This is a genomic window from Kribbella sp. NPDC026611 (assembly GCF_040638345.1).
Classification (GTDB): Bacteria; Actinomycetota; Actinomycetes; order Propionibacteriales; family Kribbellaceae; genus Kribbella.
In genome coordinates this window covers 342,842-398,532 of record NZ_JBEZYC010000004.1, presented here as the reverse complement: position 1 = coordinate 398,532, position 55,691 = coordinate 342,842, and the positions used below count along the sequence as shown (strand labels likewise).

58 protein-coding genes and 1 pseudogene (1 of these 59 cut by a window edge) are annotated in these 55,691 nt (G+C 69.4%); 28 read left to right on the top strand and 31 right to left on the bottom strand.

Annotated elements, in window-relative coordinates; translation table 11 throughout:
• On the top strand, window positions 1-609 hold the 3' portion of the coding sequence (locus AB0E69_RS19010) for a small ribosomal subunit Rsm22 family protein (protein ID WP_360147052.1). It extends 354 nt beyond the left edge of the window; only the last 609 of its 963 coding nucleotides appear in the window; the start codon falls outside the window, past its left edge; its stop codon occupies window positions 607-609.
• A gap of 8 nt (window positions 610-617) precedes the next feature.
• On the opposite strand, the gene AB0E69_RS19005 is transcribed toward AB0E69_RS19010, so the two are convergent.
• The 11 genes and pseudogenes from AB0E69_RS19005 to AB0E69_RS18955 form a co-directional block, all read right to left on the bottom strand.
• Window positions 618-884, bottom strand: coding sequence for a DUF6510 family protein (locus AB0E69_RS19005; protein ID WP_360147049.1), 267 nt, complete (start codon window positions 882-884; stop codon window positions 618-620).
• Complete coding sequence (locus AB0E69_RS19000) at window positions 881-1,633, bottom strand: ferredoxin reductase (protein ID WP_360147046.1); 753 nt, start codon at window positions 1,631-1,633, stop codon at window positions 881-883. The genes AB0E69_RS19005 and AB0E69_RS19000 overlap by 4 nt, the downstream gene beginning before the upstream one ends.
• On the bottom strand, window positions 1,603-2,199 hold the full coding sequence (locus tag AB0E69_RS18995; RefSeq protein ID WP_360147043.1) for a sulfite oxidase-like oxidoreductase: 597 nt from the start codon (window positions 2,197-2,199) through the stop codon (window positions 1,603-1,605). Before AB0E69_RS18995 ends, AB0E69_RS19000 begins: the two co-directional genes overlap by 31 nt.
• Before the next feature lie 217 nt (window positions 2,200-2,416).
• Window positions 2,417-3,538: a CaiB/BaiF CoA-transferase family protein gene (locus tag AB0E69_RS18990; RefSeq protein WP_360147040.1), complete on the bottom strand. Its 1,122-nt coding sequence runs from the start codon at window positions 3,536-3,538 to the stop codon at window positions 2,417-2,419.
• Window positions 3,539-3,572: 34 nt separating this feature from the next.
• Window positions 3,573-3,962 carry a hypothetical protein gene (locus AB0E69_RS18985; protein ID WP_360147037.1) on the bottom strand — a complete coding sequence of 130 codons (390 nt, stop codon included), beginning with the start codon at window positions 3,960-3,962 and terminating at the stop codon, window positions 3,573-3,575.
• Window positions 3,959-4,684 carry an SDR family oxidoreductase gene (locus AB0E69_RS18980; RefSeq protein WP_360147034.1) on the bottom strand — a complete coding sequence of 242 codons (726 nt, stop codon included), beginning with the start codon at window positions 4,682-4,684 and terminating at the stop codon, window positions 3,959-3,961. The genes AB0E69_RS18985 and AB0E69_RS18980 overlap by 4 nt, the downstream gene beginning before the upstream one ends.
• A gap of 15 nt (window positions 4,685-4,699) precedes the next feature.
• On the bottom strand, window positions 4,700-5,080 hold the full coding sequence (locus AB0E69_RS18975) for a hypothetical protein (RefSeq protein WP_360148542.1): 381 nt from the start codon (window positions 5,078-5,080) through the stop codon (window positions 4,700-4,702).
• A 137-nt stretch (window positions 5,081-5,217) separates the two neighbouring features.
• Window positions 5,218-5,571, bottom strand: a pseudogene (locus AB0E69_RS18970) (sigma factor); the annotation flags it as partial.
• A gap of 55 nt (window positions 5,572-5,626) precedes the next feature.
• Complete coding sequence (locus tag AB0E69_RS18965; RefSeq protein WP_360147031.1) at window positions 5,627-6,190, bottom strand: DinB family protein; 564 nt, start codon at window positions 6,188-6,190, stop codon at window positions 5,627-5,629.
• Complete coding sequence (locus AB0E69_RS18960) at window positions 6,187-7,638, bottom strand: cobyric acid synthase (RefSeq protein WP_360147028.1); 1,452 nt, start codon at window positions 7,636-7,638, stop codon at window positions 6,187-6,189. Before AB0E69_RS18960 ends, AB0E69_RS18965 begins: the two co-directional genes overlap by 4 nt.
• A 19-nt stretch (window positions 7,639-7,657) precedes the next feature.
• Window positions 7,658-9,202, bottom strand: a complete 1,545-nt coding sequence (locus AB0E69_RS18955; RefSeq protein WP_360147025.1) for an MFS transporter — start codon at window positions 9,200-9,202, stop codon at window positions 7,658-7,660.
• A gap of 96 nt (window positions 9,203-9,298) precedes the next feature.
• Between AB0E69_RS18955 and AB0E69_RS18950 the strand changes: the two genes are divergently transcribed.
• The 5 genes from AB0E69_RS18950 (at window position 9,299) to AB0E69_RS18930 (ending at window position 13,770) form a co-directional block, all read left to right on the top strand.
• Complete coding sequence (locus tag AB0E69_RS18950) at window positions 9,299-9,607, top strand: GNAT family N-acetyltransferase (RefSeq protein ID WP_360147021.1); 309 nt, start codon at window positions 9,299-9,301, stop codon at window positions 9,605-9,607.
• On the top strand, window positions 9,604-10,134 hold the full coding sequence (locus tag AB0E69_RS18945) for a YbaK/EbsC family protein (RefSeq protein WP_360147018.1): 531 nt from the start codon (window positions 9,604-9,606) through the stop codon (window positions 10,132-10,134). The genes AB0E69_RS18950 and AB0E69_RS18945 overlap by 4 nt, the downstream gene beginning before the upstream one ends.
• On the top strand, window positions 10,135-11,682 hold the full coding sequence (locus AB0E69_RS18940) for a LuxR C-terminal-related transcriptional regulator (protein ID WP_360147015.1): 1,548 nt from the start codon (window positions 10,135-10,137) through the stop codon (window positions 11,680-11,682). It begins immediately after the preceding gene.
• 78 nt (window positions 11,683-11,760) lie between these two features.
• A complete protein-coding gene (locus AB0E69_RS18935; protein WP_360147012.1) occupies window positions 11,761-12,849 on the top strand; it encodes an NAD(P)/FAD-dependent oxidoreductase in 1,089 nt (362 codons plus the stop codon).
• 99 nt (window positions 12,850-12,948) lie between these two features.
• Window positions 12,949-13,770 (top strand): helix-turn-helix transcriptional regulator, encoded by an 822-nt coding sequence (locus AB0E69_RS18930; protein WP_360148510.1) that lies wholly within the window; start codon window positions 12,949-12,951, stop codon window positions 13,768-13,770.
• A 227-nt stretch (window positions 13,771-13,997) separates the two neighbouring features.
• Here AB0E69_RS18930 and AB0E69_RS18925 read toward each other — a convergent pair whose 3' ends face one another.
• Both AB0E69_RS18925 and AB0E69_RS18920 read right to left on the bottom strand, forming a co-directional pair.
• Entirely contained in the window at window positions 13,998-14,432 is a 435-nt protein-coding gene (locus tag AB0E69_RS18925; protein ID WP_360147009.1) for an organic hydroperoxide resistance protein, read from the bottom strand.
• Between the two features lie 26 nt (window positions 14,433-14,458).
• Window positions 14,459-15,412, bottom strand: a complete 954-nt coding sequence (locus tag AB0E69_RS18920) for an NADPH:quinone oxidoreductase family protein (protein WP_360147006.1) — start codon at window positions 15,410-15,412, stop codon at window positions 14,459-14,461.
• A gap of 50 nt (window positions 15,413-15,462) precedes the next feature.
• On the opposite strand from AB0E69_RS18920, the gene AB0E69_RS18915 reads away from it, so the two are divergent.
• On the top strand, window positions 15,463-16,158 hold the full coding sequence (locus AB0E69_RS18915) for a TetR/AcrR family transcriptional regulator (RefSeq protein WP_360147003.1): 696 nt from the start codon (window positions 15,463-15,465) through the stop codon (window positions 16,156-16,158).
• On the opposite strand, the gene AB0E69_RS18910 is transcribed toward AB0E69_RS18915, so the two are convergent.
• The 5 genes from AB0E69_RS18910 to AB0E69_RS18890 all read right to left on the bottom strand — a co-directional run bounded on the left by AB0E69_RS18910 (window position 16,120) and on the right by AB0E69_RS18890 (window position 20,217).
• Window positions 16,120-16,440: a transposase family protein gene (locus AB0E69_RS18910; RefSeq protein ID WP_360147000.1), complete on the bottom strand. Its 321-nt coding sequence runs from the start codon at window positions 16,438-16,440 to the stop codon at window positions 16,120-16,122. The two genes, AB0E69_RS18915 and AB0E69_RS18910, sit on opposite strands and share 39 nt — an antisense overlap.
• Window positions 16,441-16,668: 228 nt before the next feature.
• Window positions 16,669-17,415 carry a sulfite exporter TauE/SafE family protein gene (locus AB0E69_RS18905; protein WP_360146997.1) on the bottom strand — a complete coding sequence of 249 codons (747 nt, stop codon included), beginning with the start codon at window positions 17,413-17,415 and terminating at the stop codon, window positions 16,669-16,671.
• A gap of 107 nt (window positions 17,416-17,522) precedes the next feature.
• Window positions 17,523-18,677, bottom strand: a complete 1,155-nt coding sequence (locus AB0E69_RS18900; protein ID WP_360146994.1) for an SPFH domain-containing protein — start codon at window positions 18,675-18,677, stop codon at window positions 17,523-17,525.
• A 161-nt stretch (window positions 18,678-18,838) separates the two neighbouring features.
• Complete coding sequence (locus tag AB0E69_RS18895) at window positions 18,839-19,363, bottom strand: NfeD family protein (RefSeq protein WP_360146991.1); 525 nt, start codon at window positions 19,361-19,363, stop codon at window positions 18,839-18,841.
• 71 nt (window positions 19,364-19,434) lie between these two features.
• Window positions 19,435-20,217: an ABC transporter ATP-binding protein gene (locus AB0E69_RS18890; protein ID WP_360146988.1), complete on the bottom strand. Its 783-nt coding sequence runs from the start codon at window positions 20,215-20,217 to the stop codon at window positions 19,435-19,437.
• Window positions 20,218-20,278: 61 nt separating this feature from the next.
• Here AB0E69_RS18890 and AB0E69_RS18885 point away from each other — a divergent pair, with 61 nt between their 5' ends.
• The 11 genes from AB0E69_RS18885 to AB0E69_RS18835 all read left to right on the top strand — a co-directional run bounded on the left by AB0E69_RS18885 (window position 20,279) and on the right by AB0E69_RS18835 (window position 31,592).
• Window positions 20,279-21,013 carry a hypothetical protein gene (locus AB0E69_RS18885; protein ID WP_360146985.1) on the top strand — a complete coding sequence of 245 codons (735 nt, stop codon included), beginning with the start codon at window positions 20,279-20,281 and terminating at the stop codon, window positions 21,011-21,013.
• 52 nt (window positions 21,014-21,065) lie between these two features.
• Entirely contained in the window at window positions 21,066-22,280 is a 1,215-nt protein-coding gene (gene serB / locus AB0E69_RS18880; protein ID WP_360146982.1) for a phosphoserine phosphatase SerB, read from the top strand.
• A 66-nt stretch (window positions 22,281-22,346) separates the two neighbouring features.
• Window positions 22,347-23,219 carry a GNAT family N-acetyltransferase gene (locus AB0E69_RS18875; protein WP_360146979.1) on the top strand — a complete coding sequence of 291 codons (873 nt, stop codon included), beginning with the start codon at window positions 22,347-22,349 and terminating at the stop codon, window positions 23,217-23,219.
• A gap of 63 nt (window positions 23,220-23,282) precedes the next feature.
• On the top strand, window positions 23,283-24,653 hold the full coding sequence (locus AB0E69_RS18870) for a carbohydrate-binding protein (RefSeq protein ID WP_360146976.1): 1,371 nt from the start codon (window positions 23,283-23,285) through the stop codon (window positions 24,651-24,653).
• 25 nt (window positions 24,654-24,678) lie between these two features.
• On the top strand, window positions 24,679-25,731 hold the full coding sequence (locus AB0E69_RS18865; protein ID WP_360146973.1) for a cyanophycinase: 1,053 nt from the start codon (window positions 24,679-24,681) through the stop codon (window positions 25,729-25,731).
• Between the two features lie 9 nt (window positions 25,732-25,740).
• Window positions 25,741-28,533, top strand: coding sequence for a cyanophycin synthetase (cphA, locus tag AB0E69_RS18860; protein ID WP_360146970.1), 2,793 nt, complete (start codon window positions 25,741-25,743; stop codon window positions 28,531-28,533).
• Window positions 28,534-28,555: 22 nt separating this feature from the next.
• Window positions 28,556-29,065 carry a copper chaperone PCu(A)C gene (locus AB0E69_RS18855; protein WP_360146967.1) on the top strand — a complete coding sequence of 170 codons (510 nt, stop codon included), beginning with the start codon at window positions 28,556-28,558 and terminating at the stop codon, window positions 29,063-29,065.
• Entirely contained in the window at window positions 29,062-29,754 is a 693-nt protein-coding gene (locus AB0E69_RS18850; protein WP_360146964.1) for a Dyp-type peroxidase domain-containing protein, read from the top strand. The genes AB0E69_RS18855 and AB0E69_RS18850 overlap by 4 nt, the downstream gene beginning before the upstream one ends.
• Window positions 29,646-30,185, top strand: a complete 540-nt coding sequence (locus tag AB0E69_RS18845) for a Dyp-type peroxidase (protein ID WP_360148507.1) — start codon at window positions 29,646-29,648, stop codon at window positions 30,183-30,185. Before AB0E69_RS18850 ends, AB0E69_RS18845 begins: the two co-directional genes overlap by 109 nt.
• Before the next feature lie 55 nt (window positions 30,186-30,240).
• Entirely contained in the window at window positions 30,241-30,762 is a 522-nt protein-coding gene (locus AB0E69_RS18840; protein ID WP_360146961.1) for a SigE family RNA polymerase sigma factor, read from the top strand.
• Complete coding sequence (locus AB0E69_RS18835) at window positions 30,759-31,592, top strand: hypothetical protein (protein ID WP_360146958.1); 834 nt, start codon at window positions 30,759-30,761, stop codon at window positions 31,590-31,592. Before AB0E69_RS18840 ends, AB0E69_RS18835 begins: the two co-directional genes overlap by 4 nt.
• On the opposite strand, the gene AB0E69_RS18830 is transcribed toward AB0E69_RS18835, so the two are convergent.
• The 5 genes from AB0E69_RS18830 to AB0E69_RS18810 all read right to left on the bottom strand — a co-directional run bounded on the left by AB0E69_RS18830 (window position 31,585) and on the right by AB0E69_RS18810 (window position 36,036).
• Window positions 31,585-32,436, bottom strand: a complete 852-nt coding sequence (locus AB0E69_RS18830) for a hypothetical protein (RefSeq protein WP_360146955.1) — start codon at window positions 32,434-32,436, stop codon at window positions 31,585-31,587. The genes AB0E69_RS18835 and AB0E69_RS18830 overlap by 8 nt on opposite strands.
• Window positions 32,437-32,474: 38 nt before the next feature.
• Window positions 32,475-34,160, bottom strand: coding sequence for a Mur ligase family protein (locus AB0E69_RS18825; RefSeq protein ID WP_360146953.1), 1,686 nt, complete (start codon window positions 34,158-34,160; stop codon window positions 32,475-32,477).
• Window positions 34,160-34,936 carry an enoyl-ACP reductase FabI gene (gene fabI, locus AB0E69_RS18820; protein ID WP_360146950.1) on the bottom strand — a complete coding sequence of 259 codons (777 nt, stop codon included), beginning with the start codon at window positions 34,934-34,936 and terminating at the stop codon, window positions 34,160-34,162. Before fabI ends, AB0E69_RS18825 begins: the two co-directional genes overlap by 1 nt.
• 29 nt (window positions 34,937-34,965) lie before the next feature.
• Complete coding sequence (gene fabG / locus AB0E69_RS18815) at window positions 34,966-35,670, bottom strand: 3-oxoacyl-[acyl-carrier-protein] reductase (RefSeq protein WP_360146947.1); 705 nt, start codon at window positions 35,668-35,670, stop codon at window positions 34,966-34,968.
• A gap of 153 nt (window positions 35,671-35,823) precedes the next feature.
• A complete protein-coding gene (locus tag AB0E69_RS18810) occupies window positions 35,824-36,036 on the bottom strand; it encodes a dodecin (RefSeq protein WP_360146944.1) in 213 nt (70 codons plus the stop codon).
• A gap of 85 nt (window positions 36,037-36,121) precedes the next feature.
• On the opposite strand from AB0E69_RS18810, the gene AB0E69_RS18805 reads away from it, so the two are divergent.
• Window positions 36,122-36,481, top strand: a complete 360-nt coding sequence (locus AB0E69_RS18805; protein WP_360146941.1) for a DUF3099 domain-containing protein — start codon at window positions 36,122-36,124, stop codon at window positions 36,479-36,481.
• Window positions 36,482-36,658: 177 nt separating this feature from the next.
• Complete coding sequence (locus tag AB0E69_RS18800) at window positions 36,659-36,862, top strand: hypothetical protein (RefSeq protein WP_360146938.1); 204 nt, start codon at window positions 36,659-36,661, stop codon at window positions 36,860-36,862.
• Window positions 36,863-36,923: 61 nt separating this feature from the next.
• On the opposite strand, the gene moaA is transcribed toward AB0E69_RS18800, so the two are convergent.
• On the bottom strand, window positions 36,924-37,943 hold the full coding sequence (gene moaA / locus AB0E69_RS18795; protein ID WP_360146935.1) for a GTP 3',8-cyclase MoaA: 1,020 nt from the start codon (window positions 37,941-37,943) through the stop codon (window positions 36,924-36,926).
• Between the two features lie 57 nt (window positions 37,944-38,000).
• On the opposite strand from moaA, the gene AB0E69_RS18790 reads away from it, so the two are divergent.
• Together AB0E69_RS18790 and AB0E69_RS18785 are read left to right on the top strand one after the other, a co-directional pair.
• Window positions 38,001-38,777: an SURF1 family protein gene (locus tag AB0E69_RS18790; RefSeq protein WP_360146932.1), complete on the top strand. Its 777-nt coding sequence runs from the start codon at window positions 38,001-38,003 to the stop codon at window positions 38,775-38,777.
• A 179-nt stretch (window positions 38,778-38,956) separates the two neighbouring features.
• Entirely contained in the window at window positions 38,957-39,712 is a 756-nt protein-coding gene (locus AB0E69_RS18785) for an SDR family oxidoreductase (RefSeq protein ID WP_360146929.1), read from the top strand.
• An 82-nt stretch (window positions 39,713-39,794) separates the two neighbouring features.
• On the opposite strand, the gene AB0E69_RS18780 is transcribed toward AB0E69_RS18785, so the two are convergent.
• Together AB0E69_RS18780 and AB0E69_RS18775 are read right to left on the bottom strand one after the other, a co-directional pair.
• Entirely contained in the window at window positions 39,795-40,268 is a 474-nt protein-coding gene (locus AB0E69_RS18780) for a carboxymuconolactone decarboxylase family protein (RefSeq protein WP_360146926.1), read from the bottom strand.
• A 30-nt stretch (window positions 40,269-40,298) separates the two neighbouring features.
• Window positions 40,299-41,390 carry a DNA primase small subunit domain-containing protein gene (locus tag AB0E69_RS18775; RefSeq protein WP_360146923.1) on the bottom strand — a complete coding sequence of 364 codons (1,092 nt, stop codon included), beginning with the start codon at window positions 41,388-41,390 and terminating at the stop codon, window positions 40,299-40,301.
• 160 nt (window positions 41,391-41,550) lie between these two features.
• Between AB0E69_RS18775 and AB0E69_RS18770 the strand changes: the two genes are divergently transcribed.
• The 6 genes from AB0E69_RS18770 to AB0E69_RS18745 all read left to right on the top strand — a co-directional run bounded on the left by AB0E69_RS18770 (window position 41,551) and on the right by AB0E69_RS18745 (window position 51,582).
• The gene (locus AB0E69_RS18770) at window positions 41,551-43,146 is read left to right on the top strand and encodes a M4 family metallopeptidase (RefSeq protein WP_360146921.1); all 1,596 of its coding nucleotides are present in this window, start codon (window positions 41,551-41,553) and stop codon (window positions 43,144-43,146) included.
• 129 nt (window positions 43,147-43,275) lie between these two features.
• The gene (locus AB0E69_RS18765; protein WP_360146918.1) at window positions 43,276-45,003 is read left to right on the top strand and encodes an FAD-dependent oxidoreductase; all 1,728 of its coding nucleotides are present in this window, start codon (window positions 43,276-43,278) and stop codon (window positions 45,001-45,003) included.
• A complete protein-coding gene (locus AB0E69_RS18760) occupies window positions 44,996-46,360 on the top strand; it encodes an adenylate/guanylate cyclase domain-containing protein (protein WP_360146915.1) in 1,365 nt (454 codons plus the stop codon). Before AB0E69_RS18765 ends, AB0E69_RS18760 begins: the two co-directional genes overlap by 8 nt.
• An 82-nt stretch (window positions 46,361-46,442) precedes the next feature.
• Entirely contained in the window at window positions 46,443-48,833 is a 2,391-nt protein-coding gene (locus AB0E69_RS18755; protein ID WP_360146912.1) for a lamin tail domain-containing protein, read from the top strand.
• Between the two features lie 76 nt (window positions 48,834-48,909).
• Window positions 48,910-49,329 (top strand): peptide-methionine (R)-S-oxide reductase MsrB, encoded by a 420-nt coding sequence (gene msrB / locus AB0E69_RS18750; protein WP_360146909.1) that lies wholly within the window; start codon window positions 48,910-48,912, stop codon window positions 49,327-49,329.
• 234 nt (window positions 49,330-49,563) lie between these two features.
• Complete coding sequence (locus AB0E69_RS18745) at window positions 49,564-51,582, top strand: AAA family ATPase (RefSeq protein WP_360146906.1); 2,019 nt, start codon at window positions 49,564-49,566, stop codon at window positions 51,580-51,582.
• Here AB0E69_RS18745 and AB0E69_RS18740 read toward each other — a convergent pair.
• The 5 genes from AB0E69_RS18740 to hemE are packed head-to-tail and all read right to left on the bottom strand — an operon-like array spanning window position 51,579 to window position 55,604.
• On the bottom strand, window positions 51,579-51,959 hold the full coding sequence (locus AB0E69_RS18740) for a VOC family protein (RefSeq protein WP_360146903.1): 381 nt from the start codon (window positions 51,957-51,959) through the stop codon (window positions 51,579-51,581). The two genes, AB0E69_RS18745 and AB0E69_RS18740, sit on opposite strands and share 4 nt — an antisense overlap.
• Before the next feature lies 1 nt (window position 51,960).
• On the bottom strand, window positions 51,961-52,656 hold the full coding sequence (gene hemQ, locus AB0E69_RS18735) for a hydrogen peroxide-dependent heme synthase (RefSeq protein WP_360146900.1): 696 nt from the start codon (window positions 52,654-52,656) through the stop codon (window positions 51,961-51,963).
• Window positions 52,653-54,062, bottom strand: a complete 1,410-nt coding sequence (gene hemG / locus AB0E69_RS18730) for a protoporphyrinogen oxidase (RefSeq protein ID WP_360146897.1) — start codon at window positions 54,060-54,062, stop codon at window positions 52,653-52,655. Before hemG ends, hemQ begins: the two co-directional genes overlap by 4 nt.
• Window positions 54,059-54,565: a GNAT family N-acetyltransferase gene (locus AB0E69_RS18725; RefSeq protein ID WP_360146894.1), complete on the bottom strand. Its 507-nt coding sequence runs from the start codon at window positions 54,563-54,565 to the stop codon at window positions 54,059-54,061. Before AB0E69_RS18725 ends, hemG begins: the two co-directional genes overlap by 4 nt.
• Window positions 54,552-55,604 (bottom strand): uroporphyrinogen decarboxylase, encoded by a 1,053-nt coding sequence (gene hemE, locus AB0E69_RS18720; RefSeq protein WP_360146891.1) that lies wholly within the window; start codon window positions 55,602-55,604, stop codon window positions 54,552-54,554. Before hemE ends, AB0E69_RS18725 begins: the two co-directional genes overlap by 14 nt.
• Between the last annotated feature and the right edge of the window lie 87 nt (window positions 55,605-55,691).

The window sequence follows — 55,691 nt, the reverse complement described above, 5'->3', positions numbered from 1 at the left end:
AAGCTGGCGATGGAGGCGGACGCGGCGGCGGTTCGCGGAGCGCGGTGGGTCCGGGGATTCATCGATGACTTGGCGGGCCTCGAGGACGTTGACCTGGTCACGGTTTCGTATGTACTGAGTGAGCTGTCGGGCGAGCAGCAGCAGGAGCTGGTCGGATTGTTGGCGCGGTCTCGTGCGGTTGTGCTGCTGATCGAGCCGGGGACGCCGAAGGGGTACGAGCGGATCGTCGCGGCGCGGGACGCGTTGGTCGCGGCGGGGCGGTCGGTGGTAGCGCCCTGTCCGCAGGATGGAGCGTGCCCGATTCCGCGCGGGAAGGACTGGTGTCACTTCTCCAGCCGGGTCAACCGCAGCTCGTTGCACCGGCAGACCAAGGGCGGGGTGCTGGGCTTCGAGGACGAGAAGTTCTCGTACGTCGTGACTGCCTCCGGGGCGAATCATCCGCAGAACCGGGTCGTGCGGCATCCGCAGAGCCGGAAGGGCATGGTGTCGCTCCGGTTGTGCACCGGCGAGGGCTCGCTGGAGGAGCGGATCGTGTCGAAGCGGCAGGGACCGCTCTACAAGGCTGCTCGCGATGCGGAGTGGGGGGACGCCTGGCCGCCGGTGGACTAGCTGGTGGACTAGCTGGTGGGCACGCGGAGGTAGGTGAGGCCGCGGAGGTCGAGGTAGGTGTCGTTCGGGGTGGTGACGACGCGGAGCAGGACGGACTCGCAGCCTGAGCAGCGGGCGACCATGCCGGGCGCGTCGACATACACATGGGACTCGGCGAAGACGGTGGTCTGGCCGCAGCCGTTGCACTGCGCGACGGCCGCGGTCAGGTCGACGGCGAACAGCTCGCTCAACGCGCCTGCGGCCGCATTGCCGTCCAGATAATCCATGTCGGTCATCGCGGGCCTCCAGTCGGTCCGAAACGTTCGGTTCGTACTCGCGCCGGGTCGTGCCCGGCGGCGACCAGCAGATCGGCGACGGTCTCGACGAACGGCGTCGGACCGCACACGTACGTCGTCGGCGACTCCGACGCCGGCAGCGTGTGCTGCATGATCGTCTCCGCATCGATCCGGCCCACCCGCGGCTCCCCCGCCGGCGCCTCGCGCGTGTAGACGAGCCGCACGTCGACGTCGTCGGACGCGGCCAGCTCCTTCAGGTCTTCCACGTAGATCACCGACTGCGGACGCCGTACCGAATAGAGCAGCCGGAAGTGGGCCGAGCTCGACGCGCCTGCGTGGGCGCGCAGCATCGCCCGCAGCGGTACGACCCCGGAGCCGCCGCCGATCAGCTGGACCGGCCCTTCCTGCTCCGGCTTCCACACGAACCAGCCACCGACCGGGCCGCGGATCTCGAGCGGGTCGCCGACCTTCAGCACGTCGACGAGGTACGGCGAGACCTCACCGTCCGGGACCTGCTCGACCGTCAGCTCGATCGTCGTACCGTCCCAGGCCGAGGCGACGGAGTACGACCGGGAGGCCCGGTATCCGTCGTCAGCGGTCAGGCGGACGTCCAGGTGCTGCCCGGCGAGGTGGCCGGGCCAGTCCGGTACGTCGAGGACGATCGTGCGCGCGGTCTCGGTCTCCCGCCGTACGTCGACGACCGTGGCCACCTGCCAGGTCAGTCGCCGGCGTATCGCTGTTCTTTCCATGGGTCTCCGTACTCGTGGTAGCCGGCGGTCTCCCAGAAGCCGAGGTCCTCGGTGTCGGACAGCACGAGGCCGCGGACCCACTTCGCGCTCTTCCAGAAGTAGAGGTGCGGGACGAGCAGCCGGGCCGGACCACCGTGCTCGGGGTCCAGCGGCTCACCGTCGAACTCGTAGGCGAGCCAGGACTGACCGTCAAGCAGGTCCTCCATCGGCACGTTGGTGGTGTAACCGCCGTAGCTGTGCGCCATCGCGTAGTCCGCGCCGGTCTCGACGTCCGCGAGCAGCGTGTCCAGCGAGACACCCTTCCAGGTCGTCTGCAGCTTCGACCAACGCGTCACACAGTGGATGTCCTTGGTGACTTCCTCAGCCGGCAACGCCATCAACGCAGCCCAGTCCCACCGGTACTTCTCACCCGCCTCGGTGGTGACGACGAACTCCCAGTGCTCGGTCTGAATGTGCGGCGTAGGCCCCGCCGACAACACCGGAAAGTCCCGCGTCAAGTACTGCCCCGGCGGCAGCTCCGACCCACTCCCCCGCCGCCCGGTGAACCCCGGAGACACAATCCCCATCCCAACCTCCCTCAACACTCCTCCCCGAAGTCAACCACGCCACCCCCCAATCCGTGACCCCAACCCACAACCTCATCTCAGCCACCGACCTTGGCCGAGCGCCTGCGGCCCGTGTGCGCCGAACTCTCCAGACCTTCTCTTCGGCCTTCATGCAGCCGACCACCGAAGCCAGCCACTATTCTAAATCTCTTATCTTTCCCTTGTTTTGCTCTTCCTCTCAGTTCTGGACGGCGGCGCCGGAGGCGAACAGGTCAGCCAGGTCGGTGATGCCCCAGTCGGTCAGTGCCTCGCGGGTGTGTTCGCCGGGTCGCGCGGGTGGGCGGCCGAGGCTGGTCGGCGTACGGTCGAAGCGGGGCGCGGGCGCGGCCTGCCGCACCCGGTGGTGATCGACAAAGGTGCCGCGGGCAACCAGATGCGGATGGTCGCCCGCCAGCGGCAGGACCGGTGACACGCACGCGTCCGAGCCCTCGAACACCGCGGTCCACTCCGCCTGCGTCCGCTGCCGGAACGTCTCGCTCAGCACCTTCCGCAGCTCCGGCCACTGCGACGGGTCGTTGCGATCGGGTACGTCGATCCCGAGCCGCTCGACCAGCTCCGCGTAGAACTGCGGCTCGATCGCCCCCACCGCCATGTGCTCGCCGTCCGCGGTCTCGTACACGTCGTAGAACGGCGCGCCGGTATCGAGCAGGTTCGTCCCCCGCTCCTGCCGCCACGCCCCCGCCGCGAGCGCACCGAGCAGCATCGTGGTCAGATGCGCCGAACCGTCCACGATCGCGGCGTCCACGACCTGTCCACGGGCCGTGAGCTGGGCGTCGTACAGCGCCGCGAGTACGCCGATCACGAGGTACAGCGACCCGCCCGCGAAGTCGCCGAGCAGGTTGGCCGGCACCTGGGGCGGACCACCGGCCCGCCCGATCAGATGCAGCGCGCCGGACACCGCGAGGTAGTCGATGTCGTGCCCAGCGGTCTGGGCGAGCGGCCCGTCCTGTCCCCAGCCCGTCATCCGGCCGTAGACAAGCCGCGGGTTGATCGCATGACAGTCCTCCGGCCCGAGCCCGAGCCGCTCGGCCACCCCGGGCCGGAACCCCTCGATCAGTACGTCGGCCTGCGCCACCAGCCGCCGTACGACGTCGATCGCCGCGGGCTGCTTCAGGTCGAGAGCCGCGCTGCGCCGGCCGCGGTTGACCAGGTCCAGCTCGGGCGGACCCATCGAGATGCCGCCGCCGGGGCGGTCGATCCGCAGTACGTCGGCGCCGAGCTCGGCCAGCAGCATGCAGGCGAACGGCGCGGGGCCGAGGCCGGCCAACTCGACCACCTTCACGCCTTCGAGTGGACCCATGCCCGCTATTGTGACAGTCCCACTGTCACGGTCGTCAAGCCAACCTGCGCGCCCCGGCAAGCGCGGACAGCGGAAACGCGACGCTGAGCGCGAGCACGATCACCAGCGCGGCCGACCAGCCGGGCTGCTCGCTCTGCAGATGGCCGAGGTGAAAGACGAAGTGCGGCGCCGCATACGCGAGGTAGGCGAGCAGCGCGACGACGGTCAGATACCGCTCGGGCCGGATCGCCGCCGCGGTCAGCACAATGCCGATCCCGACCGACGCGAGCCCGAAGTCGTGGAACAGGTGGTCGCTGTACGGCGGTGTCCAGTCGACGGTCGGGACGTGGTCGTAGAACGTCTTCGGCACGATCGCCAGCCAGAGGCCGAGGATCAGCTCGTAGGCGGCGAAGACGATGAGTACCGCGCGGATATAGGTCTTCATGCCAGGTACTCCGCGAAGGTCAGGGTCCCGTACTCCGGGCCGTCGACCGTGGCCTTGCCCTGTGCGAAGGCGCGGAAGATCTTGCCGGGGAGGCGCAGCGGAACGACTGGCCGGCGTACACCTCTGGCCTGCTTCCACAGCTTGGCCAGCTCGGTCACGGGCAGGCGCTCCGGGCCGCCGATGTCGGGTGCCCGGCCTTGGACGGCGGGTTGAGCGGCCAGCTCGGCGAGGCGTACGGCGACCTCCTCGACCGCGATCGGCTGGAGCGTGATCGTCGGAGCGAGCAGCGCCGGGAGGAACCGTTCGGCGCGGAAGACCAGGTCGATCAGGTCGTGGAACTGCGTCGCGCGCAGGATCGTGTACGGCACCCCGGACTCGGCGACGACACGCTCGGCCGCGAGCTTGGCCCGGTAGTACGGCAGGGGGATCTGGTCGACACCCGCGATCGACATCGCGATGACGTGCGCCGTGCTGGGCGCCACGCTGAGCAGGTGGCGGGTCTGGTCGACATCGCGGCGGCCCTGGCTGGTTGCAAGGTGCACGATCACGTCGACGCCGTCGGCAGCGGCGGCCAAGCCGGTCCCAGCGTTCAGGTCGCCGACGACGCGGTCCGGGCCGGGTGTGCGGCTGAGGATGCGGACTTCGTGGCCGGCTGCGCGGAGCTGTTTGACAGCCGGCCTGCCGAGGGTGCCGGTGCCGCCGGTGACGAGGATGGATTTCATCTGGTGTCCTTTCGGTCACCAGCTCTGATCCGGTAGCCCTCCGATTTGTAACAGCTGGTTCGCTGCGAAGGCGAGTTTGTCCGGGTTCATCACGAAGGACAGGTCGCGGAGGCCGTCCGGGCCGAAGTCGAAGAAGCAGATCGCGACCAGGCCATCTGAGCCGATCGCAATCACTGCGGGTTCACCGTTGGACTCGGCGAAGTACGGCGTGATGCCAGCGCCGAAGCGCTGCAGCGTGCCGATGAGGTACCGCGCGACGCGTTCGCGCCCGTGGATCGGGTTGCGGGCCGCGTTGACCTTGCCGCCACCGTCGGCCGTGGAGACCACGTCCGCGGCAAGCAACTGCTCGAGCTCGCGCAGCTCGCCTTGCTGAGCCGCCGCAAAGAAGTGCTCCACGACCTTCCGCCACCCCGCCCGGTCCACCGGCTGCCCCGCGTCCGGCGGGGATGCGCTGCGGGTGTGAGCTCGCGAGTGGCGATGCGTCGGCTGGCTCGGGAGGACAGTTGGCGGGCGTTGGGTTCTGTGGTGCTGAGTAGATCGGCTACCTCGCGGTGGGTGTAGGCGAAGGCTTGGTGGAGGACGTAGGCGGCTCGCTCGGCAGGCGTGAGGCGTTCGAGCAGCAGGAGCAGTGCGAATGACACGGACTCGCGCTCGGTGGCGAGGTCGAGAGGGCCGTCGGGGAGGCCGGTGAGCACCGGTTCCGGCATCCACTCCCCCACGTACGTCTCGCGACGGGCGCGGGCCGAGGTGAGCTGCTTGAGCGACAAGTTCGTGACGATCTTCGCGAGATACGCGTCGACGTCGCGCACCGAAGCGCGGTCCGCGTCCTGCCAGCGCAGCCACGCATCCTGCAGGATCTCCTCGGCGTCGGTCGCCGTACCGGTCATCCGGTAGGCGATCCCGAACAGCCGCCCGCGGAGGCGCTCGAAGTCGTCCACGGGGTCAGTGTGGCAGGAAGGTCTCCGCCGCTCGCTGGACCTTCGCGTACTGCTCGGTCCACTCGTCGGCGCTCAGCGCACCAGCGTCTTTCCCGCCTTGGCCGTCGATCAGCTCGCGCACGATGTCCGCGTGGCCGGCGTGGTGGGCCGTCTCGTCGACAGCCCGCACCAGCAGCGCGCCGAACGTCGTACCGCGCTGTCCCTCGGCCCAGTGCGGGACCTCGGCCGGGTGGTCCAGCTCGAGCTCGGCGATCGACTCGTCGCTGTGCGCGCAGGCAGCGCGGTACAGGTCCGTGAGGTACTCCGTCGACTCAGACGGGAGCGCCCACATGTCAGCACCACCCCAGACCGAGCCGTCCTCCTCCCACGGCAGCTGCTTTGCCGGTGGACGGCCCACGCTCGTGCCGAGGTAGACGTACTCGATGCCGGTCAGGTGCTTGACCAGCCCGAGCAGGTTGGTGCCGGAGGGGACCAGCGGGCGGCGGCGGTCGTACTCGCTGATGCCGTCGAGCTTGGCGAGCAGCAGCCCGCGGGTCTCCTGGAGGTACATCTGCAACTCGAGCTTCACGGTGCTCCTGGTGGGATGAAGGGGACGGACGTGGCGCCGGTTTCGATCAGTCGCAGCAGCGCGGCGGTGTCGGCGTACTCGTCGATCAGGTCGGCCAGACGGTCCAGGCGGGCTTCGCGCAGGGCCGCGAAGGACACTGTGCCGTCCGGCGCGGGCTTGCCGGTCAGGGTCGCAATCTCGCGCAGGAAGGCGTGCCGGCGGGTGTCGTCGTCGAGCAGCCCGTGCCAGATCGTGCCCCAGACGTTCCCGGCGCGGCATCCACCCGGGAAGTCCTCAGCCTCACCCACGACGTCCACCACCCCGTGGTGGATCTCGTACGCCGTGGGCGCCGGGCGCGCCAATGTCTTCTGCCGGTGGAAGGTAGTGGCCACCGGCAACAAACCCAGTCCGGGGTGATCGCCGCGGGTCTCGATACCGTCTGGATCGTGGACGAATGATCCCAGTAGTTGGTACCCACCACAGATTCCCAGAACTGGTTTGCCTTGGTGAGCCCGCGCAGTGATGGCCTCGGTCAGGCCTTGGGTCCGGAGCCAGGCCAGGTCGGAGACCGTCGCGCGGGAGCCGGGGAGGACGACCAGATCGGCGTCGCGGACCTCGGTGGGGCTGGTGGTGAAGAAGACGTGGTTGGTGGGCTCGACAGCCAGTGCGTCCAGGTCGGTGAAGTTGCTGATCCGCGGGAACCGCACCACCGCGATCGTCAACGCGTCCGCCGACGAGGTCCGCCGCAACGGGATGTCCAACGCGTCCTCGGAGTCGAGCCAGAGGTCCGGCAACCACGGCAGTACGCCGTACGTCGGCCGGCCTGTGACCCCGGTCAGCATGTCGATCCCCGGCTGCAACAGATCGGCTTCACCCCGGAACTTGTTGATCAGAAACCCGCTCACCAACGCCTGATCAGCCGCGTCGAGCAGCGCGATCGTCCCGAACATCGACGCGAAGACACCGCCCCGATCGATATCGCCGACCACAATCACCGGACACCGAGCGTGCTGCGCGAGACCCAGGTTGACGTAGTCCGACCGGCGCAGGTTGATCTCGGTCGGGCTGCCCGCGCCCTCGCAGATCACCACGTCGTACCGGGAGGCGAGATCGTCGTACGCCGCGAACGCCGCCTTGGCCAGTTCGGCGCGCTCGGTGAGGAAGCCGCGGGACGAAAGCTCGCCCCACGGCTCCCCCATCAGCACTACGTGGCTCCGGCGGTCGCTCCCCGGTTTGAGCAGGACCGGGTTCATCGCGGCCTCGGGCTCAGCCCGGGCCGCGACAGCCTGGATCCACTGCGCCCGGCCGATCTCGGTGCCGTCGGCGCAGACCATCGAGTTGTTCGACATGTTCTGCGCCTTGTACGGCGCCACCCGCACGCCCTGCCGGGACAGCCAGCGGCACAGCCCGGTGACGACCGTGGTCTTCCCGGCGTCGGACGTCGTACCGGCGATCAGGAGTGAGCCCACGGCACCACCCTAAAGGGCACTACTCAGGCGGCTCGTCCTGAGGCCGTCGGTACGGCGGTACGTCGGTGCTCGGGATCCGCGGACTGGCGCCCTGGAACCGAGTGCCGCCGGTGGCGGACAGCGGTTTGGCGATGTTCTCCAGCGACTGACCCTCGGCGTCGACGCCGAAGAACCAGGCGATGATCCCACCGATCAGCATGATCCCCGCACCGATGATGTAACCGACGGTCAGCGGTCCGCGGGCCGGGTGGTCACCCGATCCGATCAGCGACGCGAACAGGTACGGCGCGATCACGCCGCCGGTCAGCTGCGAGATCGCGAAGAAGAACGAGATCGCCTGCCCGCGGAGCTCGATCGGGAAGATCTCGCTCACCGTCAGGTACGCCGACGACGCGCCCGCCGAGGCGAAGAAGAACACCACGCACCACAGCCCGGTCAGGGAGGCCGCGTTCAGCGACCCGGCGTTGAACAGCAGCGCGGTGACGAACAGCACCACGGCCGAGACGGAGTACGTGGCGAGAATCATCCGGCGCCGGCCGATGGTGTCGAACCAGTGCCCGAGCAGCAGCGGACCGGCCAGGTTCCCGATCGCGAACGGGAAGAAGTAGATCGCGATACTCGAGTCGCTCAGCCCGAAGTACGCCTTCAGGACCAGCGCGTAGGTGAAGAAGATCGCGTTGTAGAGGAACGCCTGGGTGACCATCATCGAGAAGCCGAGGAACGACCGGCTGCGGTAGTCGCGCAGCATCACCCGGGCGATCTCGCGGTAGGTCACCGGCGGGTAGTCGATCAGCTGGATCGCCTCGTCGTCGCGGACCGCCCGCAGCTCGCCACCCTGCCGGCGGACGGTCTCCTCGATGTCGTCGACGGTCCGCTCGGCCTCCTCGACCCGGCCGTGCGTCATCAGCCAGCGCGGGCTCTCCGGGATGTGCCGGCGCAGGAAGATGATGACGAGACCCATCACCGGGCCGATCAGGAAGCACAGCCGCCAGCCCCACTCGATCGGGACGATGTCCTTGTTCAGGAAGACCAGGCCGACCGCGGACCCGATCAGCGCGCCGGCCCAGTAGGTGCCGTTCACGCCGATGTCGACGCGGCCGCGGTACTTCGACGGGATCAGTTCGTCGATCGCGGAGTTGATCGCGGCGTACTCACCGCCGATACCCATTCCGGCGACGAACCGGAAGATCAGCAGCGACCAGATGTCCCAGGACAGGCCGGCCAGACCCGAGGCGATCAGGTAGACCAGCAAGGTCACGATGAACAGGCTGCGCCGGCCCAACTTGTCGGTCAGGCGGCCGAACACGAGTGCTCCGACCACCTCACCGGCCAGGTAGATCGACGCCATCAGCCCGACCTCGGACGTGGTCAGGTGCAAGGTCTGCGGTTCCTTCAGGACGTTGCCGACCAGGGAGACCAGCTGGATCTCCAGACCGTCGAGGATCCAGGACACCCCGAGACCGACGACGATCATCCAGTGGAACCGTGTCCAGGGCAGCCGATCCATCCTGGCCGGCACCAGACTCGGGATCGCCCGTCCGTGTTCCAGCGCGTGCTCGCTCATCCGTTGCTCCTCCCTCAGTGGACCTCCAAGGCCCGTACCCAGGGGGTGACGAACCTCAAACCCTGGGTCATGACGAGCGGTGGTTACAGTGGCCGCATGGAGAACGAGATCAGCGTGGTGGACGCCAAGGACCACAGCCGGTACGAGGCGCACGACGCCGAAGGCAACCTGATGGGATTCGTCGACTACCGGTTGTACCCGGGCGTCATCACCTTCATCCACGCCGAGACGCTGCCGGACTACCGCGGCCACGGTGTGGCGGGCAGGATCGCCACCAAGTCGCTCGACGACGCGCGGGCGCTCGGCCTCCGGGTCAAGCCAGCCTGCCCGTTCTACCAGAGCTTCCTCGAAGAGCACACGGAGTACGCCGACCTGGTCAAGCACCACGAGCAGGACGCACAGTGACGGCGCCGGTCCTCGGCAAGCTGGAGTGGCAGCCCGCCGCCGACGTACCGGAGCTGCTGGCGGCGCCGGTCCGCGACACTCTCGGTGACCTCCCGGCGTACGCCGTTGCGATCGACCCGGACCTCGCGGACACCGCGGCCTTCTGCGCGGAGTACGACGTACCGATGGCCGCCTCGGCGAACTGCGTGATCGTGCTCGGCAAGCGTGCCGGCGAGGAGTCGTACGCCGCGGTGCTGGTGCTGGCCACCGACCGGGCGGACGTCAACACCGTGATCCGTAAGCACCTGGGCGTCCGGAAGATCTCGTTCGCCGCGCAGGACGACGCGGTCGCCTCGACCGGCATGGAGTACGGCGGGATCACGCCGATCGGGCTGCCCGCGGACTGGCCGGTGCTGGTCGACGAGGCTGTCGTCAAGGCCGGGCCGGTGGTGATCGGCAGCGGGATCCGCGGGTCGAAGCTGCTCGTCGACGGCAACGACCTGGCGAAGTTGCCCATGGCAACAGTGTTGGACCTGGCGCAGCACTAGATGGAGCAGCGGGACTGGCCGTCGGAGTACGCGGAGCTGACCGCGGCCGACCGGCGCGCGCCGCTCCCGCCGAGCGAGCTGGATCGGCTGGCGGTCGCCGCCTTCGTCCTTGGTCATGATGACGAGGTTGCGGCGTACCGCGAGCGTGCCTATGAGGCGCACCTTGCCGCCGGTGACGTGGTGGCGGCGATCCGCAGCGGCTTCTGGCTCGGGTTCCATCTGCAGAAGCGAGGCGAGCTGGCCCGGGCCGCCGGCTGGCAGGCACGGATCGTACGCCTGGTGCCGGACGGCGACGAGCAGCTGCGTGGGCTGCTCACCATGGCCGACGCTGCCGGGCGGATGTACTCCGGGGACGCGGCCACGGCACTCCCCCTGTTCGAGGAGAACCTGCAGTGGGCGACCACGCCGGACACCATCACGCTGGCCAACCTCGGCCGCGGGAGCTGCCTGGCGATGCTCGGCCGGGGCACCGAGGCACTTGCCGCGCTCGACGAAGCGATGGTGCACGTGACCAGTGGCCGGGTCGGACCAGAGGTCACCGGTATGGCGTACTGCTCGGTGATCGCGATGTGTCTGGACCGGTACGACATCCGGCGCGCGCAGGAGTGGACATCCGCGTTGACCGGCTGGTGTGACGACCAGGCGGGACTGGTGCCGTACCGCGGTGCTTGTCTGGTACATCGGGCTCAGATCCTGCAACTGCGCGGTGCCTGGTCGGAGGCCGCGGGCGCTGCGGAGGATGCCTGTCGGCGCCTTTCCCCTGGCACGGTCGGCTCGGCTTGGTACCGGCTGGGCGAGGTCGAGCGGCAGCGCGGGCACTATGAGGCGGCGGAACGCGCGTACCAGACCGCGGCTGCGGATGGGATGGATGTGCAGCCGGGGTTGGCTCGTCTCCGGGCTGCGCAAGGTCAGGTCGGAGCTGCCATCGCGGGGATCGAACGTGCGCTTGCTGAGCGATCGCCCGTGAATCGCCCGGTGCTTCTAGCTGCCCAGGTGGAGCTGGCGATCGACTCCGGGGATCGGGAGATGGCCCGGAGGGCAGCCACCGAGCTGAACGAGTTGGCTAGCGCTGACTCGCCGTACCTGCGGGCGCTCGCGGCGTACTCCGAAGGCGCGGTGCGGGTGGCCTGTGGGGACGCGCAGGGTGCGATCCCGTTGCTACGGCGGGCGTGGACGTTGTGGCAGCAGCTGGAGATGCCGTACGAAGGTGCGCGCACCCGCCTCCTGGTCGGGCAGGCGTGTCGCGCGCTGGGTGACGTCGATGCCGAACAGATGGAGCTCGACGGGGCCCGAGCCGTGTTCGAGCGGCTCGGTGCCGTGGCGGATCTGGCAGCGCTCGATGCGTCGGATCACAGCGGCCTGAGTCCGCGGGAGCTCGAGGTACTGAAGTTGCTGGCGACCGGGGCCACCAACCGGGCAGTGGCCGAGCGCCTGTTCCTCAGCGAGCGCACGGTCGCCCGCCACGTCAGCAACATCTTCGGGAAGCTCGGTGTCTCCAGCCGGGCCGCTGCGACGGCGTACGCGTATGAGCACCACCTGACTGGGTAGAAATGACCAGTGCCTGCCGACCGACGTTGGCGTGGTCGGTGGATGTGCTCGGTGTCTGCAGCGGCCTACCTTGAAGTCATGGTTGGGATTGTGGTGATCGGGGCGGGACAAGCCGGGCTGGCGGCCGGCTACTACCTACGCCAGGCGGGCGCGGACTTCGTCATCCTTGACGCGCACGAGCGCGTCGGTGACTGCTGGCGGGAGCGGTACGACGCGCTCCGCCTCTTCAGCCGGCCGCGGTACGCGAGCCTGCCGGGGCTGCGGATCGGCACGCAGGACTGCCCGACCCGGGACGAGATGGGCGACTACCTCGACCGGTACGCCGCCCACCACGAGCTGCCGGTGCGGACCGGCGTACGGGTGACTCGGTTGTCCCGCGACGACGACGGCTTCCTGGTGGAGACGACGGCCGGCGATTGGCGCGCCGAGCAGGTGATCGTTGCTACTGGCATGCATTCGAAGCCGCGCCGGCCGGCGTTCGCCGACGAGCTCGACCCCGCCATCGTGCAACTGCATTCGCTGGACTACCGCAACCCGGGTCAGTTCACCGACGGCACCGTGCTGGTGGTCGGCGCGGCCAACTCCGGGACCGACATCGCTTTGGAGGCAGCGAAAACCCATCGCACCATGCTCGCCGGCCGGCATCCGGGTCAGGTCCCGGTCGACATCGACTCGACCGTCGGGCACCTGTTCACGCCGATCATCATGTTCCTGTTCCGCAAGGTCCTCACCCGCCGTACGTCGATGGGCCGCAAGGCGATCGCCAACGCCGAGCAGAACGGCCTCCCGCTGACCCGCAACAAGCTCGCGGACCTCGATGCAGCCGGCATCGAGCGGGTCGGCCGGGTCGACGGCGTACGCAACGGGCAGCCGACCGTGGACGGCGTCCCGCTCGAGGACGTCTCGACCGTGGTCTGGTCGACCGGTTCCGGTCCGGACCACAGCTGGATCGATCTGCCCGTCTTCGGCGCCGACGGGCGACCGCGGCACGATCGCGGAGTGTCGCCCGACGTCCCGGGGCTAAGCTTCCTCGGACTCGACTTCCAGTACTCGATCGCGTCCGCGAGCATCCAGGGAGTGGCCCAGGACGCCCGATATCTGGTCCGAAAGGTATCGAATCGCAGATCCCGGAGTGCCGATCGGCCAGTTGCCGTGGACAGCGGGTAGCGTTTCGGGCTGAAATGGGTGAGTGGCTGGGTGCGGGGCGGGGTGAGTGAGCAGGTGACGGTGAGTGGCGGCGATGGTGGTCCGACCGCCCTCCGGATCATGCTCGGCGGACAACTGCGGCGGATGCGTGAATCCGCCGGGATCAGTCGCGCCGACGCGGGCTGGCAGATCCGGGCGTCCGAGAGCAAGGTCAGCCGGATGGAGCTCGGCCGGGTCGGGTTCAAGGAGCGCGACGTCAGCGACCTGCTCGAGCTCTACGGGCTGGCCGACGAGACCGAGCGGTACCGCTTGATGGAGCTGGCCCGGGCCGCGAACAACCCGGGCTGGTGGTCGCGGTACGGCGATGTGATGCCGAGCTGGTTCACCAACTACGTCGGCCTCGAGGTCGCCGCGCAGCTGATCCGGACGTACGAGCTGATGTTCGTGCCCGGGCTGCTGCAGACCGAGGACTACGCCCGGGCCGTGGTCCAGCTCGGCAACACGTACCTGCCGGCGACCGAGGTGGACCAGCGGGTCGCACTTCGGGTGACCCGGCAACAGATCCTGAACCGGGCCAACCCGGTCCGGCTCTGGGTGGTGATCGACGAGTCCGTCCTGCACCGCTCGGTCGGCGGCGAGAAAGTGATGCGGGCACAGCTCGAGCACCTGATGATGTGGGCCGAGCAGCCGAACATCACGCTGCAGGTGATGCCGTTCAGCAGCGTCGGCTACCCCGGAGCCGGCGGCGCGTTCAGCATCCTCCGGTTCCCGGAGGGCGACCTGCCGGACATCGTCTACATCGAGCACGCGACCAGCGCGCTGTACCTCGACAAGCTCGAAGAGGTCGACGAGTACGTCGCGATCATGGAGGCGCTGACCATCGCGGCCGCGCCGGTGTCACAGACCGAGAGCCTCCTGAAAGAGGCCCTCGGCCGGCTCTAGCGCACCCCGCCACCCCGGCCAACCCCCCCAGCCCACACGAGGGGATATCCCTTCGACTTGAGGGTTCTCCGTTGGTGTGAGAGGGGAGAACCCTCAACTGGCGGGGTGATCCCCTGGTGTGGGAACGGCGGGCGGGCGGTGGGGGTGCCGGGAGTGCGGGTGGTTGCCGGGTGCGGGGTGATGCGCGGTGTGTGGGGTGCCGGGCGTTGTGGAGCGGGATGGGTGGTTCAGGCGACCTTGAGGTCGACCTTGATGTTGCCGCGGGTGGCGTTGGAGTACGGGCAGACCTCGTGCGCCTTGGCGACCAAGTCCTCGGCCGCCGCGCGGTCGCCGACACCGGGCAGGCTGACCACGAGCTCGACCTCGAGGCCGTAGCCGGCGCCGCCGTTGATCGGGCCGATGCCGACCTCGGCGGTGACGGTCGAGCCGTCGGCGTCCTGGCGCGCCTTGCGCGCGACCAGCTTGAGTGCGCTGTGGAAGCAGGCTGCGTAGCCGGCGGCGAACAGCTGCTCGGGGTTGGTGCCGTTGCCGTTGCCACCCATCTCGACCGGCGGCGCGACGGTGACGGCGAGCTTGCCGTCGCTGGTCGCGACCTTGCCGTCCCGGCCGCCGTCGGCGGTCGCTCGGGCGGTGTACAGAACCTTCTCTACTGCAATCGTCATCTTGTCTCCTGGGAGGGAAATGTTGTTCAGCGGGAGGGGTCGAGCAGCAGCTTGCCGATGGTCTTGCGGTCCCGCATGTCCTGGTGTGCCGTGGTGGCGTCGGAGAGCGCGTAGTCCCCACCGACGATCGGGCGGAGCTTGCCGCTCGCGGTCAGCTCGAACAGCTCCGCCAGCGCCGTGCCGAACTGTTGCGGGTCGCGGAGGCAGTCGACCAGCCAGAACCCGGCGACCGTCTTCGAACCCTTCATCAGCCGAGCGGGCTCGAGCGGCTTGGCGGCCTGCCGGGACGCCGCACCGAAGGTGACCAGCCGGCCGAACGGCGCGAGCGCGGCGAACGACTCGTCGAAGGTCGGGCCGCCGACCATCTCCAGCACGATGTCGACCGGCTTGCCGCCGTTCGCTTCGAGGATGCGGTCCTTGAGACCCTCCGGCGTACCGTCGATCGCGACGTCGGCGCCGAGCTCGAGGGTCTGCTTCCGCTTCTCCTCCGACGATGCCGTCGCGATCACACGGCCGGCGCCCCACAGCTTCGCGAGCTGGATCGAGAGGTGGCCGACGCCACCGGCACCGGCGTGGACCAGGACGGATTCACCGGCCTGCAGGTGCGCAGAGTGCTTCAGCATGTACCAGGCCGTGGTGCCCTGCACGATGAGCGCGAGCGCCTGGCCGTCGGTGACGGCGTCCGGCACGTCCCAGGCGCGGGTCGGGTAGATGAGCGCCTTCTCGGCGTACCCACCCGCGCCCACCAGCGCGACCACCCGGCGCCCGTCCGCGGTCCGGCCGACGACCTCACCGCCGGGGATCAGCGGGAGCTCAGCCTTGGAGAGGTAGCTGTTCTCGACCTGGTGGGTGTCCGCGTAGTTGATACCGGCCCGGTCGACCGCGATCAGGGCCTGGCCGTCGCCGGGAACCGGCTCCGCCACGTCGCTGACCGTCAGGACCTCGGGTCCGCCGAACTCGGTGATCTGAATGGCTCGCATACACCGTACTATACACTGTACGTTAGGAACTGCGAAGGGAGCTGGGTCACATGGCGCGGACACCGCGGAACACGCTCAGCGCCGACCTGATCGTGCGGACGGCGCTGGAGTTGATGGAGTCGAAGGGCACCGACGCCTTCAGCCTGCGCGGGGTCGCGGCCGAGCTCGGGGTCGGCCCGATGGCGCTCTACACCTACTTCCGGAACAAGGACGACCTGTACGACGCGGTCCGCGACCACCTGATGGGTCTGCTGCCCGCCGTGCCCGCCGACGCCGCGTGGCCGGACCAGGTCCGCGCCGTCTGCCGGTCCCTCCGGCTGCTGATGCTCCAGCATCCTTGCCTGGCGCAACTACTGGCGAGCCGGCCGTTGAGCGGCCACGAGACCGCCCGGGTCGCGGAGGGGCTGCTCGGCGTGCTGCGCTCGGCGGGCTTCGACCCGGAGACGGCAGCCCGGACCCACACCACGCTCTTCACGTACGTGCTCGGGGCCACCACCTGGGAGATCCAGATGGCCGCCGAGCGCCGAGACCCCGAGGCGTGGCGCCGCCTGCGGACGTCGATGGAGTCGCTGTCCGCCCGAGACTTCCCCACCGTCGTCGAGCTGGCCCCGGAACTAGCCCGCACCACCGGCGGCAACGACCAGTTCAACTACGGCCTGGACCTGCTACTGGCGGGCCTCACAAAGAACAAAGAAGAAGAGGGCTATTCAGAAGTCCCGGGTGAGGTCTTCGAGGAAGAGATTTAAGGAAAGACCAAGAAAGAAGAGGGATTTGGAGTGGCGGCTGGCTTCAGTGGTCAGCTGCTGGTTTGACTGTTCGGCCAGCCACCACTCTAAATCTCTTTGAGGGTTATTCAGAAGCCGCCAGCCGAGTGTTTGTTGACCGTCTGTTCGTAGTCGGTGAGGTCGTGGTACTTGCTGCGTTTGTACCGGACAGTGGCGGTAGATCCGCGACACGGTCGGCTGGCTGATCCCGTACAGGTCCGCGAGGACCGTCTGACTGAGGTTCTGTCGTAGGTACAGCAGCACAGCACCACCTGCCGACACAAGCCGAAACTCCAATTCTTCTATTGCGGTGGGCCGATGTGCGTTCTGACACGCTGGCGTCGCGTGGCTAATCTCCCAGTCGGTCGCCGAAGCCGGCCACCACTCTAAATCTCTCTTCTTTCCTCTGATCTTTTCTTTGATCTCTTCCTTGAAGGCGTACTCGGGACTTCTGAATAGCCCTCTTTCTTTTTCTGCTCTTCTTCTTCAATCTCAGAACAGCATTGTGATGATGGCGAGGATGCCTATGCAGACGATTAGGGCGCGTAGGGCGATGGGTGGGAGGCGGCGGCCGTAGCGGGCGCCTAGGAAGCCGCCGATGGTGGAGCCGACGGCGATCAGGGCGGCGGCGAGCCAGTCGATGTCGTGGACGATGATGAACAGGATCGCGGCGACCGTGTTCACGACCGTGGCGAGGACGTTCTTCAGACCGTTCATCCGTTGCAGGTTCGAGTCCAGGCCGAGGCCGAGGATCGCCATCAGCAGCACGCCTTGCGCGGCACCGAAGTACCCGCCGTACACACCGGTCAGGAAGACCGCGGGGATCACCCACCACGCGCCGCGGTGCACGTGCGACGGGACGCTGATCCACCGGGACAACCACGGCTGGAACGCGACGAGCAGGCAGCCGAGCAGGATCAGCACCGGTACGACGGCGTGGAACGCGGAGTCGGGCAGCGTGAGCAGCAGAACCGCGCCGACGATCGCGCCGACGAGGGACGCCGGGATCAGCCGGAGCATCCGGCCGCGCTGGCCCTCGAGCTCGCGCCGGTAGCCGATCGCGCCGGCCGCCGTACCGGGGGCGAGACCAACGGTATTGGTCACGTTGGCGAGCACCGGCGGGATGCCGACGGCAAGCAAGGCGGGGAACGTCAGGAGTGTGCCCGAACCCACCACGGCGTTGATCGTGCCTGCGCCCATCCCCGCCAGCAGGACGAACAGCCCCTCGAACCATGTCATCGCTGACCGACTCTACGCACCTGACTTGTCAGGCGCAGGTCGGTCCACTTCCTGAGCAACAAAAGGCCCTCCCGGAGGGTTGCTCCAGGAGGGCCTTTCGAGGTGGTTCAGCGTTGCGGCGGCTCCGCGGCCGGCGGCTCGGCGGCCGGGGCCGAGTCCTGCGCCGGCGCCGGGATGCTCGGAGCAGCGGCCTGGCTGCGGGTGCTGACCGCGGCGGACTCGGCGGCAGCGATCGCCTCGCGCACCGCGTTGTCGGCCTCGGCCACCGCGGCCGGAGCCGCGGCCGAGTCGAGCTCCGCGACCTCGCCGTTCGACAGCTCCGGCGCGTGCCAGTCCCCCTCGGCCTTCTGCGCGATACCGGCCACCTGGCCGACCGCGCTGCCCAGACCCTTGAGGGCGTCGCCGATCTCGCTCGGCACGATCCACAGCTTGTTCGCGTCGCCCTGGGCGATCGACGGCAGCATCTGCAGGTACTGGTACGCGAGCAGACCCTGGTCCGGCTTGCCGGCGTGGATCGCGTTGAAGACCGTGGTGATGGCCTGCGCCTCACCCTGCGCCTTCAGGATCCGCGCCTGCCGCTCGGCCTCGGCCCGGAGGATCCGGGACTGCTTGTCACCTTCGGCGGTGAGGATCGCGGACTGCTTCTGGCCCTCGGCGGACAGCACGGCCGACTGCCGCATACCTTCCGCGGTCAGGATCGCGGCGCGCTTGTCGCGGTCCGCGCGCATCTGCTTCTCCATCGAGTCCTGGATCGAGGGCGGCGGGTCGATCGAGCGGAGCTCGACCCGGTTCACCCGGATGCCCCACTTGCCGGTCGCCTCGTCCAGCACGTAGCGGAGCTTCTCGTTGATCTCCTCGCGAGACGTCAGCGTCTGCTCCAGATCCATGCCACCGATGATGTTTCGCAGCGTCGTCATGGTCAGCTGCTCGATGGCCTGGATGTAGTTCGAGATCTCGTACGTCGCCCGGACCGGGTCGTTCACCTGGAAGTAGATGACGGAGTCGATCGACACCATCAGGTTGTCCTCGGTGATGACGCCCTGGGGCGGGAACGCGACGACCTGCTCGCGCATGTCGATGGTGTAGCGGACCTTGTCGACGAACGGGGTCAGCAGGTTCAGCCCCGGCTGCAGGCCGGTCTTGAACTTCCCGAACCGCTCGACGATGCCGACGGTCTGCTGCTGCACCACCCGGACGGACTTGACCAAGGTCACGATCACCACCAAGGCAACCAGTGCCAGCACTACGAGGAACGCGGTCACATGACCCTCCACTCGATGGAACCCTAAAGGCACGGACAGTCTTCCGTATCGACGGGGCCAGGCGCCTCCCGGTTCCCGGCGCGTCGTGCGGCGAAGTGCTGTTGTCCCTCAGTTCGACAGTACTGCTGTCACGGTGTCACTCAACAACCGCTCGGTAACAGTCAGGCCTGCGGCGGATCGGTGGGCTTCGGCGCGGGCGTTTCGGGCGTGTTGAACTGGTGGTGGAGCGGGTCGCCGACCGGGTAGACGACGGCCGTCGCGCCGTCGATCGACATCACCTCGACCCGGGTGCCCGGGGCGATCGTCGACACCTCGTCGTACGGGCGGGCGGTCCAGAGCTCACCGCTCAGCCGGATCGAGCCGCCGCCGTCCGGGTGGATCTCCTTGACCACGGTGCCCGTCCGGCCGATGACATGCGCGGAACCGGTCTTCAGCTCCCCGCCGTGGTGCATCTTGCGCACCAGCAGCGGACGGATCGCGCCGAGCATCGCGCCGGCGGTGATCAGCCCGATGACGATCTGCAGCCAGAGCAGTCCGGGCAGGAACGCGGCCACCCCGGCGGCGGTGAGCGCACCGGCGGCCAGCATCAGCAGCGTGAAGTCGAGCGATGCCAGTTCGGCCAGCCCGAGGACGGCGGCGATCGTCAGCCACGCCGCCCACATGTTGTCCCGCAGCCAGTCCATCATTTCCCAAGCCTATCCACGTTCGGGTGGTTGAGCAGATGTCTGACGCGTCACCGCGTTGCTTGGATCCCTAGTTAGAGGGCGCGGGCGGCGTACCTGCCGTCCTCCTGGCGGAGGGAGAGGGCCAGGTCGAAGGTGTCGCTGAGGGTCTCGGCGGTGAGGGCCTGGTCGATCGGGCCGGCCGAGACGACCCGGCCCTGCTTGAGCAGCAGGGCGTGGGTGAAGCCGGGCGGGATCTCCTCGACGTGGTGGGTGACCAGGACCATCGAGGGCGCGCCGACCGCCGTCGCGATCGCGCTCAGCGAGCGCACCAGCTGCTCGCGTCCGGTCAGGTCGAGACCGGCCGCGGGCTCGTCCATCAGCATCAGCTCGGGGTCGGTCATCAGCGCGCGGGCGATCTGCACCCGCTTCCGCTCCCCCTCGGACAGCGTGCCGAACGTCCGGTCCGCGAGGTGCGCGATGCCCAGCTCGGCCAGCAGTTCCTTGGCGCGCTGGTGGTCCAGCTCGTCGTACTCCTCGCGCCAGCGGCCGAGCACGGCGTACGACGCCGACACCACGACGTCCGAGACCCGCTCGGCCCTCGGCAGCCGGTCGGCCAGCGCGGCACTGGTCAGTCCGATCCGCGGGCGCAGCTCGAACACGTCGATCGCACCGAGCACCTCGCCGAGCAGCCCGGCGACGCCGGTGGTCGGGTGCATCTGCGCGGCCAGGATCTGCAGCAGCGTCGTCTTGCCGGCGCCGTTGGGGCCGATCACGACCCAGCGGTCGGCCTCGTCGATGGTCCAGTCGACCCCGTCCAGCAGGAGTGCGCCACCACGCACGATCGACACCCCGGCAAGCTCCACCACTGCAGTCATGCTCAAAACCTAAGGGGTGGCCGTCGGCACGCTGTCCCCGGGTGGTGCGAGAATCGCGGGCGTGCTGACGACCTCCGCCTCCGTCCGGTTCACGGTGTGGACGAACGCGATGCTGACCGGCGCCTGCGACCCGGACACGGCCGCGGCGAAGATCCTCGGTACCGACGTCGGTCACCACGTCTCCGGGCTGGCCGGGCACCCCGAGCCGGCCACCCTGCCGGTCGCCCTCAACCTGCTCCGCGCCGCGGGTACGACGCAGGCGCACCTCGCGCTGCCCGTCCCGGGTGACCCGATCGGCCTGGCCGGACCACCCGCGTTCAACGAGGCGGCGCTGGAGACCGGCGAGGCGGTCGTACTCACGGGGCCCGAGCTCGGGCTCGTTCCGTCGTACGTCGGGCCGGCCGTGCAGTGGAGCGTGCTGCCGGCGGCACCGCCGCTGCCGGCCGACTTCGGCGAGGCGGATCGCGGCCTGCGGATGGCACTGATCGAGGCGGCGGAATCGCTGGCCGCGCTCGATGTCGCGCGCTGGAAGCCGGAGGTCGCGGAGGCGCTGATCGACATCCGGAAGATCGGTTCCGCACGCGGCGACGACCTTGCTCCGGGCTACGAACCCCGCGCGGTGAAGACGGCCGCGACGGCCCGGCGCTGCCTGGCGATCGCCGACGCGGCGCTCGAGGACGACGGCGCAGCGGTGACCGGTGCCGAGGCGGATGCCCGGCGGCGCGCGTTGCTCGGGCTCGCGGCCGCCGCGCGGCGGGCACTCGTCGCGGCCTGCGCACCGCCGGTTCATGCCTGAGATATGGACCGGATGCCGGACTGTCATCTCAGATATGTAGCGTTGTGCTGACATGACGGATCTCGGTGAGGTTGAGACGTCGGCCGAGCGGCCGACACTGCTGGTGACGTTGACCGGTACGGACCGGCCCGGGCTGACCTCCGCGATCCTCGCCACGGTCGCCACCCGCGGGCTCGAGGTGATCGACGCCGAGCAGGTCGTGCTCCGCGGCCGGCTCATCCTTGGCGTACTCCTGTCCGCGCCGCGCGACCACAAGAATCTCAAGGAAGAGCTCAAGGCGCTCGCGAACGTCCTCGACATCGACATCTCGGTGAAGAAGGGTGTCGGCGACAACGAACCCCGCCGCAAGGGCCGCAGCCAGGTGACCGTGATCGGGCACCCGCTGACCGCGGCCGGGCTGGCCGCGATCGCCGGCCGGATCGCCGACACCGGCGCGAACATCGACCGGATCAGCCGGATGGCCCGCTACCCGGTCACCGCGATGGAGATCGCGGTCTCCGGCGCCGAGCCGATGACGCTGCGCAAGGTCCTCGCCCAGGAAGGCGTCGAGCAGCACCTGGACGTCGCGGTCCAGGACGGCGGGCTGTACCGGCGGGCCAAGCGGCTGATCGTGATGGACGTCGACTCGACGCTGATCCAGGGCGAGGTGATCGAGATGCTGGCCGAGCACGCCGGCCGGCGCGCGGAGGTCGCGGCCGTCACCGAGCAGGCGATGCGCGGCGAGCTCGACTTCGAGGAGTCGCTCCGGCACCGGGTCGCCGCGCTGGAAGGCCTGCCGGTCTCGGCGCTCGACGAGGTGTACGCCGCGATCGAGCTCGCGCCCGGTGCGCGGACGATGGTCCGCACCCTGAAGCGGCTCGGGTACCAGTTCGCGATCGTCAGCGGCGGGTTCAGCCAGATCACCGACCAGCTCGCGGCCGAGCTCGGCATCGACTACGCCCAGGCCAACGAGCTCGAGATCGCCGACGGCAAGCTCACCGGCCGGGTGGTCGGCGAGATCGTCGACCGGGCCGGCAAGGCGGCCGCGTTGCGCGAGTTCGCTCGCCGGTCCGGGACGCCGCTGTCCCAGACGGTCGCGATCGGTGACGGCGCCAACGATCTCGACATGCTGGCCGCGGCCGGTCTCGGGGTCGCGTTCAACGCCAAGCCGGTGGTGCGCGACGCCGCGGACACCCACCTCAGCGTGCCGTACCTGGACACGATCCTGTATCTGCTCGGCATCACCCGCGAGGAAGTCGAGACGGCCGACGCCGACAACCCGGCCTGATCCGCCGGCGCTGCAGCAAGTGGCAACCTCCCCCGTCCACCGGGTGGAATGCGGCACTATCTGGTCATGGAGTTCCGGACCAGACCCGCGACGACGGGTGACGCGGACGCGATCTACCGGATGATCGCCGCCGCGGAGCTGGAGTGGCACGGGCACGCCGAGGTCGTCCCGGACGGGGTCGCCGCGGACCTCCGTCGGCCGCTGATCAAGCTCGACCGGGACACGCTGGTCGTCGAGACACCGGACGGCGAGCTGGCCGGCTGGGCCTGGCTGCACGACGGGCGGCGCGCGCAGATCGACGTACGGCCGTCGTACCGGGGACAAGGGATCGGGGCGCGGCTGCTCGACTGGGCCGAGGAACGGGCCCGGGAGTACGGCAGCCCCTGGATCGCGCAGACGGTCGACGACGCCGACGTTGCCGGGACGGCGTTGCTGCGGGGCCGCGGGTACGAGGTGCTGGCAACGAACTGGTTGTTGGAGCGACCAATCAGCAACGCACCTTTCGCCGTTCCTGAAGGGATCCGGCTGACCGGGTACGACGAGGCTCGGTCGGCCGAGGTGCATCGCCTGATCGAGGACGCGTTCGGCGAATTCCAGCAGCGGCACAAGTCCTTCGAGGAGTGGGCCGAGCTCACGATCTCCCGGTCGACGTTCCTGCCGTCCGCGTCGACCCTGGCTTACGACGGGGACGAACTGATCGGCGCGATCATCGCACTCGACGGCGACGAGGGCTACGTCGAGCAACTCGCCGTCCGCTCCGACCACCGCCGCCGCGGCGTGGCCCGCGCCATGCTCGACCAGACCTGCGCCAACTTCGCCGAGCTGGCCAAAACCACCTGCATCCTCTGGACGCACTCCGGCACCGGCGCCCTGGCCATGTACGAACACCTGGGCATGCGCGTCCGCCGCAGTACCACGGTGTACCGGCGAGAGCTGTGACGAGCCGTTGACAGAGCGCCATGAGAGCGCTCACATTGGCCTCATCAGACCCTGGAGGCCGACATGCGTATCCGCCCCTTCGCGCTCGCCCTACTAGCTCCTGTACTGGCCGTCACCTCGTTGACGATCGCGGCCCAGGCCAGTGCCCCGACCCCACCCGCGGGGTGGTCGACGGTGTGGAGCGACGACTTCGACGGACCCGGCGGCAGCCTGCCGTCCGGGTCGAACTGGATCGTCGACACCGGTCACGGTTACCCGGGTGGCCCGGGCAACTGGGGCACCGGCGAGATCCAGAACTACACGAACAGCCCCAGCAACCTGTCCCTCGACGGTGCCGGGAATCTTCGGATCACCCCGCGGCGTGACGGTGCCGGCAACTGGACGTCGGCGCGGATCGAGTCGCAGCGCGCCGACTTCAAGCCGGCCGCCGGTGGTGTGCTCGCGATCGAGAGCCGGATCCAGATGCCGAACGTCACCGGCAACGCCGCGCTCGGCTACTGGCCCGCGTTCTGGGCGCTCGGAGCGCCGTACCGCGGAAACTACTGGAACTGGCCGGGCATCGGCGAGTTCGACATCATGGAGAACGTCAACGGGATCAACTCGGTCTGGGGCGTGCTGCACTGCGGCGTGAACCCTGGTGGCCCGTGCAACGAGACCACCGGCCTCGGCGCGAACCGCGCCTGCCCGGGCTCGACCTGCCAGTCCGCGTTCCACACCTACCGCTTCGAGTGGGACACGTCGGTGTCGCCGAACCAGCTCCGGTGGTACGTCGACGGGCAGCAGTGGCACTCGCTCAGCCAGAGCCAGTTCCCGGCCGACACCTGGTCGAACATGACCTCTCATGCCGGGTACTTCGTCCTGCTCAACGTCGCCATCGGCGGCGCGTTCCCGGACGCACTCAACGGCCCGACACCGCGAGCCGAGACCGTCCCGGACCAGCCGATGGTCGTGGACTACGTCGCCGTCACGTCCAAGGGTGGCGGGACGACCCCGCCCCCGACCACTCCCCCGCCAGGAGGCGGCGGCAGCGCCTACAGCACGCTGCAGGCCGAGGCCTTCCAACAGCAGTCCGGTATGGGCACTGAGACCACGACGGACACCGGCGGCGGCCAGAACCTGATGCAGATCGGCAACGGCGACGGGGCCTTGTACCGCGGCATCGACTTCGGCGGCTCACCGGCAACGCAGTTCGTGGCCCGGGTCGCCTCCGGCGCGGCAGGCGGCGTCAGCGGACTGGTCGAAGTACGCCTGGACAGCCGGAGCAATGCCCCGATCGGCAGCTTCGCCATCGCCAACACCGGCGGCTGGCAGTCCTGGCGAACCGTCCCGGCCAACATGTCCGCGGTCACCGGCGTCCATGACGTCTACGTCACGTTCACCAGCGGCCAACCTGCAGACTTCGTCAACCTCAACTGGTTCACGTTCGGTCACTGAGGGGGACAGCACCTATTCTTCGGCTATGTCAGAACTACAGGGTGGGCCTGGTGCTCTGTTTGCCATTGGTGGCGCCGAGGACAAGCTGAAGAAGCGGATGGTGCTTCAGGAGTTCGTCGAGGCGGCCGGTGGGGCCAAGGCCCGGATCGTGGTGGTGCCGACCGCTTCGGCGCTCGGGCCGGACGTCGTGGACGTGTACCACGCCCTGTTCGCCGCTCTCGGGGCCGAGAGCGTGGTCGGCGTCCGCCCGGAGAACCGGGAGGACGCCGACGACCCGGCCTTCATCGCGCCGCTGAACGACGCGACCGGGATCTTCATGACCGGCGGCAACCAGCTCAAGCTCGCCGGCGTGGTGACCGGTACGGCGTTCGGCCGCGCGGTGACGGCCGCCCACGCCCGCGGTGCCGCCGTCGGGGGTACGTCGGCCGGCGCGAGCATTCTAGCCGAGCACATGATCGCCTTCGGCCGCTCCGGCGCCACCCCGCGGCAGCGGATGAGCCAGCTGTCCGGTGGTCTCGGTCTGGTCCAGGGCGCGATCGTCGACCAGCACTTCGCCCAGCGGAACCGGTACGGCCGGCTGCTGTCGCTGGTGGCCCAGTCCCCCGGCCTGCTCGGCATCGGCGTCGACGAGGACACCGCCGCGGTCGTCCGCGGGAGTCATCTGGAGGTGGTCGGCCGCGGTGCGGTGACGATCTTCGACGGCAGCCGGATCACCTCCAACGCCCACTACGCCAAGCGGTCGGAGCCGATCCTGGCGTCGGGCGTCGTACTGCACGTGCTGCCGGCCACCTCGACGTTCGACCTGCGGGACCGGGTCCTGCTGTCGTACGGTCCGCAGCCGTCGCCGTCGGAGATCGCCGAGCTCGCGGGCGCCGAGGCGGACCTGCGGAAGCTGGCCAAGGAGATCGCGGCCGAGGGGGTGTCACCGCGGTACTACGCGGAGCGGAAACGGCGCGCCGGCAAGCGGACGGCGCATAGATCTGCCGCCGCCGGGGAATCCAGACCGGAGGCGACCGAGCCGATCACGGCCGGCGCCGATCCCGATCATGTCCTCGACCGCAGCCAAGCAGAACAGTGACCCCTCCCCATGACGGAAACGCACGGCACCCCCGCCCCTGACCTCAAGATCATCGAGACCCGCGTGTACCGCGGTCCGAACATCTGGAGCTACGACCCGGCCATCCACCTGGTCGTCGACCTGGGCTCGCTGGAGAATTTCCCCTCCAACACCATCCCCGGCTTCGCCGAGCGGCTGCTCGAGGCCCTGCCCCGGCTCGACCAGCACCACTGCTCGCGGGGTCGCAAGGGTGGCTTCATCGAGCGGCTGCACGAAGGCACCTGGCTCGGCCACATCGCGGAGCACGTCGCGCTGCAGCTGCAGCAGGAGGCGGGCCACGACATGCGCCGGGGCAAGACCCGCGCGGTCAAGGGGTCGACCGGCCACTACCACATCACCTACGCGTACGCCGACGAGGCGGTCGGGCTCGCGGCGGGTGAGCTCGCCGTACGGTTCGTCAACCAGCTGGTCCAGCCGGACCCGGGGTTCGACTTCACCACCGAGCTGGAGAAGTTCATCAAGCAGGCCGAGCGGACCGCGTTCGGTCCGTCGACGCAGGCGATCGTGGACGAGGCGGTGTCGCGCGACATTCCCTGGATCCGGTTGAACAAGGCCAGCCTGGTCCAGCTCGGCCAGGGCGTGCACGCGAAGCGGATCCGGGCCACGATGACGTCCGAGACCGGCTCGATCGCCGTGGACGTTGCCAGCGACAAGGACCTGACCACCCGGCTGCTCGCGTCGGCCGGTCTCCCGGTGCCGCGCTCGGAGTCCGTGCGGACGGTCGAGGAAGCCGTTCTGGTGGCGAACAAAATCGGGTACCCGGTCGTGTGCAAGCCGCTCGACGGCAACCACGGCCGCGGTGTGTGCCTGAACCTGCAGAACGCGGACGCCGTTCGCGAGGCATTCCCGGTCGCGGCCGAGCAGTCCCGGCGCGGCTCCGTGATCGTGGAGAACTTCGTCACCGGCAAGGACTACCGGTGCCTGATCATCAACGGCCGGATGGAGGCGATCGCCGAACGCGTGCCCGCGCACGTGGTCGGCGACGGCGTCCACACGGTCGCCGAGCTCGTTGACATCACCAACGCCGACCCGCGCCGCGGCGTCGGGCACGAGAAGATCCTGACCCGGATCACGGTCAACAACGCGGCCCGGCAGCTGGTCCGCGACCAGGGCTACGAGCTGGACGACGTACCGCCCGAGGACGTGATGGTGAAGCTCACGCTCACCGGCAACATGTCCACCGGTGGGATCTCGATCGACCGGACCTGGGAGGCGCACCCCGAGAACGTCGAGATCGCCGAGGAGGCGGCCCGGATGATCGGGCTCGACATCGCCGGCATCGACTTCATCTGCCCGGACATCACCCAGCCGGTGCGCGAGACCGGCGGCGCGATCTGCGAGGTGAACGCGGCGCCCGGCTTCCGGATGCACACCAACCCGACGATCGGCGATCCGCAGTACATCGCGAAGCCGGTGGTGGACATGCTGTTCCCGCCCGGCGCGACCAGCCGGATCCCGATCGTCGCGGTCACCGGGACGAACGGGAAGACGACCACCTCGCGGATGATCAGCCATGTCTTCAAGGGCATGGGCCGCAAGGTCGGCATGACGTCGACCGACGGCATCGTGATCGACGAGCGGCTGGTGATCCGGCAGGACGCGTCCGGGCCGAAGTCGGCGCGGATGGTGCTGCAGAATCCGCGGGTCGACTTCGCGGTGTTCGAGGTGGCGCGCGGCGGGATCCTGCGCGAGGGCCTCGGGTACGAGCGCAACGACGTCGCCGTCGTCCTGAATGTGCAGCCGGACCACCTCGGCCTGCGCGGGATCGAGACGCTCGAGCAGCTCGCCGACGTGAAGGCGGTGCTGGTCGAGGCGGTGCCACGGACGGGGTACGCCGTCCTGAACGCCGACGACCCGCTGGTCCGCAAGATGCGCCGGAAGTGCTCCGGCCAGGTGGTGTGGTTCAGCATGGCCGAACCGGGCAGTGAGGTCCGCGACTACATCGAGGGACACTGCCGCCGGGGCGGGCGGGCCGTCGTCCTCGAGCGGTCCGACCTGGGCGACATGATCGTGGTCAAGCACGGCCGGCGGTCGATGCAGCTGGCCTGGACTCACTTGCTGCCGGCAACGTTCGGCGGCCGGGCGATGATGAACGTGCAGAACGCGATGGCGGCCGCGGCGGCGGCGTTCGCCGCGGGGGCTCCGCTGCACGACATCCGGCAGGGGCTGCGGACGTTCAGTACGTCGTACTACCTGTCGCCGGGGCGGTTGAACGAGATCGACGTCGACGGGCGGACCGTGATCGTCGACTACTGCCACAACGCGCCGGCGATGCGGATGCTGGGTGACTTCGTCGACCGGCTCGGCGAGAGCCTGAGCGCGTCGTCGGAGCTCGGCCGGCCCTCGCGGATCGGTGTGGTCGCGACCGCGGGCGACCGGCGCGACGACGACATCCGCGAGCTCGGTGAGGTCGCGGCGCAGCACTTCGACGTGGTCGTCGTCCGGGAGGACGCCCGGCTGCGCGGGCGGAAGCGTGGGGAGTCGGCGGACCTCGTCGCGGCGGGGGTGCGCGCGGCGATGGAGAGCGGGTCCCGGTGCCGGCAGGTCGACATCGTGCTGGACGAGCTGGACGCGACCCGGCACGCGCTGAACCGGTCGAACCGTGGCGATCTCGTCGTTCTGTGCGTGGATCAGCATCAGACCGTGCTGGCGGAGCTGGAGTCGGTGTCGCACCTCGCGCAGGCCGGCGCCCGGTCGGGTGACGAGGGCGGCGACCCGGACTTCGTCCCGGAAACCACCGACAGCGAAGGGGAACTTGCCTAGAGCAAGCTTCGTTTGACGCTGCGTGAAGACGAAGCTCCTGACAGCCGCTGCGTTGGTCGTCCTGCCGTTTCTGCTGTCCGCGTGTGGTTCGGCTCCGAAGGCGACGGCCGACGAGGCCGCGGCGACCACGCCAGGCGTTCTGGTCGAGGACGCCTGGGTGCGTGCGACAACCGGCGCCAAGGACACCACGATGACGGCCGCCTTCATGTCGCTGACCAACCCGGGCGACACCGACGTGAAGTTGACCTCGGCAACTTCCCCGGTCGCCGGCGTGGTGCAGCTGCACGAGATGGCGATGCAGGACGGCAAGATGCTGATGCGCGAGAAGCCCGGCGGCATCACGGTCCCCGCCGCCTCCCACGCACACCTCTCCCCCGGCGGCGACCACACCATGCTGATGGCGCTCGAGCAGACCCTGCGGCCAGGCGACGAGGTGCCGCTGACGCTGAAGTTCTCCGACGGCAGCACCCACGACCTCAAGGTCCCGGTCAAGGCCTTCACCGAAGAACAAGAGCACTACCACACCAAGTGACCAGCAGAAGGCAGTTCTTCGGGTACGCCGGTGCCGCTGCCGCCGGTGCCGCCGTCACCGGCGGCGCAGTAGTTGCGCTCGACAACGATCAGGCATCGGCCCTGGTGCCGCGGACGATCTCGCCGTACGGGGTGCACCAGGTAGGCATCGCCGCGCCTACTCCGGCGCATGCCGAACTGGTCGCCTTCAGGCTGGCCACCGACAAGGCCGGCCTCGGACGGTTGATGCGGTTGTGGACCGGTGACATCGTCGCCCTGTCGGCCGGACGCGGAGCTCCAGGTGACCCGGCCCCTGAGCTGGCCGCGGCGAACAAGGGCCTGACGGTGACGGTCGGGTTCGGGGCGCGCGTGTTCGCGTTGGCCGGGCACCCGGCGCGTGGGTTGGAGGCTCTGCCGGTGATGCGGCATGACCGTCTGGAGGCGGCATGGTCGGGCGGAGATCTGCTGGCAATGGTCGGCGCCGATGACCCGCTGAGCGTCGTACACGCCGTCCGGCAGCTGATCGCCGACGCGAAGCCGTTCGCGACCCCGGTGTGGCGCCAGCTGGGCTTCTGGGACGGATCCGCCGGGACCGGGCGAACCTGTTCGGTCAGGTCGACGGGACCGGCAACCCGACCGGTCCGGACTTCGACGACACGGTGTGGACGGAAGACGGCGGTACGACGCTCGTGGTCCGGCGGATCCGGATGAACCTCGACACCTGGGACCAACTCACCCGCTCCGAGCAGGAACGCGCCGTCGGCCGCAAGCTCTCCACCGGCGCACCTCTGACCGGCACCGCCGAGCACGACGAGCTCGACCTCGAGGCGCGGGACGCCGGCGGCCGGCTGGTGATCGCGCAGAACGCGCACGCCCGGCTCTCCCACCACTCCGAGAACGACGGTCGCCGGATCTTCCGCAAGGGACTCAACTACGTCCACGACACCGGCGCGACCCGCGAGTCCGGCCTGCTCTTCCTCAGCCACCAGGCCGACATCTCCGGACAGTTCCTGCCGTTGCTGGCCCGGCTCGATGCCGCGGACGCCCTGAACGAGTGGACCACCACGATCGGTTCGGCGGTCTTCGCCGTCCCACCCGGCTTCCAGCCCGGCACCTGGCTCGGGCAGACGCTCCTCGGCTGACCTGTCACCCTGCGACGCTGGCCACGGCGTTCTAGGGGTGACAGAAGGGATGCCTATGAGAGTCGACGACGACTTCGACGCGTTCGTGCGGGCTCGGTGGACGGCCACCGCCCGGCTGGCGTACGCGCTCACGCTGGACCACCAGCAGGCCGAGGACCTGGCTCAGGAAGCGTTCACCAAGCTGTGGTTCCACTGGCGCAAGGTGGTCGCGGGAAGCCCCGAGGCGTACCTCCGCAAGATCGTGACCACGAAGTACCTCTCGGGTCGGCGCCGCCGCTGGATCGGCGAGCGACCGACCGGGACGCCGCCCGAGCGCGCGGTCGACGCGTCGACCGCGCAGGTCGACGAACGGGTCGCGCTCCGCGCCGCGATGAGCCGCCTGAGTCCGCGGCAACGCGCCGCGGTCTATCTCCGGTACGCCGAGGACCTGTCCGAACAGACCGTCGCCGAACTGCTCGGCTGCTCGGTCGGCACCGTCAAGCAACACACCCGCCGCGGCCTCGGCACCCTCCGCACCGACCTCACCTTCACCACGGCCGACGAACTGGCCGACCTCGCCACCAGGGGGATCGCATGACCGACGACCTGACCGACAAGCTCACCGTACTGACCGATGACCGTCCCGAGCCGGTCGACCCGGCCGCTCCGATCCGCCTCCGGATCGCCCGCCGCCGGCGCCGCCGCGGCGCCACGGTCGTGGTCGCCAGCGCGGCCGCCGTGACGGCGGTCGCCCTCGGCACCGGCCCGGTCGTGGGCTCGCTGCACGCTTCGCCAGGGCCCAGCGTGGCCGGCTTTCCGACCGCACCGAGCCAGCTGCCGAGCAAGAAGCCGACGCCGGCGACACCGAGCTCGGCCCCGAGCTCGAGCCACACCCCCAGCCAGGTCCCGGTCAAACCGGGCAGCAACCTCGGCGACAGCAAGACGAAGCTCCCCGCGCCGTGGTCGGCCGAGAGGTTCACCAAGATGCCGGACGCGAACGCCTACCGGCCGCACGCGTACTACCTCGCGAAGTACACGATCCCGACCGAGTCCGTCGGCGTTCTGGCGTTCTCCCGCGACGCGTGCATCGTCACCGACGAGGGTCCGGCGAACAGCTTCGGCCGGCCGTACAGCTGCTTCACACTGAAACCCGGGCAGCGCAGCGCGTTCGCAACCGCCACCGCCTCCACCCGGGAGAAGAGCGGTGTGAAGATGAACTACACGCTCGTGTTCGGTGTGGTGCCGCTCGATGCCCGGAAGGTGCGCGTGACGGCAGCCGGCCGGACGTACCTCACCGACGCCATCGGCACCCCGGCGACCGACAAGCTGCGTTTCTTCTCGGTCCTGGTACCTGCCATGGACGCCAACGTCACCGCCGTCACGCCGCTCAATGCGGCGGGCAGGCTCGCGGCGGCGCCGACTAGATAACCGGGTCCCGGCGCGGGAGGATCCGGCGGCGCGGTTCGTCGCGGTCGATCCAGTCGAGATCGTCGCCGAGTACGGCGTCGTTCGAGCGGTCGGCGTACGGGTCGGCCGGAGGCGGTGGTGGCGGGAGGGCCCGCAGCTTGAGCGCGGTCATCGGGATCGCGAGCAGTACCGCCACCACCAGCCACGGCCAGTACTCGCGCAGCAGCGGCTCGAAGGACTGGAAGAACGCCGCCGTGGACGCGTCGCCGACGGCGTCCATCGGCGTCCCGTCCGAGCGGCCGGCCTCCTGCACCGCCTTCACGATCCCGAAGCACACCAGGTAGAAGCCGGTGAGCGGAACCCAGAACCACGCCGACCGCCATCCGCGCTTCCAGCAGGCGACGTAGAGCACCACGGCCAGGCCGGCTGCGACCAGAAGACCGTTGAGCTGCCACAGCCAGCGCCAGTCGCTCAGCTGCTCGGCCGGCCGCAGCGCGTACCACGCGACTGGCAGCGCGAGCGCGAACGCCGCGATCACCGAGCTTCTGGTGCCCAGGGCACCGACCAACCCGCCGACGGCGCTTGCCACCAGCAACGCAACCACGAGACCCCGGTCGTGCCAGGTGTTGCCGCTCAGCCACCACATGCCCCCGGCAACGACCAGCACGAGCGGTACGGCGACCCGGACGCGCCCGATCAACAGTCCCGCGAGTACGCCGCCGGAGATGCCGCCGAGGATGAGCAGGTCGACCCGCGCCGGCACGAACGCCGTCGCGCCGGCGGGCAGGCCCTTCAAGTACGTCGCGGAGAAGCCGCCTACGAACCAGGCGACCACCGCGGCCGGGATCGACCACAAGTAGCGCATCCAAACCCCGTTCCACCCCAACCGGTGGGCGGAGGGGCTTAGTGCTGAGCTCTCTCGACCTTGGCCTTCAAGATCTCCGGTGTGTCGACAGTAGCTCCCTCGGACCGCAACCAGCCGTCAAGACTCGCCCGATCCTGCAGAGACATCACCGCGACGACATCTCCGGGCTTCGCCTCCCCCACCAGCGCCTGCGCCGCCTCGAGCTCGGTCGGGAACGCGGGTACGTCGTCCACGCCCACCGATGCGGCACCCTCGCGGAACACCGCCTCCAGCTCGGCCGGTGGCCGTCCGCGCAGGTAGTCGCTCTTGTGGCCGATCATCACCCGGTCTGCCGCCCGCGCGCCGATCGCACCGAGCGCGGCGACCATGTCGTCGGCCCGGTCGCCCGGCGAACCAAGCGCCAGCAGCAGCCGCCCGCCCCGCGGCCGGACGCCGTTCATGATCTCGATCAGCGCCTCCAGCCCGGCCTCGTTGTGCGCGAGGTCGATCACGACCGTGAAGTCACGCAGCGAGTACATGTTCATCCGGCCGGGGTTGTTCTCGTTCGGCGCGAACGTGCTCAGGCCCTCGATCACGGCCGCACGCGGGAGGCCGAGCCCGAGCGCCGCCGAGGCCGCGGCCAGCGCGTTCTCGACGTTGTAGTGCGACAGCCCGGACAGCGTCATCGGTACGTCGACGACCTTCAGCAGCGGCTCCGGATCGGTCGCCTGGTCGAGCACGGTGATGAACCCGTCCAGCACGGTTGTCGCCCGGCCGCCCTCGTCGAGCACGGTCCGGATCGACGGCGAGTCGGGATCGCGTGAGAACACCCAGCTCTTGGCCGGCGAACCTAGCCGCATCGCGAACGTCCGCGGGTCGTCGCCGTTCACCACGCACCAGCCGCGCGGGCGGGTGATCTGCGTGATGACCGCCTTCACCTCGGCCAGCTGGTCGACGGTGTCGATGCCGCCCAGGCCGAGGTGGTCGGCGCTGACGTTGGTGACCACGGAGACGTCGTTGTAGGCGATGCCGACGCCCCGGCGCAGGATCCCGCCGCGGGCGGTCTCGACCACCGCGAGCTGGATCCCCGGCTGGGCCAGCACCTGCGCCGCACCGCTCGGGCCGGAGTAGTCGCCGTACTTGATCAGCTCGCCGTCGAAGTACACGCCGTCGGTGCTGGACCAGCCGACGTGCAGCCCGGCCGCGCGGCCGATGTGCGCGATCATCCGCGAGGTCGTGGTCTTGCCGTTCGTCCCGGTGACCGCGACCACGGGCACCTTCGGCCGCAGGGTCGGCGGCGGGTTGCCCGGCGGTTCGTTCCGGACCCGGTCGCCGACGGTCGCGATCAGCTCGGTCAGGTCCTCGTCACCGAAGGCGTCCAGGACCTCGACGATCGCCGTACCCAGAGCGCGGGCGCGACCTTCGTGGGCCCAGGGGAAGGCCACGACCAGTCGCCGTACGTCGGACTCCGGACGGACGCGGACACCGATCCGGCCGATCCCCGCCTCGCGCGCGATCCGCCGTACGACGTGACCCGCGACCCGGATCGCGAACCGCTGCCGGAACCCGGACCCGATCCGGCCCGGACGGGTCGCACCCAGCCCGATCGCCTGCGCATAAGCCTTCGCAGCCGGCGCCGGCGCGTCGACCAACGCCGACACGTCCAGCGTGAGCTTCACCGCCGCCCGGGAGAAGTACAGATTGGCGCCGTCGAGCACCCGGAGCTCGACCATCGAAGTGGCCATCACGCTCCCATCGCGTGGTAGCCGCCGTCCACGTGGATGATCTCGCCCGTTGTCGCGGGGAAGAAGTCGCTGAGCAGGCCGACGATGGTGCGGCCGGTCGGCTCGAGGTCGGACGGGTCCCAGCCGAGCGGGGCGCGGTCCAGCCACGGCTCCTCGAACTTCTCGAAGCCCGGGATCGCCTTCGCCGCCAGGGTCTTCAGCGGGCCGGCCGACACCAGGTTGCACCGGATGCCCTGGGCACCGAGATCCCGCGCGAGGTACCGGTTCGTGGACTCGAGCGCGGCCTTCGCGACCCCCATCCAGTCGTACCCGGGCCAGGCAACGGTCGCGTCGAAGGTCAGCCCGACGACGCTGCCACCCCGGCTCATCAGCGGCGCGCAGGTGGTCGCGAGCGACTTCAGCGAGTACGCCGAGACGTGCACCGCCTGGGCGACGTCCTCCCACGGGCCGTCCAGGAACTTGCCACCGAGGATCGTCTCCGGATTGCCGTACGCGATCGAGTGCACGACGCCGTCGAGCCCGTCGACGTGCTCGCGGACGGCGTCCGGCAGCGCGGCGAGGTGCTCGGCGTTCGTGACGTCGAGCTCCAGCACCGGCGGCTCCTGCGGCAGCCGTTTGGCGATCCGCCTGGTGATGCTCAGGGCGCGACCGAAGTTCGAGATCAGGACGGTGGCGCCTTGTTCCTGCGCCACCTTGGCCGTGGCGAAACCGATCGACGAGTCGAGGGTGACTCCGGCGACGAGGATCCGCTTGCCGTCGAGGATGCCCACCGGCATTCCCTTTCAGTAGACGTTCAGAAGAAGAGTTAGTTGCCCATGCCGATGCCGCCGTCGACCGGGATCACCGCGCCGGTGATGTAGCCGGCCTCCTCGGACGCCAGCCAGCGGACCGCGTTGGCGATCTCCGCGGTCGAGCCGAACCGGCCGAGCGGGATCTGGCCGAGGTACTGCTTCTGGGTCTCCTCCGGCAGCACGGCCGTCATGTCCGTGTCGATGAAGCCGGGAGCGACCACGTTCGCGGTGATACCGCGGCTGCCGAGCTCACGGGCGATCGACCGGGCCATGCCGATCAGGCCCGACTTGCTGGCGGCGTAGTTGACCTGGCCGGGCGAGCCCATCACGCCGACGACCGAGGAGATGAAGACGATCCGGCCCTTGCGCAGCCGCAGCATGCCCTTCGCGGCCCGCCGGGCGACCCGGAACGAGCCGGTCAGGTTGGTCTCGATGACCGCGTCCCAGTCGTCGTCGGACATCCGCAGCAGCAGCGTGTCGCGGGTGATGCCGGCGTTGGCCACCAGCACCTCGACCGGTCCCTGCTGCTCCTGGATGGTCTCGAACGCCGCGTCGACCTGCCCCTGGTCGGTGATGTCGCACTTCACGCCGAGGAAGCCCTCCGGCGGCTCACCACTGCGGTACGTCACCGCGACCTGGTCACCGGCGTCCCGCAGCGCGCTCGCGATCGCCAGTCCGATCCCCCGGTTACCCCCGGTCACCAGCACAGATCTGCCCACAAACCCTCCTCGGACCAGCACCCAGTCAGTCGCCCGAACGCTATCGCGCCCACCCCCCACCCCCGTTCGAGGGGTTATCCCCGCCTCTTGAGGGTTCTCCGGTGGTGTACCAGGGGTGAACCCCCAAGCGGAGGGGTTATCCCCTCGTGCGGGTCAGGAGTCTTCGAGGCGGAAGCCGACTTTCATGCCGACCTGGTAGTGGTCGATCTGGTTGTCGACGATGTGGCCGCGGATCTCGGTCACCTCGAACCAGTCGAGGTGCCGCAGGGTCTCACCGGCCCGGGCGACGCCGTTGGTGATCGCCTGGTTGATGCCCTCTTTCGACGTGCCGACGATCTCGGTGACCCGGTAGGTCCGATCGGTCATGAGACGCACCTCTCCATCCTGGTTGCGGCCGGGCTGCGCGCGGGCGGGCAGCGCGGCGTACCGTTGGTTGTGTTGAGGAGGATAGATGTCGAGGCGTCGTGAACGGACCGGCGAGACCGTCATCTCGGTGACGAGTGCACAACCGGGCCGGTCCGAGGATCTGGACAGCCGGATCGTTCGGTACGCGTGGATGATGTCGATCCGCATCGTCTGCTTCGTGCTGGCCGTGCTGACCCCGTCGCCGTGGCGGTGGTTGTTCGTGGTCGGCGCGATCGCGCTGCCGTACTTCGCGGTCGTGCTGGCGAACGCGCACCGGTCGTCGACGCAGCCCGTCGCGGCGGCGTACGTCGCCCCCGACCGGACCGCGATCGGGCCCGCGCCGACGGTCGTCGTACCCGCCGATCAAGACCCTGTTGAGCACCCTCGGACCGACACCGAAAAGTGATCTGTGCCGGGACTGGAAAACTTGGACTGATCCGTGTCAGAATCTCCCGCGTGCTCTGAAGTTCACCACTGGAATTCAGAGACTTGATGCGGCGTCGGACGGCTCCCCCCGTGGCTGTCCGACGTCGCTTCATTTTCCCCACTGTTTTGATTATTGAGTCATCAGGAATGCAGAGGAATGCCTCCCGAAGAAGCGACCCCGGCCGTCTGCTCTGCCCGGGGCTGCGGCAACGCCGCCACCTGGGCGCTGTTGTGGAACAACCCGAAGATCCACACCCCCGACCGGCGGAAGAGCTGGCTGGCGTGTGACGAGCACAAGGAGAGCTTGTCCGACTTCCTCGCCCGGAGGTCATTCCTGCGCGAGGTCGAGCCTTTCTCCTAGCTTTTGGCTAACCCGATGTTGATCCGGAAAAGTACATTTCCGGATCGCGGTCCGGCGGAACTCAGCCGCCGATCGCGGACATCGGCCGTGACGGTTGCAGGAAGCTCGGGTCGTTGATGCCGTGGCCCGGTAGTTTGTTCCGCATCGCGCGCCGCCAGCGGTCCGCCAGTTCGGCATCGTCGGCACCGTCCCGGAGCGCCGTCCGGAGGTCCGACTCGGTGCGTGCGAACAGGCAGTCGCGGACCTGACCGTCGGCAGTCAGCCGGACCCGGTCGCAGTCGCCGCAGAACGGCCTGGTGACCGACGCGATGATGCCGACCGTCTGCGGGCCGCCGTGGACGAGGAACGACTCGGCCGGCGCACTCCCGCGCGTCGAGGCATCGGCCGGCGTCAGGCCGAACCGGTCCACGAGCCGCTCCAGGATCTCGTCGGCTGTGACCATGGTGGCCCGGTCCCAGCCGTGCTGGGCGTCCAGCGGCATCTGCTCGATGAACCGCAGCTCGTAGTCGTGGTCGAGGCAGAACTGCAGCAACTCCGGCGCCTGGTCGTCGTTCACACCGCGCATCAGGACCGCGTTGACCTTCACCGGCGTCAGGCCGGCGGCCTGGGCCGCTTCGAGCCCGGCCAGGACGTCCTTCAGCCGGTCGCGCCGGGTGAGCTGCTGGAAGGTGTCCGCCCGGATCGTGTCGAGGCTCACATTCACCCGGTCCAGACCGGCTTCCTTGAGCGCCGTCGCCTGCCGGGCCAGACCGATGCCGTTCGTGGTCAAGGAGACCTCGGGCCGCGGCGTGAGAGCCGTCGTACCGGCAACGATGCCCACGATGCCGCGGCGGAGCAGCGGCTCACCGCCGGTGAAGCGGATTTCGTTGACTCCGAGGTGCGTCACCGCCACCGTGACCAGGCGGATGATCTCGTCGTCGGTCAGCAGCTCGGGCTTGGCCAGCCAGTCCAGGCCCTCCTCGGGCATGCAGTACGTGCAGCGCAGGTTGCAACGGTCCGTGAGCGACACGCGCAGGTCGGTAGCGACCCGGCCGTACCGGTCCGCCAGCCCCTGCTGAGTCACCTCGTGGATCGCTGTCATCGCTCCAGCCTACGTGCCGCCCGCAGTGGTTTTCAGGCGATGGCTTAAGTTCGAGACGTGGGTCGGTTGATGAATGTCCGCTGGTTGACAGCCGCGCTGGGGGTCCTGGTGCTGGCCGCGGTGTGCGTCCTGCTCGGGCGGTGGCAGCTGCACCGCCTCGACGAGCGCAAGGCGCGGAACGAGGTGACCCGGTCCAACCTGGCCGCCGCGCCGGCGCCGATCGATCAGATCGTCGGCCCGCAGGGCCTGGTCGGCGACCAGCACGCGTGGCGGACGGCGGTCGTCACCGGCCAGTACGACGCCTCGAAGCAGGTGATCCTGAAGTACCGCAACGTGGACGACCGGCCGGGGTTCGAGATCGTCACCCCGCTGCTGCTCCCGGACGGGAAGGCGGTCCTGGTCGACCGTGGCTTCCTTGACCGCCAGGGCGCCGAGCTGATGCCTGGTCACGTGCCCCCGGTACCCACCGGCGAGGTGACGGTCACCGGCCGGCTGCGGCGCAGCGAGAACGGCGGCCACACGAACGGCGGGACGCCGGACGACGGTACGGCGCGACTCATCAACGGACCGGACTTCGCGAAGGTCCTGGGACTGAACCTGTACGACGGGTACCTGACCGTCGACAAGCAGCAGCCGGCCAACGATCCGGCGTTCGACGGCCTCCCCGGCCCGGAGATCGACGACGGCCCCCACTTCTTCTACGCCCTGCAGTGGTTCTTCTTCGCCCTCCTGGCGATCGGCGGGCTGATCTACTTCACCAGACAGAACAACAAGACCGACGGGGAACAAGCAGTCGCCGACCGCCCGGAAGCACATGCCGGAACCCCGGACTGAGGACCAAGCGCACGACGCCTGCACAACAGATTGTTGCCCTGCGCAACGATGTCGCCTGGGTGAACGCGGCCTGGCTGCTGACCGCGGCCGAGTCCGGCGGTCTGCCTACTGAGAGTTTCTTGCCGAGGGCCCCGAACCGTCGAGGTGCGGGAGCTGGTGGGGTGAGGCAGGATGGTGGCGTGGACCTTGGACTGCGTGACCGCACCTACATCGTCACCGGCGCCAGCGCCGGGCTCGGCTTCGCGACCGCGAAGGCGCTGGCCGCCGAAGGCGCCCGGCTGGTGATCTCCAGCCGGAACGAGGAATCGATCGCCCGCGCGGCTGCCGAGCTCGGCGAGAACGTGGTCGGCATCCCGGTCGACAATGCCGATCCGGACAGCGCCGAGCGGCTGGCCGCGACCGCGATCGCCAAGTGGGGTGCTTTGCACGGTGCGCTGATCAGCGTCGGTGGTCCGCGGCCGGGGACGGCGCTCGACTCCGACGAGGACGACTGGCGGAACGCGTTCGACAGCGTCTTCCTCGGTGCGCTCCGGATCGCGCGGGCGGTGGCGCGGGCCGGCTCGGAGGGTACGTCGATCGCGTTCGTACTCTCGTCGTCGGTGAAGTCGCCGATCGGCGGGCTGGCGATCTCGAACGGTCTGCGCCCCGGGCTGGCGATGATCGCGAAAACCCTCGCCGACGAGCTCGGCCCGAACGGCACCCGCGTCAACGGTCTGATGCCCGGCCGAATCGCCACCGACCGCCTCAAGGAACTCGACGCCAAGGCCGGCGACCCCGAAGCCACCCGCCGGGCCTCCGAGAAAACCATCCCCCTTCGCCGCTACGGCAACCCCGACGAATTCGGCCGAGTAGCCGCCTTCGTCCTCTCCCCAGCAGCTTCGTACCTCACCGGCACCATCATCCCGGTAGACGGCGGCGCCCTCCGCACGATCTAGCCAGGCCCGGCGAGGGGAGGGAGCGGGCTCGGCGCCCCCGCCCCTCCCCGCGCGGAACAGCTCGTCGGCCAGGTCGGGATCGTTAGGCGAACTGGCCGGGGACGTAATCGCCTGCGGGCTGCTGGGTGATGATGTTGAGGCGGTTCCAGGTGTTGATGACGGCTGTGGCGGTGGTCAGGGCTGCGAGCTGTTCTTCGGTGTAGTGCTTGGTGGCGGTTTGCCAGATTTCGTCGGGGACTCCGCCGGCGGCGTCGGCCAGGCGGGTGCCTGCTTCGGCGAGGGCGAGGGCGGCGCGTTCCTCCTCGGTGAAGACGGTGGCCTCGCGCCAGGTTGCGACCAGGTTGATGCGGACCGCGGGCTCGCCGTGGTGGGCGAGTTCCTTCGAGTGCATGTCGACGCAGACCGCGCAGCCGTTGATCTGGCTGATGCGCAGCTCCATCAGCTCGATCGTGCTCTGCGGTACGCCGACCGTGGTCGCCACCCGGGCCGCCGCGTTGAGGTGCTTGATGAACTTGGTGAAGACGTCACTGGTGAACAGGTTCAAGCGTGGATTCATACCCACCCGACGAGACAGCCCGCGAGAATGTCAGTCCTTCTCGATCCGGTTGCCCTGCTCGTCCCAGTGCTCGGCGACCTTCTTGCTCGGCTGCACGCGCGGCGGCTCCCCCGGCATCTTCGGGTAGTCGGGCGGGAAGTTCAGCTCACCGCCCGGGAGCTTCTCCCACAGCTCCAGCAACGCGTCGAGCGGGTACGCCGTCTCGTCCATGTCCGCCCACGGATCACCGTCGGCGAGGTACTCCGGCACGGTGTGCAGGTTGAACGCCCGCGGATCGTCGACCTCGGCGAGCCGCTCCCACGTCATCGGCGTACTCACCGGCGCCCCCGGCCGCGGCCGCAACGACCAGGCCCCCGCGACCGTCCGGTCCCGCAGGTTCTGGTTGAAATCGAGGAAGATCGACGCGTCCCCACGCTCCTCCTTCCACCACGCCGTCGTCACCCCGTCGTCGCGACGCTCCAGCTCACGCCCCAGACCGATCGCGGCATGCCGTACGTCGTCGAAACCCCACTCCGGCCGAATCCGCACGTAGATGTGGATCCCCCGGTTCCCACTGGTCTTCGGGTACCCGCGCAACCCGAGCTCCTCGAGCAGCTCCCGCGCGACACCAGCCACCCGCCGGGCGTCGGCGAAGGTCGCCCCGGGCTGCGGGTCGAGGTCGAGCCGCAGCTCGTCGGGATGATCCAGATCGGTCTTGCGCACGGCCCACGGATGGAAGGTCAGCGTGCCCATCTGCGCCGCCCACACCGCGGCGGCGATCTCGGTCAGGCACAGCTCGTCGATCGGGCGATCGTTCGGCGTCAGCACGCGGCAGGTCTCGAGCCAGTCGGGCGCGCCCTTCGGCAGCCGCTTCGAGTAGAACCCGTCCCCGGTCTGCCGGCCGGACGTGTCCACCGACAGCTTCATCCCCTCGCGCCATCCTCCGGGCCAGCGCTCGAGGGCGACGGGCCGGTCGCCGGAGGCGTGCATGAACGCAGTACCGACCGCGACGAAGTACTCGCAGACCTGCAGCTTGGTGACCTCCGGAGCCCAGTCGGTCGCCTCGTAGACGACCCGCTCCGGACTGGAGACGCGGACCTCGCGGTCCCCCGCAGTGAGCATGACCGCTGAGCTCTTCGCCATGCCGCGACGCTATCGCCCCGGGCCGACCAAAATCGGCCCGGAGCCGGTGGAAAGGCAACTTTTCTCAACCTCTGGCCACGGTACGTGACTGAGCGGTAACGTTCCTGCACCTCGTTCCTGGGGCGTGAGGCCTCCGGGACACCTGACAAGGAGCGCGAGGATGAACAGATCCGCCCTGTTCGCCGCTGCCACCGCAGTAGCGACGACCACCGCCCTCGGACTGACCAGCGCCACCAGTGCCACGGGGGCACCCACCGCAGCACCCCTTCCCACCCCAGCGGCCGCCGTCGCCAAGGCCCGCGCGGCGATCAGCAGCAACCTGACCGCCCTCCGGGCGACCACCGCGGACGCCTTCACGGTGAAGGACGTCATCGTCGACGCCGACGGCGGCAGCCATGTCCGGATGGACCGGACCATCGGCGGCCTCCAGGTCCTCGGCGGCGACGTCGTCGTGCACGAGACCAAGGACGGCGGTTTCAAGGGCGCCAGCCTGACCCTGACCCGCAGCGCGAACGTCGACCGTACGCCGAAGGTCAGCGTCGCCACCGCCACCGCGAAGGCCCTCACCAAGGGTCTGAAGGCCGAGGGCAAGCCAACCCTGGTGATCGAGGCCCGCAAGGGCACACCGCGCCTGGCCTACCTGGTCACCACCGCCGGCACCCAGGCCGACGGTACGCCGAGCCGCATCACCACCACCGTCGACGCCGTGACCGGCGCCAAGCTGGTCAGCGAGCAGCACATCGAGACGGCAACCGGCGACGGCCAGAGCCTGTACTCCGGCCTCGTCCCGATCGACACCACACCGGCCACCGGTGGCTTCACGCTGACCGACCCGGTCCGCGGCAACGGCTTCACCGCCGACGCGAACAACAAGACCGACTCGATCATCTGCCAGCTGTTCGGCGTCGGCTGCCCGACCCCGACCAGGTTCACCGACGCGGACAACCACTGGGGCACCGGCAACAACTCGAACCGGGCCTCCGCGGCCGTCGACGCGCACTACGGCGCGGCCACCACGTTCGACTACTACAAGAACGTCCACGGCCGGAACGGCATCTTCAACGACGGCAAGGGCGTCCCGAGCCGCGTCCACTACGGCACCAACTACGTGAACGCCTTCTGGGACGGCAAGCAGATGACGTACGGCGACGGCGACAACGTGGCCGCAGGCCCGCTGGTGTCGATCGACGTGGCCGGCCACGAGATGTCCCACGGCGTCACCGAGCACACCGCGAACCTGACCTACTCCGGTGAGTCCGGCGGCCTGAACGAGGCCACCAGCGACATCCTCGGCACGATGGTCGAGTTCTACTCCAACAACACCTCCGACCCCGGTGACTACTACATCGGCGAGGAGATCATGAAGGACCGGCCCGCGCTGCGGTACATGGACAAGCCGAGCCGGGACGGCACGTCCCCGGACTGCTGGTACTCCGGGATCGGCAACCTCGACGTGCACTACTCCTCCGGCGTCGCCAACCACTTCGCCTACCTGCTCGCCGAGGGCACCGGCGCGAAGACGATCGGCGGCCTGCCGCACAACGGGTCGACCTGCAACGGCACGACCCTCACCGGGATCGGCCACGACAAGCTCGGCAAGATCTGGTACCGCGCGCTGACGACGTACATGACCAGCGGTACGACGTACGCCCAGGCCCGGACCGCGACGCTGAACGCGGCCACCGACCTGTACGGCGCGAGCAGCCCGGAGCGCGCGGCCGTCGCCGCCACCTGGTCCGCCGTCAGCGTCAACTAAGGGGTCAACCAAGAGTCAGCTGAAGCGTTTGATGGTTTTCGCCGGTCCTGTCCCACTGGGGCGGACAGGACCGGCGTTCAAACGTTTTGGCCATTGCTCCTTCGGGTTCCCGTACCTACCGTCACAACCATGGGTGGGGACCTTGGAGGTGGGCCGCGACTGCGCGCAGCGCGGCCGCTACTGCTTGTCGTCGACGCTGGTCCGGAGCGTCTGGAACGGTCGGAAAGCGAACTGGAGCGGGGTTTCGGGCCCGACTTCAGGGTGCGGGGCGAGCTGACCGCGGCCGCCGCGGTCGGTTGCCTACAGCAAGCACACGACTGGGAGCAGCGGGTAGCCGTGGTGCTGGTCGACCACGCGTTGCCCGACGCCGACCGGGCCGAGGTCCTGGCCGCGTCGCGGACGCTGCACCCGGACGCGCGGCGGGCGCTGCTGATCGAGTGGGGTGCGTGGGCCGACCGGGGCACCGCGGCCGCGATCCTGTCCGCGATGTCGGTCGGCGACATCAACTACTACGTGCTCAAGCCGTGGATCGAGCACGACGAGCTGTTCCACCGGACCGTCGCGGAGTTCGTCCAGGAGTGGTCGCGGTTCGAGGTCGCGAACTGGCGCGAGGTGGTCGTGATCGCGGCCGAGAACTCGGTCCGCGGTCAGGCCGTGCGCAGCCTGCTGGGTCGCAACGGCATCCCGAGCGCGTTCCGCGCCAGCGGTACGCCGCTCGCCAACGACGCGCTGGAGTACATCGGCGAGCCGGACCCCGGGGACGGCGTACTGGTGTGGATGCCGGCGGTCGGCGACAAGGTGCTGCACGATCCGACCGACGTGGAGATCGCCGAGGCGTGGGGTGTTTCGACGACGCTGGCCGAGGACGAGGACCGGTCGTTCGACGTCCTGGTGATCGGCGCCGGGCCGGGCGGCCTCGCCGCGGCGGTGTACGGGTCGTCGGAGGGGCTGCGGACCCTGGTCGTCGAGCGGGAGTCGATCGGTGGGCAGGCCGGGACCAGCTCGCTGATCCGCAACTACCTGGGCTTCTCGCGCGGCATCCGCGGGTCGGAGCTCGCACAACGCGCGTACCAGCAGGCGTGGGTCTTCGGGGCGCACTTCGTTCTGATGCGGTCCGTACTGCGGCTCGCGCGGCAGGGCGACCGCTTCGTCGCGAACATCGGTGACGTCGGCGAGGTGACGGCGCGGGCCGTCGTACTCGCGACCGGCGTCGCGTACCGGCGGCTCGACGTACCGTCGCTGGAGAAGCTCGTCGGAGCCGGCGTGTACTACGGCGCCAGCGTCTCGGAAGCGCACGGGTTGAAGGATCGGGTCGCGTGCGTGGTCGGTGGTGGGAACTCGGCCGGCCAGGCGGTTCTGCACCTGGCCCGCTACTGCCGGCAGGTCCTGCTGGTGATTCGCGGGCGGGACCTGTCGGCGAGCATGTCGCAGTACCTGATCGATGCGATCGATGCCGCCGACAACATCACCGTCCGGGCGGCGAGCGAGGTCGTCGACGGTGGTGGCGACGGCCGGCTGCAGGAGATCGTGCTGCACGACCGGATGGCTGACAGCAACGAGACGGTCGCGGTCGACGGGCTGTTCGTGATGATCGGGGCGGTGCCCGGGACGTCCTGGCTTCCGGACGACGTGGGGCGGGACCGGCTCGGGTTCGTGCAAACCGGGTCGGAGGCGGCGGGTTCCGCGTTGTGGGTCGAGGACCGGCCGCCGCAGCCCTACGAGACGACGGTTCCGGGCATGTTCGCGGTCGGTGACGTGCGGTCGGCGTCGGTGAAGCGGGTGGCGTCGGCGGTGGGTGAGGGTTCAGTGGTGGTCTCGCAGATCCATACCCATCTCAAAGGCGCCTCGGATGGTTGAGCGGCGGTTCGCCTACACGCCGGCGATGGTTGCCCTGACCGCGCTGGTACTGCTGGTGCCGATCGCCGGACTGGTCCTGCTGCTGGAGAGGCCGCGGCTGGACCTGCACTGGGAGCACCATCCGGCGCACTTCTGGATGGTCCTGATCACCGCCACCCTCAGCGCAGTGCTGGCTTACCTCACGGGTGCGGCAGCGCTGCGGCGGGGTGACGCACGCGTGCTGTTCGTGTCGTTGGCGTTCTTGTCGGCCGCCGGCTTCCTTGGGCTGCATGCGATGGCGACGCCGAAGGTGCTGCTCGACACACCGAATGCCGGGTTCACGCTTGCCACGCCGGTGGGGGTGGCGTTGGCGTCGGTCTTCGCATTCCTGTCCAGCCTAACGGTCTCCGGCATCAGGTGGGGACGAAGGCTGCGAGTCGGCCTGCTCGTGCTGATGGCCCTGTGGGCGTTTGCGTCAGTGCTGCGACTGCCGCCCCTGCATGCGACCTCAGTTCCGGAGGTTGCCGATGGCATCCTCACCGGGCTCGCGATCCCCGCGGTGCTGTTGTACGCGGTCAGCGCGGCCCGGTACCTGCGCATGTGGTGGGCGCGGCCGTCGTTGATGCTGCTGTCGATCATCTCGGCGTTCGTGCTGCTCGGCGAGGCGATGGTCGCGCTGGTGTTCGCGCGGAACTGGCACCTGTCCTGGTGGGAGTGGCACGGACTGATGCTGGCCGCCTTCGCGCTGGTCGTGGCCGGGGTGCGGATCCAATGGTACGAGGAGCGGTTCGCCGACCTGTACCAGGAGGACACCGTGGCCGGAGAGCGCGAGCTGAGCGTGCTGTTCGCGGACCTGCAGGGGTATACAACGTTCTCCGAGCTGCACGACCCGGCCGAGGTCGCGGCGATGCTCAACACGTACTTCGAGGTCGTCGTACCGCCGGTGGTCCGGCGACACGGCGGAGACGTGGACCGGATCATCGGGGACGCGCTGATGGTGACGTTCAACAAGCGCGGGGACCAGCCGGACCACGCCCGCCGGGCGGCCGCGGCCGGTTTGGCGCTGCAGGCGGCGGCGAGCGCCGTACGGGCCGCACATCCGACCTGGCCGCAGTTCCGGGTCGGCATCAACAGCGGGATCGCGTCCGTGAGCCTCCTCGGGACCGAGGGTGGTCGTACTCATACCGTCATTGGGGACACGGTGAACGTTGCTTCCAGGATCGAGGGAGCTGCGCCGGGTGGTGGGGTTGCTATTGGGCCTGCGACGAAGGCACTACTTCCGCAGGCGAGCACCGAGGACCTTGGACTGTTGAGTTTGAAAGGCAAGGCGGAGCCGATGGAGGTCTACCGGCTGCTCTCCCTCGACGGCGGCGAATGATCACCCGTGCCTTTGGGGCGGGTACCAGCTGTTCACGCGTTGGACCTTGGAAGGACCACGTAGCGGTGTGAGAATCCGGGCCATGTCTGCCCTGAACCGATCACCGCGCCGCCTGGGCGCCGTCGTGGTCACGACCAGTCTTCTCGCCGCCGGGCTGGCGGTGGCGATCGCCGCCGCACCGGCTCAGGCCGCGTCCGCCGATGTGGTCATCACCGAGGTGTACGGCGGTGGCGGCAACAGCGGCGCGCCGTACACCAACGACTTCGTCGAGCTGACCAACAACAACGCGGCCCCCGTCGACGTGAGCGGCTGGTCGGTCCAGTACGGCTCGACCGCCGGTACGACGTGGCAGGTCACCAAGCTGACGGGCAGCATCGCTCCGGGAGCGGCGTACCTGATCCAGGATAGCGGCGGCGCCACCGGCCAGCCGATGCCCACCCCGAACGTCGTCGGCACGATCGCGATGTCCGCCAGCGCGGGCAAGATCGCCCTGGTCACGAACCAGACGGCCCTGGCCTGCGGCGCCGACTGCGACAAGGACCCGGCGGTCAAGGACTTCGTCGGGTACGGCTCCGCGACCAACGACTCCGAGACCACCCCGGCGCCGGGGCTGTCGAACACCACCTCGGACTCGCGCAACGACCCGAAGCAGGACACCGACAACAACGCGGCCGACTTCTCCGCGGGCAACCCGTCGCCGGGCACGCTGACCGGTGGTCCGGCCGAGCCGCCCGTCGACGCGAAGATCCACGACATCCAGGGCGCTGCGCACCGGTCGCCGCTGGAGGGCAAGGTCGTCGCCAACGTCACCGGCGTGGTCACGGCCAAGAGCAGCAACGGGTTCTGGTTCCAGGACCCGCAGGCGGACGACGACCCGGCCACGAGCGAGGGCATCTTCGTCTTCACCAGCTCGGCGCCGACGGTAGCCGTCGGGGATGCGCTCAGCGTGCAAGGGTCCGTCGCCGAGTTCCGGCCGGGCGGGTCCGGTGGCGTGACCAACCTGACCACGACCGAGCTCACCAACGCGAAGATCACCGTCACGGGTACGGCGGCTGTCCCGGCCGCGACCATCGTCGGACCGGGTGGACGGGTTCCGCCCTCGACCGTGATCGACGACGACTCGTCCGGCGACGTCGAGAAGACCAGCACCGCGTTCGACCCGGCCAACGACGGGATCGACTTCTGGGAGTCGCTCGAGGGCATGTGGATCGGGATCAACCAGCCCGAGGTCACCGGTCCGACCAGCTCGTTCCGTGAGCTGTCCGTCGTACCGGCGGGCTCCGGGGTACGGACGGTGCGCGGCGGGATCCTGCTGCAGAAGACCGACAGCAACCCGGAGCGGGTGCTGCTGGACGACGTACTGACACCGATCCCGGACGCGAAGACCGGCGACAAGCTGGCCGGGACCGTCACGGGGGTTCTGGACTACTCGTTCGGCAACTTCAAGTTCCTGCCGACCGTGACGCCGACCGTGGTCGACGGTGGCGTCCAGCGCGAGGTCACCACGAAGTCCTCGCCGCTGCAGGTGTCGGTGGCGACGTTCAACGTGGAGAACCTGGACCCGTCCGACGGCCCGGCCAAGTTCGACGGGCTGGCGCAGGCGGTCGTCCACAACCTGGCCTCACCGGACATCCTCGGGCTGGAAGAGGTCCAGGACAACGACGGTGCGATCAACTCCGGCAACACCAAGGCGGACGTGACGCTGAACACGCTGGCCGCGGCGATCGTGAAGGCGGGCGGACCGGAGTACACCTGGCGGGAGATCGACCCGGTCGACGGCCAGGAGGGTGGCGAGCCGGGCGGCAACATCCGGGTCGCGTTCATGTACCGGACCGACAAGCCGGTGAAGTTCGTCGACCGCCCGGGGGGCGGCTCGACGGTCGCGACCACGATCACCACCGACCGGTTCGGCCGGCCGCACCTGAGCTCCTCCCCCGGACGCGTCGACCCGGCGAACCCGGCCTGGGCCGCGACGCGGGTACCGCTCGCGGGTGAGTTCACCTGGCACGGGCAGACCTTGTTCGTGGTGGTCAACCACTTCAGCTCCAAGGGCGGCGACGACCCGCTGTGGGGCCGGTTCCAGCCGCCGGTGCAGGTGAGCGCGGCGAAGCGGCACCAGCAGGCGCAGGTGGTGCGCGGGTTCGTGGACCAGATCCTCGCCAAGGACACGGGCACGAACGTGGTCGTGCTCGGTGACCTGAACGACTTCGACTGGTCGGAGACCGCGGACATCCTGGTCGGGTCGGGCAAGACCGCGCTGATCGACATGCCGCGGACGCTGCCGCTGAACCAGCGCTACAGCTACGTGTTCGAGGGCAACAGCCAGATCCTGGACCAGATCCTGATCTCGAAGAACCTGCAGCCGGCCTCGTCGTACGACGTGGTGCACATGAACGCGGAGTTCCCGGACCAGATCTCCGACCACGACCCGCAGGTGGTGCGGGTCATCCCGCTGCCGTCCTGGGTGCGGTGACCTCGGGAGATTTCCGCAGTCTTACGTCGTAGCGCCCGGGCGGGGTTTTCCTTGCCCGGGCGCCGATACTTGAGTCGTGACAGATTCCACCAAGCAGTACGCCGTTCAGAAGTCCGACGCGGAGTGGAAGGCGCAGCTCACCCCGGCCGAGTTCCACGTGCTGCGCAAGGCCGGTACCGAGCGGGCCTTCACCGGTGAGTACACCGACACCAAGACGGTCGGCGTGTACAAGTGCCGGGCCTGCGACGCCGAGCTGTTCCGCAGCGAGACCAAGTTCGACTCGCACTGTGGCTGGCCGTCGTTCTTCGCGCCGCTGGCCGAGGACCGGGTCGAGTACATCGAGGACAGCACCCTCGGCATGAAGCGCGTCGAGGTCCGCTGCGCCAACTGCGGCTCGCACCTGGGCCACGTGTTCGAAGGCGAGGGGTACGGCACCCCGACCGACCTCCGCTACTGCATCAACAGCGTCAGCCTGAACCTCGAGCCGGCCAACTGACCGTCCCCGGGAGTCGGCCGGTAGACCTCAGGGTGTGTCAGCCCGCCCCACTCCGTAGCGAGCAGGTGCTCGGTGCGGTGCATCGGCGCGCGGGGGCGAAGGGTTCGATGCGGAGCATCGTGCCCTTCGCACCCGTGCGGCGAGGTGCCGTACCGAGTGCCGCGCAGTAGGCGTGGGGTGGGCTGACACACCCTTAGACTGAGGTGCTGGTTCGACTTCCGGGGAAGGATTTGGGTGGCTGACAGCCGTAGGCCGTGGGTTCTGGATGTGTTGGCGGCTGACGAGGCGTGGGAAGTGCCGGACGCCTGGGTCGCCGGGGTCCGGCGGCGGCTGACGGCGTGGGGAGACGATCCCAAGGCGTTGCGGCCGCTCGTCGCCGATGCGTTCCCCGGGTTCGTCAAGGGGACGCCGGCGGCCGTGTGGTTCGCGCACGAGGTGGCTCCGCTGCTGGGCGGGTGGATCCCGGTCCTGCACGGTGAGTACGCCGACCTGGGCGCCAAGCTCACCCGGGACTTCTACCGGCCCGCGTCCCACCTCGGCGGATCCGGCCATGTGGTCTGGACCGCCGCCCCCGACTGGCCGCTGACGGCGATCGCCGCGGCCCGCGGCTTCCGCGAGCCGGGCCGGCGGCAGGCGCTCCACCTCACCCGCGACGTCTTCAACCTCTTCGTCGACGCTCCGCCCCTGGCCGCCCGGGCCCAGGCGCTCGTCGCCGCGCTCGACCGGATCCTGGCCACCCGCGAGGCGCTGTACCTCCACACCCACGGCGAGTACGACGAGATCCTCCAGTTCTGGCGCACCGACGCCCTGAAGGACACCGAGCGCGCGCTCCTCCCCGAGCTGGGCGGCACCACCGCCGCGCTCCGGTACTCGATCAACGCCCTCCGCGACGTCCACGCGAAGCTGCTGATGACCAACGCGGACGAGGACACCGGCGACTTCGCCCGCCTGATGGCCCAGCTCCTCCTGATCAGCAACCGCGGCTTCCCGCAGACGGTCGCCAAGATCCTCGGCCCCGCGACCGAGGACGTCCAGAAGGCGCTCAGCAGCATCCACACCGGCTTCGACGCGCATGCGTGGATCGCCCGCAACACCGACTGGTTGGGCCGTGCGGTGCGCCACGACCAGCAGGTCCTCGCCCGTCACTGGGCTGCCGCCGCCACGCGCGTCTCCGTCCACCTGTCCGGCGTACTCGCGAACGGCGCGTGGCCCGAGCCAGAGGTCCCTGACCTCGGTCCGCTCTTCCGGCTGCTCGACCGTGAGCGCTGGCGGGCTCTCGACGCCGACCAGGCCGCCGCCACGGCAGAGCAGACGTCGCTCTCGGTCGCCTGGGACAAGGTCGAGCAGCAGCCCACGGCAGACGGCGAGCCGATCGAGCCGCTGCCCAAGCCGGTCGACTTCAGCGAGGACCCGCTGGCCGAGCTCGACTCGCTGATCGGGCTCGAGTCGGTCAAGGACGCGGTCCGCCGGATGGTCGCCGAGGTCAAGACCAACCTGCGCCGCTCCGAGCTCGGCCTGCCCAGCCACGAGCGCGCCCGGCACATGGTCTTCGTCGGCAAACCCGGTACGGCGAAGACCACGATCGCCCGCCTGCTCAGCCGCATCTACAAGCAGCTGGGCGTGCTCGAGAAGGGCCATGTGGTCGAGGTCGACCGCTCCGACCTGGTCGGCTCCAGCGTCGGTACGACGGCACCAATGAGCGCGGCCAAGTTCCGCGAGGCGCTCGGCGGGGTGCTGTTCATCGACGAGGCGTACACCCTGGTCCCGGAGAACACGCCGGGTGACTACGGGCTCGAGGCCGTCGCGACGATCCTGAAACTGATGGAGGACCACCGCAACGACTGCATCGTGATCGTGGCCGGCTACCACCGCGAGATGCAGCGGTTCATGGAGTCGAACACCGGTCTGGCGTCGCGGTTCCCGAAGCTGCTGTCGTTCAGCGAGTACGACACCGACCAGCTGGTCGCGATCTTCGAGCTGCAGGCCCGGCAGAAGGGCATGATCTACAGCGACGACGTCCTGGACAAGGTCCGCAGCGTCATCCCGCCCGCGCCCCGCGGCCACAACTTCGGCAACGGCCGCTTCATCCGCAACGTGCTCGAGGAAGCGATCTCGAACCAGGCCACCCGCCTGTCCGAGCGCAACCCCGACAGCCTGACCGAACGCGACCTCCGCGAGCTGCTCCCGATCGACGTCAAACCCCCGACCTCGATGCGCGCCGCCGACTACCTCCTGCAGAAGCCAGGCACCTAAATCGGGGTGGCCAGGGCGACCGGGTTGCCTTCGGGGTCGGCGAGGTAGGCCTGGCGTTCGCCCCAGGGCATGGTGGCCGGCTCCTGCAGGATCGGGTAGCCGGCCGCGCGGAAGCGTTCCACCTCGGCGTCGACGTCGTCGACGTACACGAAGAGCTCGAAGCGTGGGCCGGTGCCGACGCTGATGCCGAGCTGCGCCTCCGGCCACTCGGCGTTCGCGATACCGAGCGACGAGTCGCCGCGGTCCAGGCCGACGTAGTGCGGATCACCCTCCAGCGGGAACTGGTACGTCGACTCGTAGCCGAGCAAACCGTAGAACCGCAGGGACCTCTGTACGTCGGTCACATACAGGACCGGAAACGCCTTTCCCCCCGGCATGTCAAGCCAGGTTGGCGACCAGCTCGCCGAGCTCGGTCCGCTTGCCGGTGTAGAACGGGACCTCTTCGCGCACGTGCCGCCGGGCCGTGGACGCGCGCAGGTCGCGCATCAGGTCGACCATCCGGTGCAGCTCGTCCGCCTCGAAGGCGAGGATCCACTCGTAGTCCCCGAGCGCGAACGACGCCACCGTGTTCGCCCGGACGTCCGGGTAGGTGCGCGCCATCTTGCCGTGCTCGGCGAGCATGAACCGCCGCTCCTCGTCCGGCAGCAGGTACCACTCGTACGACCGGACGAACGGGTACACGCAGATGTACGCCCGCGGCTCCTCGTCGGCCAGGAACGCCGGGATGTGACTCTTGTTGAACTCGGCCGGCCGGTGCAGCGCCAGCTGCGACCAGACCGGGGCCAGGTGCGTGCCCAGCCGCGACCGGCGCAGCGCGTGGTACGCCTTCTGCAGCGCGTCCGAGGTCGGCGCGTGCCACCAGATCATGAAGTCGGCGTCGGCGCGCAGACCCTCGACGTCGTAGAACCCGCGGATCACGACGTCGTCGGCCGCCAGCTTCCCGACCAGGTCGGTCAGCTCGGCGGTCAGCTCGTCCCGGTCCGCGGCACCCAGCGGGGTCTCGACCTTGAAGACCGACCACATGGTGTAGCGGATCACGTTGTTGAGCTCACGAGCCTTCGGCTTATCAGTCACGGTGCCATTGTCCCCAATGCGTCGAGGTGCGCCTGCACCCGGGTCGCCGCCTTGCTCCCGGAGGCGATACACGCCGCGATCCCGACCCCGCGGTACGCCGCTCCACACACCGCCAGTCCCGGTACGCCGGCCACCGCGGCCTCCACACGGTCCACCCGGTCCACGTGCCCCACGGCGTACTGCGGAAGACCGCCGCCCCAGCGCTGGACGAGCGACCCGACCACCTCACCACCAAGCCCGACCGCTTGCTCCAGGTCGGACACGGCGAGCGCCACGAGCTCCTCGTCGGACCGCTGCAGCACGTACTCCTCACCGAGCCGTCCGACGGAGGCACGCAGTATCGCGAGCTCTCCCCCGGCCTCCGCGGACCACGCCCACTTGGCGTGCGAGTACGTCGAAGCCTTGATCGTCCGGCCTTCTACGGACGGCACCAGGAAGCCGGAGCCGGTCGCGCCGGCCGGCCAGTCTTCCTTCCGGACCGCGAGCGTCACGATCGCCATGCTCGCGTATTCGATCGCCGTCAGCTCGGTCGTCGCGGCAGGCGCCAACTCGGCCAGCATCCGCGCGGCCGGGGCCGCGGGTACGGCGATGATCACGGCGTCGGCGGTCAGGTACGTCGGATCCGGCACCGGGCCGGCCTCGAGCGTGTAGCCGTCCGCGCTCCGGGTGATCCGGCGTACCGCGAGCTTGCGGCGGATCTCGACGCCATGCGCGGTCAGGTCCTGCTCCAGCGCGTCGATGAGCCGGTTGACTCCGCCCACGATGCCCGCGAACACCGGCTGTCCCGCTCGCTTCTGCCCCGCTTCGCGCAGCTCGGCCGTCGCGGCCAGCAGGCTCGGCGCGGTCCGCAGCTCGGCGTAGAGATCCGGTACGGCGGCCTGGAGCGAGATCTCGTCCGCGTTCCCGGCGTACACCCCACCGAGCAGCGGGTCGATGAGCTTGTCGGTCACTGCCTTGCCCATGCGCTCGGCAACGAACCGGCCGATCGCCACGTCCTCGGTCAACGCGGGGGCGGCCAACTCGGCCTCGTGCGCCACCTCCTGGGCGGCTTCGGCTCCCAGCACGTCGGCGGTCGCGGCCGGGTCCATCGGCACGCCCATCACCGTCGGCGGGATCGCCCGGATGCGGTCGCCGACCCACAACCCGGCCGAGGTCGTTGCCGGATGCACCAGCTCGTCCCCCAGCCCGACAGCCTTGATCAGCTCGAGCCCCTCCGGCCGTCGAGCCAGCACCGACTCGGCCCCGAGGTCGACCGGCACGCCCTCGATGTTGCCACCGGCCAGCTTCCCACCCAGCCGCGGCGACCCTTCCAGGACGGTGATCCGAGGAGGATTGGGCCCGCTCGCCAACGCATGCGCCGCCGCGAGCCCACTGATTCCGCCCCCGACGACGACCACCCTGCTCACAAAACCTCCAGCGTCAGCTCGTAGCGCTTGCCCGGGCCCAGGTCGGTGCTCGAGGTCCCCACGACCCGGAAGCCGGCGCGACTCAGCACCGCCTGCGAAGCCGGATTCTTGTCCGAGGCGCCGGCCGTGAGCGTGGTCAGCCCGTACTCCGTGGCGGCGAGCCTGGCGATCGCCCGCACCGCAGCTGTCGCGAGCCCACGCCCGGCCCACTTCTCGGCGATCCGGTAGCCGAGCTCGGCGGACCCGTTCTCGAGGTCGATCAGGTTCACCCGCCCGGCGACTGCACCACCCTCGTCGACGAGCACGTGGAACCGGGAGATGCCGGCGGCTTGCTCGGCGAGCAGCGCCGCGTGACGCTCGGCGAACTCCGCGAAGTACTCGTCGCCTCGGTCCCAGATCCACGCCGCGAAGTACGCCCGATTCTCCCGCTCGAACGTCAGCACGGCGTCGGCGTGCCCGGCGGTCAGCAGCTCCAGCGTCACCTCGTGGTCAGGCAGGTACACGGGCCGACTTCGTCTGGACATACTTCACGATCCGACCGAGCACCTCCGGGTCGGCGTCCGGCGGAACGCCGTGGCCCAGGTTGAAGATGTGGCCAGGCGCAGCCTTGCCCTCGGCGAGGATCCGGTCGATCTCCGGCTCGATCGCGTCCCAGCCGGCGAAGAGCAGGGCCGGGTCGAGATTGCCCTGCAGCGGCTTCGGACCGACCCGCCGGACGGCCTCGTCGAGCGGGACCCGCCAGTCGACCCCGACGACGTCGGCGCCGGCCGCGCTCATCAGCCCGAGCAGCTCACCCGTGTTCACCCCGAAGTGCACGCGGGGTACGCCGTACCCCTTGAGCGCCTCGAAGACCTTCGCCGAGTGCGGCATCACGAAGCGCTCGTAGTCCCGCGGCGAGAGGCCGCCCGCCCACGAGTCGAAGAGCTGGATCGCCGAGGCGCCCGCCTCGATCTGCACCGACAGGTACGCGATCGCGACGTCGGCCAGCCGGTCGGCCAGGGCGTGCCACAGCGTCGGGTTGCCGTGCATCATCGCCTTGGTCCTGGCGAAGTCCTTGCTCGGCCCGCCCTCAACCAGGTACGACGCGACCGTGAACGGCGCGCCCGCGAAACCGATCAGCGGCGTACCGCCGAGCTCGGTCACGAGCTGCTGCACGGAATCTGTGGTGTACGGCACATCGGCCGGGGTGACCGGACGGACCGCGGCGACCCCCGCGGCGTCCCGGATCGGGTCGGCGACCACCGGGCCGACGCCCGGCTTGATGTCGATGTCGTACCCCGCCGACTTGAGCGGGAGCACGATGTCGGCGTAGAAGATCGCCGCGTCGACGCCGTAACGGCGGACCGGCTGCAGCGTTATCTCCACGACGAGGTCGGGTCGCATGCAGGACTCGAGCATCGAGATGCCCTCCCGCAGCGCGCGGTACTCGGGCAGCGCGCGACCGGCCTGCCGCATGAACCACACCGGGGTGTGCGGGACCGGTTCACCACGGGCGGCAAGCAAGTAGGGCGACTGGGCAAGCGAGTGTTCGGTCGACGGCACACTGCGATGATCCCACGCTCAGGTGAGCGCTTCATCGCCTGGTAGCGGGGTGTTACCGGCGCGTCTTAACAGGCGGCAGTGAGTAAT

Bases quoted from the DNA above. Each gene is read 5' to 3' on its own strand.
- AB0E69_RS19005 (WP_360147049.1), bottom strand. From the start codon at position 884: ATGACCGACATGGATTATCTGGACGGCAATGCGGCCGCAGGCGCGTTG.
- AB0E69_RS19000 (WP_360147046.1), bottom strand. From the start codon at position 1,633: ATGGAAAGAACAGCGATACGCCGGCGACTGACCTGGCAGGTGGCCACG.
- AB0E69_RS18995 (WP_360147043.1), bottom strand. From the start codon at position 2,199: ATGGGGATTGTGTCTCCGGGGTTCACCGGGCGGCGGGGGAGTGGGTCG.
- AB0E69_RS18990 (WP_360147040.1), bottom strand. From the start codon at position 3,538: ATGGGTCCACTCGAAGGCGTGAAGGTGGTCGAGTTGGCCGGCCTCGGC.
- AB0E69_RS18985 (WP_360147037.1), bottom strand. From the start codon at position 3,962: ATGAAGACCTATATCCGCGCGGTACTCATCGTCTTCGCCGCCTACGAG.
- AB0E69_RS18980 (WP_360147034.1), bottom strand. From the start codon at position 4,684: ATGAAATCCATCCTCGTCACCGGCGGCACCGGCACCCTCGGCAGGCCG.
- AB0E69_RS18955 (WP_360147025.1), bottom strand. From the start codon at position 9,202: ATGAGCGAGCACGCGCTGGAACACGGACGGGCGATCCCGAGTCTGGTG.
- AB0E69_RS18950 (WP_360147021.1), top strand. From the start codon at position 9,299: ATGGAGAACGAGATCAGCGTGGTGGACGCCAAGGACCACAGCCGGTAC.
- AB0E69_RS18940 (WP_360147015.1), top strand. From the start codon at position 10,135: ATGGAGCAGCGGGACTGGCCGTCGGAGTACGCGGAGCTGACCGCGGCC.
- AB0E69_RS18935 (WP_360147012.1), top strand. From the start codon at position 11,761: ATGGTTGGGATTGTGGTGATCGGGGCGGGACAAGCCGGGCTGGCGGCC.
- AB0E69_RS18930 (WP_360148510.1), top strand. From the start codon at position 12,949: ATGCTCGGCGGACAACTGCGGCGGATGCGTGAATCCGCCGGGATCAGT.
- AB0E69_RS18925 (WP_360147009.1), bottom strand. From the start codon at position 14,432: ATGACGATTGCAGTAGAGAAGGTTCTGTACACCGCCCGAGCGACCGCC.
- AB0E69_RS18920 (WP_360147006.1), bottom strand. From the start codon at position 15,412: ATGCGAGCCATTCAGATCACCGAGTTCGGCGGACCCGAGGTCCTGACG.
- AB0E69_RS18915 (WP_360147003.1), top strand. From the start codon at position 15,463: ATGGCGCGGACACCGCGGAACACGCTCAGCGCCGACCTGATCGTGCGG.
- AB0E69_RS18905 (WP_360146997.1), bottom strand. From the start codon at position 17,415: ATGACATGGTTCGAGGGGCTGTTCGTCCTGCTGGCGGGGATGGGCGCA.
- AB0E69_RS18895 (WP_360146991.1), bottom strand. From the start codon at position 19,363: ATGATGGACTGGCTGCGGGACAACATGTGGGCGGCGTGGCTGACGATC.
- AB0E69_RS18890 (WP_360146988.1), bottom strand. From the start codon at position 20,217: ATGACTGCAGTGGTGGAGCTTGCCGGGGTGTCGATCGTGCGTGGTGGC.
- serB (WP_360146982.1), top strand. From the start codon at position 21,066: ATGACGGATCTCGGTGAGGTTGAGACGTCGGCCGAGCGGCCGACACTG.
- AB0E69_RS18875 (WP_360146979.1), top strand. From the start codon at position 22,347: ATGGAGTTCCGGACCAGACCCGCGACGACGGGTGACGCGGACGCGATC.
- AB0E69_RS18870 (WP_360146976.1), top strand. From the start codon at position 23,283: ATGCGTATCCGCCCCTTCGCGCTCGCCCTACTAGCTCCTGTACTGGCC.
- AB0E69_RS18865 (WP_360146973.1), top strand. From the start codon at position 24,679: ATGTCAGAACTACAGGGTGGGCCTGGTGCTCTGTTTGCCATTGGTGGC.
- cphA (WP_360146970.1), top strand. From the start codon at position 25,741: ATGACGGAAACGCACGGCACCCCCGCCCCTGACCTCAAGATCATCGAG.
- AB0E69_RS18840 (WP_360146961.1), top strand. From the start codon at position 30,241: ATGAGAGTCGACGACGACTTCGACGCGTTCGTGCGGGCTCGGTGGACG.
- AB0E69_RS18835 (WP_360146958.1), top strand. From the start codon at position 30,759: ATGACCGACGACCTGACCGACAAGCTCACCGTACTGACCGATGACCGT.
- AB0E69_RS18830 (WP_360146955.1), bottom strand. From the start codon at position 32,436: ATGCGCTACTTGTGGTCGATCCCGGCCGCGGTGGTCGCCTGGTTCGTA.
- AB0E69_RS18825 (WP_360146953.1), bottom strand. From the start codon at position 34,160: ATGGCCACTTCGATGGTCGAGCTCCGGGTGCTCGACGGCGCCAATCTG.
- fabI (WP_360146950.1), bottom strand. From the start codon at position 34,936: ATGCCGGTGGGCATCCTCGACGGCAAGCGGATCCTCGTCGCCGGAGTC.
- AB0E69_RS18810 (WP_360146944.1), bottom strand. From the start codon at position 36,036: ATGACCGATCGGACCTACCGGGTCACCGAGATCGTCGGCACGTCGAAA.
- AB0E69_RS18805 (WP_360146941.1), top strand. From the start codon at position 36,122: ATGTCGAGGCGTCGTGAACGGACCGGCGAGACCGTCATCTCGGTGACG.
- AB0E69_RS18800 (WP_360146938.1), top strand. From the start codon at position 36,659: ATGCCTCCCGAAGAAGCGACCCCGGCCGTCTGCTCTGCCCGGGGCTGC.
- moaA (WP_360146935.1), bottom strand. From the start codon at position 37,943: ATGACAGCGATCCACGAGGTGACTCAGCAGGGGCTGGCGGACCGGTAC.
- AB0E69_RS18780 (WP_360146926.1), bottom strand. From the start codon at position 40,268: ATGAATCCACGCTTGAACCTGTTCACCAGTGACGTCTTCACCAAGTTC.
- AB0E69_RS18775 (WP_360146923.1), bottom strand. From the start codon at position 41,390: ATGGCGAAGAGCTCAGCGGTCATGCTCACTGCGGGGGACCGCGAGGTC.
- AB0E69_RS18770 (WP_360146921.1), top strand. From the start codon at position 41,551: ATGAACAGATCCGCCCTGTTCGCCGCTGCCACCGCAGTAGCGACGACC.
- AB0E69_RS18765 (WP_360146918.1), top strand. From the start codon at position 43,276: ATGGGTGGGGACCTTGGAGGTGGGCCGCGACTGCGCGCAGCGCGGCCG.
- AB0E69_RS18760 (WP_360146915.1), top strand. From the start codon at position 44,996: ATGGTTGAGCGGCGGTTCGCCTACACGCCGGCGATGGTTGCCCTGACC.
- AB0E69_RS18755 (WP_360146912.1), top strand. From the start codon at position 46,443: ATGTCTGCCCTGAACCGATCACCGCGCCGCCTGGGCGCCGTCGTGGTC.
- AB0E69_RS18740 (WP_360146903.1), bottom strand. From the start codon at position 51,959: ATGCCGGGGGGAAAGGCGTTTCCGGTCCTGTATGTGACCGACGTACAG.